The 57,154-nt window shown below is 58.4% G+C and carries 53 protein-coding genes and 2 pseudogenes (1 of these 55 running past the window's edge); 25 read left to right on the top strand and 30 right to left on the bottom strand.

Annotated elements, in window-relative coordinates; translation table 11 throughout:
- Positions 1–7 precede the first annotated feature (7 nt).
- From IFT47_RS16300 to IFT47_RS27885, 6 genes are read left to right on the top strand one after another with little or no spacing between them, the layout of a single operon-like run.
- Entirely contained in the window at positions 8–544 is a 537-nt protein-coding gene (locus tag IFT47_RS16300) for a GspH/FimT family pseudopilin (RefSeq protein ID WP_192173384.1), read from the top strand.
- Positions 544–1,086, top strand: a complete 543-nt coding sequence (gene pilV / locus IFT47_RS16295) for a type IV pilus modification protein PilV (protein ID WP_192173385.1) — start codon at positions 544–546, stop codon at positions 1,084–1,086. The genes IFT47_RS16300 and pilV (IFT47_RS16295) overlap by 1 nt, the downstream gene beginning before the upstream one ends.
- Positions 1,083–1,883 carry a PilW family protein gene (locus IFT47_RS16290; RefSeq protein ID WP_192173386.1) on the top strand — a complete coding sequence of 267 codons (801 nt, stop codon included), beginning with the start codon at positions 1,083–1,085 and terminating at the stop codon, positions 1,881–1,883. The genes pilV (IFT47_RS16295) and IFT47_RS16290 overlap by 4 nt, the downstream gene beginning before the upstream one ends.
- The gene (locus IFT47_RS16285) at positions 1,880–2,458 is read left to right on the top strand and encodes a pilus assembly PilX family protein (protein WP_192173387.1); all 579 of its coding nucleotides are present in this window, start codon (positions 1,880–1,882) and stop codon (positions 2,456–2,458) included. The genes IFT47_RS16290 and IFT47_RS16285 overlap by 4 nt, the downstream gene beginning before the upstream one ends.
- Positions 2,459–2,482: 24 nt before the next feature.
- Positions 2,483–6,844 carry a pilus assembly protein gene (locus IFT47_RS16280; RefSeq protein ID WP_192173388.1) on the top strand — a complete coding sequence of 1,454 codons (4,362 nt, stop codon included), beginning with the start codon at positions 2,483–2,485 and terminating at the stop codon, positions 6,842–6,844.
- Positions 6,841–7,266: a type IV pilin protein gene (locus IFT47_RS27885; protein ID WP_342367043.1), complete on the top strand. Its 426-nt coding sequence runs from the start codon at positions 6,841–6,843 to the stop codon at positions 7,264–7,266. Before IFT47_RS16280 ends, IFT47_RS27885 begins: the two co-directional genes overlap by 4 nt.
- A 3-nt stretch (positions 7,267–7,269) precedes the next feature.
- Here IFT47_RS27885 and IFT47_RS16270 read toward each other — a convergent pair whose 3' ends face one another.
- Genes IFT47_RS16270 through pilV (IFT47_RS16255) form a run of 4 tightly spaced genes read right to left on the bottom strand, consistent with a single transcriptional unit; the run spans position 7,270 to position 9,323 of the window.
- Positions 7,270–7,692, bottom strand: coding sequence for a type IV pilin protein (locus IFT47_RS16270; RefSeq protein ID WP_192173390.1), 423 nt, complete (start codon positions 7,690–7,692; stop codon positions 7,270–7,272).
- Positions 7,689–8,180, bottom strand: a complete 492-nt coding sequence (locus IFT47_RS16265; RefSeq protein ID WP_192173391.1) for a pilus assembly PilX family protein — start codon at positions 8,178–8,180, stop codon at positions 7,689–7,691. Before IFT47_RS16265 ends, IFT47_RS16270 begins: the two co-directional genes overlap by 4 nt.
- A 4-nt stretch (positions 8,181–8,184) precedes the next feature.
- Positions 8,185–8,886, bottom strand: coding sequence for a PilW family protein (locus IFT47_RS16260; RefSeq protein ID WP_192173392.1), 702 nt, complete (start codon positions 8,884–8,886; stop codon positions 8,185–8,187).
- Positions 8,883–9,323 carry a type IV pilus modification protein PilV gene (gene pilV / locus IFT47_RS16255; protein WP_274605505.1) on the bottom strand — a complete coding sequence of 147 codons (441 nt, stop codon included), beginning with the start codon at positions 9,321–9,323 and terminating at the stop codon, positions 8,883–8,885. Before pilV (IFT47_RS16255) ends, IFT47_RS16260 begins: the two co-directional genes overlap by 4 nt.
- Before the next feature lie 183 nt (positions 9,324–9,506).
- Between pilV (IFT47_RS16255) and IFT47_RS16250 the strand changes: the two genes are divergently transcribed.
- Positions 9,507–10,010, top strand: coding sequence for a GspH/FimT family pseudopilin (locus tag IFT47_RS16250; protein ID WP_192173394.1), 504 nt, complete (start codon positions 9,507–9,509; stop codon positions 10,008–10,010).
- Between the two features lie 21 nt (positions 10,011–10,031).
- Here IFT47_RS16250 and ispH read toward each other — a convergent pair whose 3' ends face one another.
- The 6 genes from ispH to murJ all read right to left on the bottom strand — a co-directional run bounded on the left by ispH (position 10,032) and on the right by murJ (position 17,470).
- Positions 10,032–10,979: a 4-hydroxy-3-methylbut-2-enyl diphosphate reductase gene (ispH, locus tag IFT47_RS16245; protein WP_192173395.1), complete on the bottom strand. Its 948-nt coding sequence runs from the start codon at positions 10,977–10,979 to the stop codon at positions 10,032–10,034.
- An 82-nt stretch (positions 10,980–11,061) separates the two neighbouring features.
- Complete coding sequence (fkpB, locus tag IFT47_RS16240; protein WP_192173471.1) at positions 11,062–11,514, bottom strand: FKBP-type peptidyl-prolyl cis-trans isomerase; 453 nt, start codon at positions 11,512–11,514, stop codon at positions 11,062–11,064.
- 7 nt (positions 11,515–11,521) lie between these two features.
- A complete protein-coding gene (lspA, locus tag IFT47_RS16235) occupies positions 11,522–12,034 on the bottom strand; it encodes a signal peptidase II (RefSeq protein ID WP_192173396.1) in 513 nt (170 codons plus the stop codon).
- On the bottom strand, positions 12,027–14,858 hold the full coding sequence (ileS, locus tag IFT47_RS16230; protein WP_192173397.1) for an isoleucine--tRNA ligase: 2,832 nt from the start codon (positions 14,856–14,858) through the stop codon (positions 12,027–12,029). Before ileS ends, lspA begins: the two co-directional genes overlap by 8 nt.
- A gap of 1 nt (position 14,859) precedes the next feature.
- Positions 14,860–15,807 (bottom strand): bifunctional riboflavin kinase/FAD synthetase, encoded by a 948-nt coding sequence (gene ribF, locus IFT47_RS16225; RefSeq protein WP_192173398.1) that lies wholly within the window; start codon positions 15,805–15,807, stop codon positions 14,860–14,862.
- Positions 15,808–15,925: 118 nt separating this feature from the next.
- On the bottom strand, positions 15,926–17,470 hold the full coding sequence (gene murJ, locus IFT47_RS16220) for a murein biosynthesis integral membrane protein MurJ (RefSeq protein WP_192173399.1): 1,545 nt from the start codon (positions 17,468–17,470) through the stop codon (positions 15,926–15,928).
- Between the two features lie 250 nt (positions 17,471–17,720).
- Here murJ and rpsT point away from each other — a divergent pair, with 250 nt between their 5' ends.
- A complete protein-coding gene (gene rpsT / locus IFT47_RS16215; RefSeq protein WP_037015424.1) occupies positions 17,721–17,999 on the top strand; it encodes a 30S ribosomal protein S20 in 279 nt (92 codons plus the stop codon).
- A gap of 68 nt (positions 18,000–18,067) precedes the next feature.
- Here the strand turns inward: rpsT and IFT47_RS16210 are convergent, their stop codons facing one another.
- The 5 genes from IFT47_RS16210 to rplU form a co-directional block, all read right to left on the bottom strand.
- Complete coding sequence (locus tag IFT47_RS16210; RefSeq protein ID WP_192133166.1) at positions 18,068–18,538, bottom strand: CreA family protein; 471 nt, start codon at positions 18,536–18,538, stop codon at positions 18,068–18,070.
- 28 nt (positions 18,539–18,566) lie between these two features.
- Entirely contained in the window at positions 18,567–19,685 is a 1,119-nt protein-coding gene (gene proB, locus IFT47_RS16205; RefSeq protein WP_192173400.1) for a glutamate 5-kinase, read from the bottom strand.
- 85 nt (positions 19,686–19,770) lie between these two features.
- Positions 19,771–21,003: an Obg family GTPase CgtA gene (gene cgtA / locus IFT47_RS16200; RefSeq protein ID WP_192173401.1), complete on the bottom strand. Its 1,233-nt coding sequence runs from the start codon at positions 21,001–21,003 to the stop codon at positions 19,771–19,773.
- Between the two features lie 241 nt (positions 21,004–21,244).
- A complete protein-coding gene (rpmA, locus tag IFT47_RS16195) occupies positions 21,245–21,517 on the bottom strand; it encodes a 50S ribosomal protein L27 (protein WP_037015434.1) in 273 nt (90 codons plus the stop codon).
- Between the two features lie 33 nt (positions 21,518–21,550).
- Positions 21,551–21,865 carry a 50S ribosomal protein L21 gene (gene rplU / locus IFT47_RS16190; RefSeq protein ID WP_003176051.1) on the bottom strand — a complete coding sequence of 105 codons (315 nt, stop codon included), beginning with the start codon at positions 21,863–21,865 and terminating at the stop codon, positions 21,551–21,553.
- Positions 21,866–22,104: 239 nt separating this feature from the next.
- On the opposite strand from rplU, the gene IFT47_RS16185 reads away from it, so the two are divergent.
- The gene (locus IFT47_RS16185; protein ID WP_192173402.1) at positions 22,105–23,073 is read left to right on the top strand and encodes a polyprenyl synthetase family protein; all 969 of its coding nucleotides are present in this window, start codon (positions 22,105–22,107) and stop codon (positions 23,071–23,073) included.
- 166 nt (positions 23,074–23,239) lie between these two features.
- The gene (locus IFT47_RS16180; protein ID WP_192173403.1) at positions 23,240–23,482 is read left to right on the top strand and encodes a PA4570 family protein; all 243 of its coding nucleotides are present in this window, start codon (positions 23,240–23,242) and stop codon (positions 23,480–23,482) included.
- 74 nt (positions 23,483–23,556) lie between these two features.
- On the opposite strand, the gene IFT47_RS16175 is transcribed toward IFT47_RS16180, so the two are convergent.
- From IFT47_RS16175 to IFT47_RS16155, 5 genes are all read right to left on the bottom strand, one after another.
- Entirely contained in the window at positions 23,557–24,174 is a 618-nt protein-coding gene (locus IFT47_RS16175; protein ID WP_122535350.1) for an FKBP-type peptidyl-prolyl cis-trans isomerase, read from the bottom strand.
- Between the two features lie 83 nt (positions 24,175–24,257).
- A complete protein-coding gene (locus IFT47_RS16170) occupies positions 24,258–24,563 on the bottom strand; it encodes a DUF6482 family protein (RefSeq protein ID WP_192173404.1) in 306 nt (101 codons plus the stop codon).
- A 30-nt stretch (positions 24,564–24,593) separates the two neighbouring features.
- A complete protein-coding gene (locus tag IFT47_RS16165; RefSeq protein ID WP_122535348.1) occupies positions 24,594–25,082 on the bottom strand; it encodes a TIGR00645 family protein in 489 nt (162 codons plus the stop codon).
- A gap of 171 nt (positions 25,083–25,253) precedes the next feature.
- On the bottom strand, positions 25,254–25,586 hold the full coding sequence (locus tag IFT47_RS16160; protein WP_192173472.1) for a PA4575 family protein: 333 nt from the start codon (positions 25,584–25,586) through the stop codon (positions 25,254–25,256).
- 185 nt (positions 25,587–25,771) lie between these two features.
- Positions 25,772–28,204, bottom strand: coding sequence for a Lon protease family protein (locus IFT47_RS16155; RefSeq protein ID WP_192173405.1), 2,433 nt, complete (start codon positions 28,202–28,204; stop codon positions 25,772–25,774).
- Positions 28,205–28,484: 280 nt separating this feature from the next.
- Between IFT47_RS16155 and IFT47_RS16150 the strand changes: the two genes are divergently transcribed.
- Both IFT47_RS16150 and IFT47_RS16145 read left to right on the top strand, forming a co-directional pair.
- Entirely contained in the window at positions 28,485–28,973 is a 489-nt protein-coding gene (locus IFT47_RS16150) for a DUF3015 domain-containing protein (protein ID WP_122535346.1), read from the top strand.
- A 72-nt stretch (positions 28,974–29,045) separates the two neighbouring features.
- Positions 29,046–30,905, top strand: a complete 1,860-nt coding sequence (locus tag IFT47_RS16145) for an Lnb N-terminal periplasmic domain-containing protein (protein WP_192173406.1) — start codon at positions 29,046–29,048, stop codon at positions 30,903–30,905.
- Between the two features lie 117 nt (positions 30,906–31,022).
- Here IFT47_RS16145 and IFT47_RS16140 read toward each other — a convergent pair whose 3' ends face one another.
- A complete protein-coding gene (locus IFT47_RS16140; RefSeq protein ID WP_192173407.1) occupies positions 31,023–31,220 on the bottom strand; it encodes a cation transporter in 198 nt (65 codons plus the stop codon).
- A gap of 155 nt (positions 31,221–31,375) precedes the next feature.
- Here IFT47_RS16140 and IFT47_RS16135 point away from each other — a divergent pair, with 155 nt between their 5' ends.
- Entirely contained in the window at positions 31,376–31,756 is a 381-nt protein-coding gene (locus IFT47_RS16135) for a hypothetical protein (RefSeq protein WP_192173408.1), read from the top strand.
- Positions 31,757–31,866: 110 nt separating this feature from the next.
- Here IFT47_RS16135 and IFT47_RS16130 read toward each other — a convergent pair whose 3' ends face one another.
- Both IFT47_RS16130 and IFT47_RS16125 read right to left on the bottom strand, forming a co-directional pair.
- Positions 31,867–32,871, bottom strand: a complete 1,005-nt coding sequence (locus IFT47_RS16130; RefSeq protein ID WP_192173409.1) for a hypothetical protein — start codon at positions 32,869–32,871, stop codon at positions 31,867–31,869.
- Between the two features lie 116 nt (positions 32,872–32,987).
- Positions 32,988–33,920 (bottom strand): hypothetical protein, encoded by a 933-nt coding sequence (locus IFT47_RS16125; protein WP_192173410.1) that lies wholly within the window; start codon positions 33,918–33,920, stop codon positions 32,988–32,990.
- A 325-nt stretch (positions 33,921–34,245) separates the two neighbouring features.
- Between IFT47_RS16125 and IFT47_RS16120 the strand changes: the two genes are divergently transcribed.
- Positions 34,246–35,100, top strand: a complete 855-nt coding sequence (locus IFT47_RS16120; protein WP_192173411.1) for a hypothetical protein — start codon at positions 34,246–34,248, stop codon at positions 35,098–35,100.
- A gap of 41 nt (positions 35,101–35,141) precedes the next feature.
- On the opposite strand, the gene IFT47_RS16115 is transcribed toward IFT47_RS16120, so the two are convergent.
- Entirely contained in the window at positions 35,142–36,035 is an 894-nt protein-coding gene (locus tag IFT47_RS16115; RefSeq protein WP_192173412.1) for a PA4780 family RIO1-like protein kinase, read from the bottom strand.
- Between the two features lie 233 nt (positions 36,036–36,268).
- On the bottom strand, positions 36,269–37,075 hold the full coding sequence (locus tag IFT47_RS16110) for an AraC family transcriptional regulator (protein ID WP_192173413.1): 807 nt from the start codon (positions 37,073–37,075) through the stop codon (positions 36,269–36,271).
- A gap of 325 nt (positions 37,076–37,400) precedes the next feature.
- Between IFT47_RS16110 and IFT47_RS16105 the strand changes: the two genes are divergently transcribed.
- Positions 37,401–38,597, top strand: coding sequence for a hypothetical protein (locus IFT47_RS16105; RefSeq protein ID WP_192173414.1), 1,197 nt, complete (start codon positions 37,401–37,403; stop codon positions 38,595–38,597).
- A gap of 183 nt (positions 38,598–38,780) precedes the next feature.
- Here the strand turns inward: IFT47_RS16105 and IFT47_RS16100 are convergent.
- Positions 38,781–39,152, bottom strand: a pseudogene (locus IFT47_RS16100) (AraC family ligand binding domain-containing protein); the annotation flags it as partial.
- Positions 39,153–39,481: 329 nt separating this feature from the next.
- Here IFT47_RS16100 and IFT47_RS16095 point away from each other — a divergent pair.
- Entirely contained in the window at positions 39,482–41,815 is a 2,334-nt protein-coding gene (locus tag IFT47_RS16095) for a hypothetical protein (RefSeq protein ID WP_192173415.1), read from the top strand.
- Positions 41,816–42,159: 344 nt separating this feature from the next.
- A complete protein-coding gene (locus IFT47_RS16090) occupies positions 42,160–44,427 on the top strand; it encodes a hypothetical protein (protein ID WP_192173416.1) in 2,268 nt (755 codons plus the stop codon).
- Between the two features lie 33 nt (positions 44,428–44,460).
- Here the strand turns inward: IFT47_RS16090 and IFT47_RS16085 are convergent.
- Positions 44,461–44,715 (bottom strand): annotated as a pseudogene (locus tag IFT47_RS16085) (AraC family ligand binding domain-containing protein); the annotation flags it as partial.
- Positions 44,716–44,755: 40 nt separating this feature from the next.
- On the opposite strand from IFT47_RS16085, the gene IFT47_RS28180 reads away from it, so the two are divergent.
- A complete protein-coding gene (locus tag IFT47_RS28180) occupies positions 44,756–45,127 on the top strand; it encodes an Ig-like domain-containing protein (RefSeq protein ID WP_192173417.1) in 372 nt (123 codons plus the stop codon).
- A gap of 539 nt (positions 45,128–45,666) precedes the next feature.
- Here IFT47_RS28180 and IFT47_RS16075 read toward each other — a convergent pair.
- Entirely contained in the window at positions 45,667–46,944 is a 1,278-nt protein-coding gene (locus tag IFT47_RS16075) for an acetyl-CoA C-acetyltransferase (RefSeq protein ID WP_192173418.1), read from the bottom strand.
- A 202-nt stretch (positions 46,945–47,146) separates the two neighbouring features.
- On the opposite strand from IFT47_RS16075, the gene IFT47_RS16070 reads away from it, so the two are divergent.
- The 6 genes from IFT47_RS16070 (at position 47,147) to IFT47_RS16045 (ending at position 52,004) form a co-directional block, all read left to right on the top strand.
- A complete protein-coding gene (locus tag IFT47_RS16070; protein ID WP_192173419.1) occupies positions 47,147–48,502 on the top strand; it encodes a 3-oxoacyl-ACP reductase in 1,356 nt (451 codons plus the stop codon).
- Positions 48,503–48,589: 87 nt separating this feature from the next.
- Positions 48,590–49,447, top strand: a complete 858-nt coding sequence (locus IFT47_RS16065; protein WP_192173420.1) for a MaoC/PaaZ C-terminal domain-containing protein — start codon at positions 48,590–48,592, stop codon at positions 49,445–49,447.
- 215 nt (positions 49,448–49,662) lie between these two features.
- The gene (locus tag IFT47_RS16060) at positions 49,663–49,968 is read left to right on the top strand and encodes a MazG-like family protein (protein WP_192173421.1); all 306 of its coding nucleotides are present in this window, start codon (positions 49,663–49,665) and stop codon (positions 49,966–49,968) included.
- Positions 49,965–50,714, top strand: coding sequence for a methyltransferase domain-containing protein (locus tag IFT47_RS16055; RefSeq protein WP_192173422.1), 750 nt, complete (start codon positions 49,965–49,967; stop codon positions 50,712–50,714). Before IFT47_RS16060 ends, IFT47_RS16055 begins: the two co-directional genes overlap by 4 nt.
- A 48-nt stretch (positions 50,715–50,762) precedes the next feature.
- Positions 50,763–51,392: a DUF4136 domain-containing protein gene (locus tag IFT47_RS16050; RefSeq protein WP_192173423.1), complete on the top strand. Its 630-nt coding sequence runs from the start codon at positions 50,763–50,765 to the stop codon at positions 51,390–51,392.
- 42 nt (positions 51,393–51,434) lie between these two features.
- A complete protein-coding gene (locus IFT47_RS16045) occupies positions 51,435–52,004 on the top strand; it encodes a DUF4136 domain-containing protein (RefSeq protein WP_192173424.1) in 570 nt (189 codons plus the stop codon).
- A 491-nt stretch (positions 52,005–52,495) separates the two neighbouring features.
- Here the strand turns inward: IFT47_RS16045 and pbpC are convergent, their stop codons facing one another.
- Positions 52,496–54,832, bottom strand: a complete 2,337-nt coding sequence (gene pbpC / locus IFT47_RS16040; RefSeq protein WP_192173425.1) for a peptidoglycan glycosyltransferase PbpC — start codon at positions 54,830–54,832, stop codon at positions 52,496–52,498.
- Positions 54,833–55,005: 173 nt separating this feature from the next.
- On the opposite strand from pbpC, the gene IFT47_RS16035 reads away from it, so the two are divergent.
- On the top strand, positions 55,006–55,299 hold the full coding sequence (locus IFT47_RS16035) for a hypothetical protein (RefSeq protein ID WP_122535324.1): 294 nt from the start codon (positions 55,006–55,008) through the stop codon (positions 55,297–55,299).
- Positions 55,300–55,461: 162 nt separating this feature from the next.
- Here the strand turns inward: IFT47_RS16035 and IFT47_RS16030 are convergent, their stop codons facing one another.
- Positions 55,462–57,154, bottom strand: the 3' end of a protein-coding gene (locus IFT47_RS16030) for an alpha-2-macroglobulin family protein (RefSeq protein WP_192173426.1). It continues 3,236 nt past the right edge of the window; the window shows 1,693 of its 4,929 coding nt (coding positions 3,237–4,929); its start codon lies beyond the right edge, outside the window — the gene reads right to left on this strand; its stop codon occupies positions 55,462–55,464.

The following is a 57,154-nucleotide window of genomic DNA, read 5'->3' as shown; positions in this document are numbered from 1 at the left end:
TTCCTTGATGGATCTCAGCTCTGGTCTAACGCGCCCGAATCCGCGTCGCAGCTGGCAATGTCCTGACAAGGGCATGAGCGGCGGGTTTACGTTGATCGAGTTGATCGTGACCGTGGTAATCGTCGGTATTTTCGCGGCCATTGCGGTGCCGAGTTTCGTTGGCTTGATTCACCGAAGTAACGTGAGGGCCGGGGCCGATGAGCTGTATGACCTGCTGCAATACGCTCGGGGCGAAGCGGTGACCCGAAGCATGGTTGTGACCATTGCTGCCCCCGGAAGCAGTAGCGCCAACTGGGCTGGGGATCTCTCGGTTAAAACGACTCAGCAAACGCTGAGACAGATTGGCGCCTCTGGGCTGCAGGCCGGTATCACTATTGCTACCGCAGTGGGCAGCATTGCTTTCTCGCCGACGGGCACGTCATCTGCGACTACCTGCTTCCAGGTTTCATACGCCAGTGACGCCTCCGTTACACCGCAATTTATCTCCGTGCAGTCCAGCGGACGGGTAACACCTCCCGCCTCGACGCGCCCTGGAGGGTGCTGATGGACGCTGGCTTCGCGCCCGGTCGTTCAGCGGGTTTCAGCATGATCGAAGTCCTGGTCAGCCTGCTCATCACTGTGGTGGGCGTGCTTGGGATGGTTGCCCTGCAAAGCAAGGCCATTCCCTACACTCAGGATTCTGTCCAGCGCAATACTGCGATCATGCTGGTGGACGATCTCGTCGAAATCATTCGCAGCGCACCCGCGGATTGCACCACCGCCAACTCATGCCTGAAGGCGCCGGGCTCTGCGTTTCCGGATCCCGCTGCGGACTGCACACCGTCACCTTCAGCGCTTTCCGAGCAGATCGGTTGCTGGGCATCACGTGCACGCACCCTGTTGCCAAGCGCCGACACCAATAGCTTCTACATCTGCAAGACCCCCACGCCAGGCGACGTATCGGCCTGCACGACCTCAAGCACAACGAACGTTGACCTGGAGATTCAGGTTGCCTGGACGGTCAAGAACGCCGCGGACTGCATGACCGGCGCCAGTCTCACTACGCCAGGCACCTGCACCTACCGCTTGAGGACACGCATCAAATGACAGTGAACGCCTTACCTAACCGGCAGGAAGGCCTGTCACTGATCGAGCTGATGGTCGCGATGGTCATCGGGCTATTTCTGATCCTCGGCGTGACTCAGATTTTCATCAGCAACCAACGGACCTATCTATTCCAGCAGGCACAGATGGGCAATCAGGAAAACGGCCGATTTACCTTGGCCATCCTGAGCCAGGAACTGCTGAAGGCAGGGTACCGCAGCAGCCTCGGCGCAGAGATTCCCGCTGACAATTCCATGAATGGCTGCAATTTCCCCCAGGGTGCCTCCGTCGTAGCACTATCCGAATCGTCCTTGTGCATTCAATATCAGGCCACCAGCAAACTCGACGTCACTTGTCAGGGAACCGCTTTGGCGACGGGGGACAGAGACAGCATCACCACGCCCTATTCGGCGAAGCCGGTGCTGGCCACAGTACGCCCGAAAATTGTCGAGAAAATAGTCTTCGATTCCGGCAGCAAGGCCATTACATGCACCAGCGGCGCCACCACTCAGCAACTGGTGAGCGGCGTTCAGGATCTGCGTTTTGAATATGGATCGGACCCCTCTGACCCGAAAGCTGTCAGCAAATTCAGCACCTCCGCGCCGACCGGGACCATTGCGGCGGTGCGCTACAGCGCGTTGATGCAGAGCTCGGGCACACCAACGATCCGCGACTCTACCACCGATATTTCACCCGCTTTGAAAGACTGGAACGGGCGCTATGGCACCAGTTACAACGATACGAAAGGTATTTATCAAATTGTGCAGGGGACCGTCATGATCCGGAATCAGATGCCATGAAGCCCCCGATCAATACACTTGCGCGCTGGCAACACCGCAACCAGACCGGCGCCACGCTTCTGGTGGCGTTGATGATGCTGTTGATCATCACGTTGCTTGCACTTTCCAGCATGCGGGGGGTGTCGCTCGAATCCCGGATCACCGGTAACCTCAGGCTCCAGAAGACCCTGACCAACGCCGCCGAAGCGGGGCTGCGAATCGGTGAACTGAGCATCAACCAGTGGCAATGCACTGCGATCGCCGGCAATACGAACAAGCCCTGCATGCGTATCCCGACGACCCTGACAAATGGCGACTATTTGCCGGCATTCAACGCCGCCAACATCGCCAATATCAACCTGGTTACTACTTATCAATACAATCCGGTCACCGGCAATAACGTCGAGATTGAATGGTATGTAACCGATCTGAAGTTCCTGGACGGTCAGACGCAGAATAATTGCGCGCTTCTGGCCAGAGACTGCGGCCGTCACTATTACGAAATCACCGCCTGCGCTTCCAACGTCAGATGCTCCAGCGACACAACCACGCAACGCGTCATCCTTCGCACGGTTTTTGCCGTTTCCGACTCTTAAGTGCCTGCCAGACAGTGAACGACCATGAATAAGCCAATCACGCTCAGCAGTTTCATCGTTGCACTGGCCTGTCTGATCCTGCTGCCGTTCGGCTTGGCGCACGCTGCCGTGAGCCAGGTTCCCGCGCAGCTGCCGCTGTTCCTGAACAACTCCGTACCGCCGTTGAACATGCTGGTGGTGGGCCGCGACCATAAATTGTTTTTCCCTGCCTATAACGACGCCTCGGATCTGGACGGGGACGGCTCAATCGATATTCGTTACAAGCCTTCAATCACTTACCTGGGCTATTTCGACTCACTCACGTGCTACAGCTACAACAATGGTTACTTTTCGGCGCAGTCAAAAACAACGGTTGCCAACCTGAAGAAATGTCCAGGCAGCTGGAGTGGCGATTACCTTAACTACCTGACGACCTCACGCGCTGATGCGCTGCGTAAAGTGCTCTATGGCGGCTATCGCGAGGTGGACACCACCTCGCAGACCATTCTTACCCGCGCCTATATTTCGACCGACGCACACACGTGGGGCAAGGAATATTCGAGCCGTACAATCGATGGTTACGACCTGTCGGATTACACGCCACTGTCGAATCCCAGTGCGGGCAACTACACGCTCTTCGCCAACAACACGCAAAGCAGCGCGCCGTTGCTGCGTGTGCTGTCCAACGTGTCGAACATCCGCATCTTTGGCTGGGTATCCCGGGAAGTGACCCAGGGCGGGTCCAAGGCAACCAACACCAGCTTCAGCGACGTAGATGTTTCGCCCACCAGCTATCAGGTGCGGGTCGAGGTCTGTAAATCGGGCTTTATCGAAAGCAATTGCAAGCTCTATCCCAATGGTACCTACAAACCCACAGGCATCCTCCACGACTACGGTGAAGGCAACCAGATGTATTTCGGGCTTGTGACGGGAACCTACCAGAACAACATTCAGGGCGGCGTGGTCCGCAAAGCGATGGGCAGCTTCTCTGCCGAAATCGATGCCTCGACCGGCATCTTTGGCACACAGGACAGATATGGCAACTACGTAAAAGGCGCGATCATCGGCACCTTGGACGGGCTGAGGCTCAGTACCACCGGGTGCAATATTTACGTGACCCCGATGCCGAACGCGAACTGCCCAAACTGGGGGAATCCGCTTGGCGAAATGATGTTTGAGACCATGCGCTACTTCAGTGGCGAGACCACGCCTACTGCCAACTATAAATCCGGGAATGCTGACACCAGCGGTGGCTTGAGCCTGACCAGCGTCACGACGTGGAGCAACCCTTACTCGGCGACACCGAACGCAGCCGCCACACCGCCGACCTATCCGAGCTGTTCCAAACCATTCGGGACACTTTTCAGTGACGTCACCCCTAGTTATGACTCCGACTTGCCTGGCAGCAAATACACGATAAACGCCGCCCCGGGCAGTTCCGATGCGCTGAAAAACCTGGATGTTAGCGCCCTTGGGCAGACAATCTGGAACACCGATGTGGGTGGCAGCAAAAACATCAACATCGGCCAGACATTAAGCGCTAGCGATCAGGCGCCGACTGCAAAAGTGGCGTCCAGTCTGGGCGACATCAGGGGATTGCCCGAAGAGCCCACCAAAGAGGGCACGTTCAACGCGGCAGCGGTGGCTTATTTCGCCAATACCAACCCGATCACGTCACTGGGTAACCAAAAGGTCCAGACATTTTCCATCGCGCTCTCATCGACACTACCGCGGATTCAAATGCCCGTCGGTACGGGCTCAATCACGCTGGTACCATTTGGCAAAGTGGCAAGCAGCGGCATTACCGAGCAAATCACCGGCTTTTATATCGATTCGCTGTACAACATGACAGGCCAGCCCACCAACGCCAATATCAACGGCGGCCGGGCGCAGGCGGTTTTCCGGGTGGTGTTCGATGACTGCGGTCAGGGCTGTGATTACGACATGGACGCCATCGTGCTCTATACCGTCGCGGTCAACGCCCTCGGCACTCTGGATGTGACGCTGCAGACCGTCTACTCGGTATCGGGCGCCGAGTCGCACATGGGCTATACCATTTCCGGCACCACCACCGATGGTATTTATCTGGAGGTGACAGGGGGGGCCAACGGCAACCTTCACTACTCGCTGGACACGCCCGGTACGAGACTTCCCGGTGCATGCGCGACATCCACCGCGACCTGCAACAACACGGCCGACCTGCTGCCGGGACGCAAAGACCAAAACCAGGCTGTGCTTCCTTTGACTCGCGGAGATACTCACACGCGAAGATTCGTTGCCTCGCCAACGACCTCCATCACCAACCTCCAGGATCCATTGTGGTACGCGGCCAAGTGGGGCGGCTTCGGCGGCCCGACCAACACCAGCAGCAGCCTGCCGGTGGCGGGACAGTGGGATTCGACAAAATCGGGCACACCCAACAATTACTTCCTGGTGACCAACGCTTCGACGCTCAAGCAACAGCTCGACGCCGCCTTCAACCAGATTCTGCAAACCAATAACTCGGTGGCGACACCGGCAGTGGTCCCTGCGCTCGGCACCAGCAACGCGGCCGCGACGTATTTGAACAGCCTCAATGTCGCCACCTGGAGCGGCGACCTAATCAAGACCACTACCACGATCAACAAAGCGGACGGCAGTACCAGCAGCGTACAGAACTGGTCTGCCTCGCAGGTAGTGCCTACATGGAGTTCGCGCAACATCCAGATGGCAGGCACGACCACTAACGGCCTGCAGGCGTTCACCTATGCCAACCTGGCGAACCGTACCTACGCCGGCATCAACTTGCAGACGACATTGACGTCTGACCAAGTGGACTTCGTGAAAGGCGACACTAGTAAAGCGACCTCCACCTATCGCCGCCGTGCCTCGCTCATCGGTGACCTGGTCAACTCCTCGCCAGTGGTGGTGGACACAGCGCTCTATGACGCTACCGTTGCCGATACGCTCGACGGACAGAGCGGCGCCTACGGAACGTTCCAGACGACCCAGAGCACCCGACGCGGGCAAGTTTACGTCGGTGCCAATGACGGGATGCTGCATGCGTTCGACACCCTGACCGGCGTCGAAAAATTCGCGTTCATCCCCACGGCAGTGATCTCGAACCTGAATGCGTTGACCAACAAGGACTACAACTCCAACTCCGCCCTTCACCGTTTCTTCGTCGACAGCACGCCGGTCGTCGCAGACGTTTACTTTGGCAGCGCCTGGCACACGATTCTGGTGGGCACGCTGGGTGCTGGAGGACGGGAAATCTTTGCGCTGGACGTCACCAATCCCGACAGCATCAGCCTGCTCTGGGAGTTCACGTCACAGAACGACGTGGATCTGGGCTCAAGTTTTTCCGTTCCTGTCATCGCCAAGCTGCACTCCGGTGAATGGGGCGTCATAGTCGGCAATGGCTACAGCGGCAACAACGGCAATGCATCACTGTTCATCCTCAATGCCGCCACAGGTGCCACGATCAGCAAGTTGACCACCTCGGTGACCGGCAACAACGGGCTGTCTTCTCCCGTGGTGCTGGATGCAAACGCCGACGGCTATGCAGATTACGTGTATGCCGGGGACCTGCTTGGCAATCTGTGGCGCTTTGACCTGATCGCAAGTTCGCTGACGGCAAACGCCACAGCGAGTAACTACAAAGTAGCGTTTGGCAACAAACCGCTCTACACCGCAACCGCGAGCGATACAGCAGGGGCCGCCGTGCAGTCCATTACCGCGCCGCCTACGGTCGTGGCCCACCCGACCGCAGCGGGAACGATCGTGTTGTTCGGAACGGGTCGCTACTTCGCGACGGCGGATAAGGCCAGCACCGACCTGCAGACTCTGTACGGCATCTGGGATAAACAAACGGTGGGCGCTGCAGCATCGTCAACGCCGACGTTGACGCGGGGCAGCCTTCAGGCTCAGACGATTACGTCCCAAGCCAATAACGTCAGTTTTGCGGGCACCAGTAACGATGTCCGCATCGTGAGTAATAACACGGTGGACTGGACCGCCAAGTCGGGCTGGTATCTCGACCTTGCTGTGGGCAACACGCTTCTGGGTGAGCGGCTGGTCGATCCGCTGGTCCTCAGCGGCAGCGTATTGTTTGCATCGACGAGGACCCCTGTCACCGACGTATGCAGCCCGGGCGTCACCGGATGGCTTTACGGCCTTAACCCGACCACCGGAGGCCGCACGACCTTTACCGTGTTCAACCTTCGACGCAACGGTACGATCTCGAGCGCTGACAACTACAACGACACCGTCGTCAGCGGGATGAGCATCAGTGCCGGGGGTGTGGACGTTGGCAGCATCGGCGGCAGCAAGTACGCCACCGACTCGAGCGGCGAACCCACTGCCGTCAACACCGGAACCGCTTTCAATGGCCGTCAGAACTGGCGCTTCATCCCATACACTCCATGAGGCTGTACTCAATGCATTCTGTAACACGATCTGAACGCGGCTTCACGCTGATCGAGCTGATGATTACCGTCGCCATCGTCGCTATCCTGGCCGCGATCGCGTATCCGTCCTACACCAAATACGTTCAGCGCGGTTATCGCTCCGAAGGGATCGTGATGCTCAACGACGCAGTGGCGCGAATGGAGCGGTATTACGCGCAGAACAATAGCTATTCGGCGAGTCTCACAGCTTTGGGTTTCGCCAGCGCGACGCCGGCCTCACAAACCGGCAAATACCAGTTGAGCGTAGCTGCGACAGCAACGACGTATTCATTTACCGCAGCCCCTCTGGGGCAGCAAATGCAAGATGCATGCGGTTCGTTGGCCATTGACCAACTCGGGAACAAAACATCAGCATCCGGCGCCGCTGAGTGTTTCAAATAGCCGTCACCGCCCCCAACACCCCGCCACACTGGCAGCCCCCGACATCCCGAGGTTGTCGCGCCTGCCGGTGTGTTCCAGCACAAAGCTGCCGCAGGCATCGCCTCCCATCAGGCCCCCGCCAATCGGCGACGCGGTCAGCGTAAATGTCCGCTCCTTGCGCTCAGCCCCTATCCGATAAAATGCATTTCCCACTGACACCTCATGACTAAACGCCGGCGGCCCGCTGACGTCCGAGTACTGCCCTGCCCGCGAATGAAACCGCTCCAGCTTCTGCGCCTCTTCAACCAGCACCCCGGCGATCTCGGAGCGGCGAGTTTTACGGGTGTATTCGCTGTACTGCGGGTACGCGACGGCGGCGAGAATCGCGACGATGGCGATGGCAATCAGCAGTTCAATCAGGGTGAAGCCTGCGGTTGCTCTGTTCATTGCCGCTGCCGCCACATCACGCGACGCTCCTGGGTGTGGATGCTTTCGAGCACGGTGCGTGAGTCGCCCTCGATGCCAACAGCCGTCACGCGATACAAGTTCCAAAACTGACCGTCTGCGCCTCCGGCCGGCTGGTCGGTTTGGCCAACATGCTGAATGCCGTAAAAACCACCTCGCGTCGCGACCCAATCCACGCCCGACGCCGCGCCCGTTCCGCTGCTGGAAAGGGTCAACGCTTCAGGCGGTGGCACACATTTGGCTGGCGACGAACAAGCTGGCAGGGAAAACCCCGGTGCCACGATTTTCGCTTCCGCAAGGCGCAGCGCTGTCTCGGCGGACTGAAACGACGCATCGCGCAGCTTTAGCGTGCCGGCCACTTTTTCCTGGAGCGTGGCGTTTTGCATCGACGATGTTGCCAGCAGGGTCAACAACAGCAGGAACACCAAACTGACGATCAACACCGCCCCACGTTGTGCGTTCATGTTCATGCGCTCACCCCAGCCGGTTACGGATGGCGGCGACAACGTCGACGGTTTGTTCCTGCGCCCGGCCTGCGGGGTCGAACAGGGTCAGGGTCAATCGCACGCTGCGGATGAGGGAGGGTTCGGCAGTGGCGGCGTACCGCGAGATGGAGCGGTCGTTGATGGATCCGGCGACGCCAAACAACACGCTGAACGCACGCACGTTGCTGACCAGAGGCTGGCCGTTCAGCGACAGCTCATTGCGCGCCTTGTTGAAGCGATAGACCTGCCGGTGAATCGGCATAGCGGTCTCACCCACGGCAAGTCGAGGCGCCCTGCCGTTGGAGTACGCAGTGGCGGATGAAATGCAGTCGGTGTGAATGACCCAGGTCGACCAGCCGCCGCCCTCCCCGGTTCCGGCCGTGGCGAGGGTCAGAGTGTGCGAATTGGCGTCCCACGTGATGGGGTCTTCAAACGCCCTGGAGAAACCATTACTGACGCTGGCGTCTTCGACCTTCCCCAAACAGCCGAACATCCCTACCAGCTGCACTTCCTGGACCATTTTGCTGAGCACGAATCGTGCGTCTTCCTGCAGGCTGGCGGACGATGTCTGACTGGCATAGCTGCTCTTTGAACTGATAAATATCTGCGCCAAGGCCAGCGACATCACCAACCCCAGGACCAGCGCCAACATGACTTCGATTAGGCCAAAGCCCTTCTCCAGAGTTTTCATGGCCGTGCGCCCCGCTCGGCAGCGACATCGGCGGTCAGCGTAAGTGTTTGCTTGTCCGCAAGCTCCTGGCTGGCACGGGAATCGTCCCACTTCAATGTAAGGTTCACGCGCGATCCCGCCACCGCAATCGATGCCTCGGCATCGTCACCGACTGCGCGTTTCAACTGCGTCGCGAAGTCGTACAGGTCTTGCTGGCGGGGCACGGCGAGACTGCCGGAAGTAGGCGCCTGACTCAGCGAAGCCAGCGCGTAACTGGTCCCCGGATTGGCGCGGATGCGCTCGAACAGGTCATGGGCGATGAAGCTGACGTGCATGCTGCGCATCGAGCTGTCGGTGTATTTCAGGGCGTTGAGCTGCAACATCGCCACGCCCAATATGCCGACACTGAAGATCAGCAACGCGACCAGCACTTCGATCAATGTCATCCCTGATTGCATCGTCTTCCCTCGCATCGTCCACCTCTGCCATCCGCTGTGCAGCCACCAGTGAAGCCGATGCGCGGCGGTTTGCCCGGAGGATGTGTAACGGCGGCTTTCGGACATACCGGCTGACAATCGACCCGGTTGTCAGCGCGGCCAAGCGGGTGTTTGCTTGAGCGCCGCATTCAACGGAAGACGCTCGTGAAACAGCAAGGATTGACGCTGATTGAACTGCTGGCAGGGTTGGTAATTGTCGGCATCGTCGCCACGCTGGCGATCCCCGCCTTCGGGCAACTGATCGATTCTCAACGCCGTCAGGACACGGCTCAGCAACTGGCCAGTGGGCTGCGAATGGCTCGCACGGAGGCGATTCTGCGCAGTCAGCCGGTGGTGATGCAGGCGCTGGACAATGACTGGAGCCGAGGCTGGAATGTGTTCGTTGACAGCAACCGCAACCAGTTCAGGGACGAGGGCGAGCTTTCTCTGGCCGAGTTCGCCAGCCACCGAAATGTCAGGGTCGTCGGCAACAGCAAAGTAGCTGCGCGGATTGGTTTTGATAACACGGGGCGGCTGCTGAACAACGCCAACGGCACCCTGGCGGTGTGCCTCAAAGACGCACCCGCCAGCCGCTATCAGTTGGCGATCGCGGTGACTGGCAGGGTCACGCTGCGATCCGAGGGATTCGGCAGCGAGCCCTGCGCATGATGCGGTGACAGGATGACCGGATTACAGCAGTGACTTGACGCGCAATTCCTTCGGCATCGAGAAGGTGATGTTTTCCTCGCGCCCGGCCAGTTCGTCCGCGCCGGTCGCGCCCCAGGCGTGCAACTGCTCAATCACGCCACGCACCAGCACCTCGGGCGCCGAAGCACCGGCGGTAATGCCGATGCGTCCCACGCCGTCGAACCAGCTGCGCTGCATGTCTTCGGCACCATCAATCAAATAGGCCGGGGTCGACATGCGCTCAGCCAGTTCGCGCAGGCGATTGGAGTTGGAGCTGTTCGGGCTGCCGACCACCAGCACCACGTCACACTCATCGGCCAGAACCTTTACCGCATCCTGACGGTTTTGCGTGGCGTAGCAGATGTCGTCTTTACGCGGACCGCCAATGGCCGGGAATCGCGAGCGCAAGGCGTCGATCACACGGCTGGTGTCGTCCATCGACAACGTCGTCTGGGTCACGAAAGCCAGGTTCTCGGGGTTGCCGACCTGCAGCTTGGCGACGTCCGCTTCGTCTTCGACCAGATAGATCGCGCCGCCATTGCTGGCGTCGTACTGGCCCATCGTGCCTTCGACTTCCGGGTGGCCGGCGTGACCGATGAGGATGCACTCGCGGCCATCGCGGCTGTAGCGCGCCACCTCGATATGCACTTTGGTCACCAGCGGACACGTGGCGTCGAACACCTTCAAACCGCGACCTGCCGCCTCGGTGCGCACCGCCTGTGACACGCCGTGGGCACTGAAAATCACGATGACGTCGTCCGGCACCTGCTCGAGCTCTTCGACGAAGATCGCGCCACGGCTGCGCAGGTCTTCGACGACGAATTTGTTATGAACCACTTCATGGCGCACGTAAATCGGCGGGCCAAACACTTCCAGCGCGCGATTGACGATTTCGATCGCACGGTCCACCCCGGCGCAGAAGCCTCGTGGGTTGGCGAGTTTGATTTGCATGATGTGCCTCGTGTCTACGCGCAATGAAACATAAAAACGAAAAGGCCCCGAACAGTGCCGGGGCCAAGCGCTCTGGCGATGCTCAGAGTGCCTTCACCTCGAAAATTTCCACTTCGAAGGTCAACGTCTTGCCCGCCAGCGGGTGGTTGAAATCGACGGTGACCTGATCATCATCAATCGCCTTCACCACACCCGGCAGCTCGGTATTCGCCGCATCGTTGAATATCACCAGCAGCCCTTCGGACAGCTCCATGTTCTGGAACTGCGAGCGCGGCATGATCTGCACATTCTGCGGGTTCGGCTGACCGAACGCGTTTTCCGGCGGCACCTGAAGCGTACGTTTGTCGCCGGCTTTGAAGCCAAAGATCAGCGCTTCAAAGCCCGGAAGAAGGCTACCATCGCCAACCTTAAAGGTCGCTGGGGCCTTGTCGAACGTGCTGTCGACGGTGTCGCCGTTTTCCAGGTGCAGGGCGAAATGCAGGGTGACTTCCGTGTTCTGACCGATGCGTGTTTCCTGTGCAGCCTGTTCGGTCATCAACTGATCAGTCATTGACGGTTTCTCCGGTTTTCTTGCTCTTGAACATGTCCAGAGCCAGCATGATCGCGCCAACGGTGATGGCGCTGTCCGCGACATTGAAGGCCGGGAAGCCGTGTTCTTTCCAATGCACGAAGATAAAGTCTATGACATGGCCGATGAAGATTCGGTCATACAGATTGCCGAGCGCCCCACCCAATATCAGGGCAAGGGCAATCGCCAGCCAGGTTTCGTCACGCCCCAGGCGCTTGAGCCAGACCACCAGCACCCCACTCACCACGACCGCAATCAGCGCAAACAACCAGCGCTGCCAGCCGGAACTGTCGGCCAGGAAGCTGAACGCAGCGCCAGTGTTGTAGGCCAGCATCCAGCTGAAGTAGTCAGGAAGGATGACGATCTGCTCGTACAACTCCAGACGGTTTTCGAAGTAGAACTTGCTGGCCTGGTCAATGACCAACACCAGCACGCTCAGCCACAACCAACCCAGTCGGCCCATACGGCCAGCCGATGCATTAGGCATAGTGACGAACCTCGCCTGCACCGCTGATGTTGTCGACGCAACGACCGCAGATTTCCGGATGCTCAGGATTGACCCCGACGTCCTCGCGGTGATGCCAGCAGCGCGCGCACTTGGCGTGGCCGGATTTGACGACCTTGAGCTTCAGACCGGCCACTTCGGTAACCACAGCATCGGCAGGCGCGCTGACGAAAGGCGCGACACTGGCCGTCGAGGTGATGAGCACGAAACGCAGCTCGTTGCTCAGTTTGGACAGATCCGCTACCAGCGCGTCTTCAGCGTACAGCGTGACTTCGGCCTGCAAGTTGCCGCCGATGGCCTTGGCCGCGCGCAGGTTCTCCATCTCCTTGTTGACCGCGACCTTCACCGCCATGATCCGCTCCCAGTAGGCACGGTCCAGCTCGAAGCCTTCTGGCAGCTCGCTCAGGTTCTGGTACCAGGTGTTGAGCATGACCGACTCGTTACGCTCGCCCGGAAAGTACTGCCACAGCTCGTCGGCGGTAAACGCCAGGATCGGTGCGATCCAGCGAACCAGCGCTTCGGAGATGTGGAACAGCGCGGTCTGGCAGGACCGACGCGCCTTGCTGTTGGCGCCGGTGGTGTACTGGCGATCCTTGATGATGTCGAGGTAGAAGCCGCCCAACTCCTGCACGCAGAAGTTGTGCACCTTCGAATAGACGTTCCAGAAACGGTACTCGCCGTAATGCTCTTCCAGCTCACGTTGCAGCAGCAGCGCGCGATCCACGGCCCAGCGATCCAGCGCGAGCATGTCTTCGGCGGGCAGCAGGTCGGTGGCCGGGTTGAAGCCGGTCAGGTTCGAGAGCAGGAAACGCGCGGTGTTGCGGATGCGACGGTACGCATCGGCGCTGCGCTGCAAGATGGTGTCCGAGACGGCCATTTCGCCGGAGTAATCGGTCGCCGAAACCCACAGACGCATAATGTCGGCGCCCAGCGTGTCGTTGACTTTCTGCGGTGCGATCACGTTGCCCAGCGACTTGGACATCTTGCGGCCGTTCTCGTCCACGGTAAAACCATGGGTGAGCAATTCACGGTACGGCGCGTGATTGTCGATGGCGCAACCGGTCAGCAGCGACGAGTGGAACCAGCCACGGTGCTGGTCGGAGCCTTCCAGGTACAGGTCGGCGCGTGGACCGCTTTCGTGGCCCATCGGGTGTGAGCCGCGCAGCACATGCCAGTGCGTGGTGCCGGAATCGAACCAGACGTCCAGGGTGTCGGATATCTTGTCGTACTGCGGCGCTTCGTCACCCAACAGCTCGGCCGCGTCCATCTTGAACCAGGCTTCGATGCCTTCCTGCTCGACGCGCTGGGCGACTTCTTCCATCAGCTCAACGGTGCGCGGGTGCAGCTCGCCGCTTTCCTTGTTCAGGAAAAACGGGATCGGCACACCCCAGTTGCGCTGACGGGAGATGCACCAGTCAGGGCGGTTGGCGATCATCGAGTGCAGGCGCGCCTGCCCCCATGCCGGGACGAACTTGGTTTCTTCGATGGCTTTCACGGCGCGGTTGCGCAGGGTGTCGCCCGACGCTGGCTGCTTGTCCATGCCCACGAACCACTGCGCGGTGGCGCGGTAGATCAGCGGCGTCTTGTGGCGCCAGCAGTGCATGTAGCTGTGGGTGATGGTTTCGGTGTGCAGCAACGCGCCGACTTCGGTCAGCTTGTCGATGATGGGCTGGTTGGCCTTGAAGATGAACTGGCCGCCAAAGAACTCCAGCGACGGGCTGTACACGCCGTTGCTCTGCACCGGGCTGATGATGTCGTCATTGGTCAGGCCGTAGGCTTTGCAGATCACGAAGTCATCGACGCCATAGGCCGGCGAGCAGTGAACCACACCGGTACCGGCGCCCAGCTCGACGTAGTCGGCCAGATAGATGGGCGACAGACGATCGTAGAACGGATGACGGAAATTGATCAGCTCAAGCGCCGAACCCTCGGCCGTCGCCAACACCGAACCTTCGAGGTTCCAGCGCTTCAGGCAGGACTCTACCAGCTCTTCAGCCAGCACCAGCAGGCGCTCGCCGGTATCGACCAGCGCATAGGTGAATTCCGGGTGAACGTTGAGCGCCTGGTTCGCCGGGATGGTCCACGGGGTGGTGGTCCAGATCACGATGGCAGCAGGTTTGCTCAGGCTTGGCAGACCGAAGGCGGCAGCGAGCTTGTCGGCATCGGCAACCGGGAAGGCCACGTCGATGGTGGACGATTTCTTGTCCTGGTATTCGACTTCTGCTTCAGCCAATGCCGAGGCGCAGTCGAAACACCAGTTGACCGGCTTCAGGCCCTTGAAGACGAAGCCGTTCTTGACCATTTCGGCCAACGCGCGGATTTCCCCGGCTTCGTTGGCGAAGTCCATGGTGCGGTACGGGTTGTCCCAGTCGCCGAGTACGCCCAGGCGAATAAACTCGGCTTTCTGGCCTTCGATCTGCTCGGCCGCGTAGGCACGGCACAGTTCGCGGGTCTTGTCCGCAGGCAGGTTTTTGCCGTGGGTGACCTCGACCTTGTGCTCGATCGGCAGACCGTGGCAATCCCAGCCCGGAACATAAGGCGCGTCGAACCCCGAAAGGGTCTTCGAGCGAACGATCATGTCCTTGAGAATCTTGTTGACCGCATGACCGATGTGGATATTGCCGTTGGCGTACGGAGGCCCGTCGTGCAGCACGAACTTGGGCCGATCCTTGCCAATTTCGCGCAGCTTCTGGTACAGGCCAATGCTGTCCCAGCGCTGCAGAGTTTGCGGCTCGCGCTGGGGCAGGCCGGCCTTCATCGGGAAGGCGGTGTCCGGAAGATTAAGCGTGGCTTTGTAGTCGGTCATTTCAGGCTCTAAAGTTTAGCGGTTGGTCGTGCCAGTGGGCACGAGCGGCAGCGACATCCGCATCGATCGCCGTCTTGAGCGCCTCAAGGGAGGCAAAGCGCTGCTCATCACGCAGCTTCTGGTGGAATACCACCGTCAAACGCCGGCCATAGATATCGCCGGTAAAATCCAGAAGGTGAATCTCCAGGTGGGGACGTCCATCGCCCGCCACGCTGGGACGCACGCCAATGTTGGCGACGCCCGGCCACACCTTGCCGTCAATCTGCGCGCTGACCAGATAGACACCGGTCAATGGCACGCGACGACGCTTGAGTTGCACGTTGGCGGTGGGCGTACCCAGCTGACGCGCCAGTTTCTGGCCATGCAGCACGCGGCCGGAAATCTCGAACGGGCGGCCCAGCAAATGCTCCGCCAGTTTGAAGTCTGCGGCGGCCAGCGCGGTGCGCACCTTGGTGCTGCTGACGCGGAAGCCGTCGATCTCGACAGTCTGTGCCGCTTCGACGGTAAAGCCCTTCTCGGCGCCTACGTTTTGCAGGAAATCAAAATCACCGATCCGGTCGCAGCCAAAGCGGAAGTCGTCGCCGACCTCCAGATGCTTCACGCCCAGGCCATCTATCAGCACGGTGTCGACAAACTCGGAGGCGCTGAGCCTGCTGAAACGCTGGTTGAATGCCAGACACAACACCAGATCAACGCCCTCGCCAGCAAGCAGATCAAGCTTGTCACGCAGTCGGGCCAAGCGGGCCGGCGCCGTCTCGGGAGCGAAGAACTCGCGCGGTTGCGGTTCGAAGATCACCACACAACTGGGCAAACCCAGCTCGACGGCACGCTCACGCAGGCGCGCCAGGATAGCCTGGTGACCCCGGTGAACACCGTCGAAATTGCCAATGGTGGCGACGCAGCCCCGGTGCTGCGGGCGCAGATTGTGAAGGCCTCGAACCAGCTGCATAACGCGCTTCTTGCTCATAAAGTGGCCGATTATAACCACACACCGCCGTCAACGACAGGCGACACATCCGGGCAAACCGCAACAATCGACGTTAACCGGCAGAAAACGACGACTGATCCTACAGGATCGCCTTGCGGGCGAAATGCCTGACCCGGAAACCCAACACCAACAAGGTGCCGAAATACGCCAGGACACCTGCCAGCACCAGCGCACCCAGGCGCAGGAAACGCTGCAGCATCTCACCGTCCGACCAGGCGGGCATCACATGCATCAGGCCCAGCAGCACGGCGGACATCACCGCCACGGCGACAATCAGCTTGCCCAAAAACACCGGCCACCCTGGCTGCGGCTGAAACAGGTCCTGCTTGCGCAACTGCCAGAACAGCAGCAAGGCGTTCAGGCATGCGCCCGCGCTGATCGCCAGCGCCAGACCCGCATGAGCCAAGTGGATGACGTAGACGAAAAGCAGGTTGAACAGCTGAGTCACTATGAGGGTGAAGATCGCGATTTTCACCGGAGTGCGGATATTTTGTTGGGCATAAAAGCCGGGGGCCAGCACCTTGATCACGATAATGCCCAGCAGCCCGACCGAATACGCGACCAGCGCACGCTGAGTCATCGCAGCATCTTCGCCGTCGAACTTGCCGTACTGAAACAGCGAAACCGTCAGCGGCTCGGCGAGCAATCCGAGCGCCAGGGTGCACGGGAGCACCAGCAGGAAGCACAGGCGCAGGCCCCAGTCGAGGATGCGCGAATATTCGTGGCGATCCCGGCTGGCGTAGGTTTTCGAGAGAATCGGCAGAAGAATCGTCCCCAACGCTACGCCGAGCACACCAGAAGGCAGCTCCATCAGACGGTCGGCGTAGTACATCCAGGACACCGAGCCGGCAACAAGGAACGAGGCGAAGATCGTGTTGATGATCAGCGATATCTGACTGACCGACACTCCGAGCATGGCCGGCAGCATTTGCTTCATCACCCGCCAGACCCCGGTGTCGCGCAGGTTGAGGCGCGGCAGCACCAACATGCCGATCTTTTTCAGATGCGGCAGCTGATAGAGAAGCTGCAGCAGCCCACCCGCCAGCACCGCCCAGCCCAGCGCCATGACGGGCGGGTGGAAATACGGCGTGAGAAACAGGGCGAAGAAGATCATCGCCAGATTGAGCAGCGTCGGCACGAACGCCGGAACGGAGAAGCGATTCCACGTATTGAGGATCGCGCCGGCCAGCGAAGACAGCGAGATGAGCAATATATAAGGAAAGGTCACCCGCAACAGGTCCGAGGTGAGCTGGAATTTCTCCGGCGTGTCGGCAAATCCCGGCGCAGTCGCCCAGATGACCCAAGGGGCGAACACGACGCCCAACACAGTGACGATCGCCAGCGCCAACGTCAGCAAGCCGGTGACATACGCAACAAATGTGCGGGTTGCCTCCTCGCCCTGCTGGCTTTTGTATTCCGCCAGGATCGGCACGAATGCCTGGGAAAAGGCGCCCTCGGCAAAGATCCGGCGCAGCAGGTTAGGCAGTTTGAAGGCGATAAAGAAGGCATCAGTGGCCATGCCGGCGCCGAATGCGCGCGCGATGATGGTATCGCGGACAAAGCCCAGCACCCGCGAAAGCATCGTAATAGAGCTAACGGCGGCAAGCGATTTGAGTAGATTCATCGAAAGGTTGTACGCCTGACCAAAGGAAGCGCCAAAGCGCGTTCCATATATGCGATACTCCGCGCCGCAAAACAGCTCAGAGCCAAAGCCCGCGAGTTTACAGGTCGCACGCCGGAAAGAAATCACCTCGGCACCACACCGCGACCACTCAGCGGAACGCATCAACTGCCCTTGACAAGCGTCAATCTCATCGGCATGATTCGCGGCCTATTTTGTTAGCTATTTCCCAAGTCTTTCGAGGAGCTCGACGGTGGCCAACACACCTTCCGCCAAAAAACGTGCAAAACAGGCTGAGAAGCGTCGCAGCCACAACGCCAGCATGCGTTCCATGGTTCGTACCTACATCAAGAATGTAGTTAAAGCCATCGACGCTAAAGACGCTGAAAAAGCGCAAGCTGCTTATGTTCTGGCCGTGCCAGTTATCGACCGTATGGCCGATAAAGGCATCATCCACAAGAACAAAGCTGCTCGCCATAAAGGTCGCTTGAATGGCCACATCAAGGCTCTGAACCTTGCTGCTGCAGCCTAAGCGATCCGCTTGTTAAAAAACCGACCTCAGGGTCGGTTTTTTATTGCCTTCGATTTGACGCTTCAGCATCAAGGCGCGGGAGCAGGCGCCCACGGCAGAATCGGGATCGCGGTCACGGCGTTCTGCGGACTGCCCTCGATCACCTTGTCGCTGTAGACGAGGTACACCAGCGTGTTGCGCTTCTTGTCGAGGAATCGCACGACCTGCATGGTCTTGAACACCAGCGAAGTCCGCTCCTTGAACACCTCGTCACCGTCCTTCAATTGCTCCTTGAAGTGAATGGGACCGACCTGCCGACAAGCGATGGACGCCTCTGCACGATCTTCAGCCAGACCCAGACCGCCCTTCACCCCACCGGTTTTCGCGCGGGACAGATAGCACGTCACGCCATCAACCTTGGGGTCGTCGAATGCCTCGACCACGATCCGATCATTCGGACCGACCATCTTGAACACGGTGGATACCTGGCCGATCTCTTCAGCCGACGCCAGCAAAGGCAACATCAGCAACGCGCCTACCAACCCTTTCATGACTCGCATGTATGCTTCCTTCTTTTGATGATGCACTTCAGACCAGAATCAGGTTGTCACGATGCACGAGCTCAGGCTCAGCCATGTAACCCAACTCTTTGACAATGGCGTCAGAGGGCAGGCCGATGATCTTCTGCGCCTCGAGCGCACTGTAATTGCTGAGACCGCGGGCGATCTCGCGACCGTCAGCCGCCACGCACACGACCATCTCGCCGCGACGAAAGCTGCCCTGCACCAGCTTGACGCCGACTGGCAACAGGCTCTTGTGGCTTTCGGTCAATGCCTTCACCGCGCCCTCGTCCAGCACCAGCGTGCCACGGGTTTGCAGATGCCCGGCCAGCCACTGCTTGCGAGCCGCGAGCATCTCGCGCTCCGGGGATAGCAACGTGCCCAATCGCTCACCGGCCTTCAAACGCGCAAGGACACGCTCGATGCGACCACCCACAATCACGGTGTGCGCGCCGGAACGGGCGGCGAGTCGTGCAGCACGCAATTTGGTCTGCATGCCACCACGACCCAGCGCACCGCCGGTGCCGCCGGCCACTGCATCAAGGGCGGGATCATCGGCGCGGGCTTCATAAATGAGCTGCGCTTCAGGATTGTTGCGAGGGTCGGCATCGAACATGCCGTCACGGTCGGTCAGGATGACCAATAGGTCGGCTTCAACCAGGTTGGCCACCAGCGCCGCCAGGGTGTCGTTGTCGCCAAAACGAATCTCGTCGGTGACGACCGTGTCGTTTTCATTGATGACAGGGACGACGCCCAGCTCAACCAGGGTGCGCAACGTGCTTCGGGCGTTCAGGTAGCGCTTGCGATCAGACAGATCATCGTGGGTGAGCAGAATCTGCGCGGTGTGGCGCTGATGCTCGGCAAAGCTGGATTCCCACGCTTGCACCAGCCCCATCTGACCGATTGCTGCAGCGGCCTGAAGCTCATGCATGGCACTCGGTCGCGCAGTCCAGCCCAGACGGCTCATGCCGGCCGCTACCGCGCCGGACGACACCAGGACCAGTTCGACACCTGCCTCATGCAGCGCCACCATCTGCCCGACCCAAACACCCATCGCGTTGCGATCCAGACCCTTGCCGTCCGCCGTCAGCAGCGCACTTCCGATCTTCACCACCCAACGCTGGGCACCTGTCACCTTGCTCCGCATGATCTTTCAACCTTAAGCCAGAGAGTCCGAATTCTAGATACTAAAACGCCGCTTCAAGAGCGGCGTCGTAGTTTACTGCAGTCGATCAGTCGCGGACGTAAATGATTTCCGGACCATCTTCGTCTTCCACGTCTTCCTCATCCCAATCGTCATCGCCGATGTCATGCACGCTCTTCACGCCGCTACGACGCAGAGCACGCTGATCATCCAGCGCCTGCAGCTGGGCACGGGCTTCGTCTTCGATGCGCTGATCCAGCTCAGCCAGCTCAGCCAGCTCGGCAGCGTAGGCCGGGTCATTGGCCAGACGGTCAGCGCGATCTTCGAGATAGCGCATGATGTCGTGGGTCAGGCGATCGGTGCCTTCTTTGGCGATGGCCGAGATCACGTAGACAGGGCCGGTCCACTCCAGGCGATCAATGATCTCCTGCTTGCGGGCTTCGTGCTCTTCTTCGAGGATCTGGTCGCACTTGTTCAGCACCAGCCAGCGATCACGGTCGGCCAGCGCAGGACTGAACTTGACCAGCTCGTTGACGATGACTTCGGCGGCATCCGGCGCGCTGCTTTCATCCAGCGGCGCCATGTCGACGAGGTGCAGGAGCAGACGCGTACGCGCCAGGTGCTTGAGGAAGCGAATCCCCAGACCGGCACCGTGGGAAGCGCCTTCGATCAAGCCGGGAATATCGGCGATGACAAAGCTTTTCCAGCGATCGACACTGACAACGCCCAGGTTCGGCACCAGCGTAGTGAACGGGTAATCGGCAACCTTTGGCTTGGCAGCCGATACCGAACGAATGAACGTGCTCTTGCCGGCATTCGGCAAACCGAGCAGACCGACGTCAGCCAGTACTTTCAGCTCCAGCTTGAGGTCACGCTGCTCACCCGGCTTGCCCGGAGTGGTCTGACGCGGCGCACGGTTGGTACTGGATTTGAAACGCGTGTTACCCAGACCGTGCCAGCCACCATGGGCCACCAGCAGACGCTGACCGGCCTTGGTCAGGTCACCGATGACCTCTTGGGTACCGGCGTCGATCACGGTGGTGCCGACCGGCACGCGCAACACCAGCTCTTCACCCTTGCGACCGGTGCAGTCGGTGCTGCCGCCGTTCGAACCGCGCTCGGCGTCGAAGTGGCGGGTGTAGCGGTAGTCGACCAGGGTGTTGAGGTTTTCGTCAGCGATCATGTAGATCGAGCCGCCGTCACCACCATCACCGCCGTTGGGACCACCGTTCTCGATGAATTTTTCGCGGCGGAAGCTCATGCAACCGTTACCGCCATCACCGGCCTTTACTCGAATGGATACTTCATCAACAAATTTCATAGCGCACGCCTCCCGTCACAAAGACGAGCAAACAACATTGATTCATAAGGCTCTTGCAAAGATGAGCGTTGCGATACCGATCAAAAACCAGCGACTTCACACCACAACGGCCCACACAAACAGCTTTGCAAGAGACTCACCAGAAACAGGACCTTCTACAAACGAAAAAGCCCTGTCATCGACAGGGCTTTTCAGCTCAGGAGGCGTGAAGGTCAGGCCCTCACACCCCCTGAACGCAAGATTATGCCGCGACTTCAGTCTTTGGCACGATGCTTACATAGCGACGACCGAAGGCGCCTTTAACCTGGAACTTGATCACGCCTTCGACTTTAGCGAACAGGGTGTGATCCTTGCCCATACCAACGCCGTAGCCAGCGTGGAATTGGGTGCCGCGCTGACGCACGATGATGTTGCCCGGAACGATAACCTGGCCGCCATACATCTTCACGCCAAGGCGTTTGGCTTCTGAATCGCGACCGTTACGGGTACTACCACCAGCTTTTTTGTGTGCCATGAGTCAATTCTCCTAGTGAGGATTAGGCTGAAATTAAGCCTGAATACCGGTGATTTTGATCTCGGTGTACCACTGGCGGTGGCCCATACGCTTCATGTGGTGCTTACGACGACGGAACTTGATGATGCGGACTTTATCGTGACGACCTTGGGAGATCACTTCAGCCACAACGGTAGCGCCTGCAACAACTGGAGCGCCGATGTTCACGTCGTCGCCATTGGCAACCAACAGAACGCGATCAAAGGTAACGGATTCGCCGGTAGCGATTTCCAGTTTCTCAATCTTCAGGTATTCACCTGGGGCGACCTTGTATTGCTTGCCGCCAGTAACGATTACTGCATAAGACATGGTGTATCTCCGATAATCCTGCTCACCCAGCTCTTTATAGGAAGAGGTATTGGCTGGCATGGCTGCACAAGGCTGGAAGGCCGACATGCAATTGCGTAAGGCAGGTGCTGCCCAGGAAGTTAGGGTGCGCGATTGTACGCAAGCGATCAACGCCTTGCAAGCTGCGTTATGTCACGCCTTGACAGGGTGGGGCCTGCAACCTAGCATGCCGCGCAACCCTTCTGGAGCACGTCTCGCTGATGCAACCCCAAGCCTTCTACACCGCTGTGGCAGACGACTTTACCGCCGTCGACCACATTATCAAGAAGCAGCTGACATCGCGCGTGCCGCTGGTCTCCAAAATCGGCGACTACATCACTTCTGCTGGCGGTAAACGCCTGCGCCCGTTGCTCGTTCTGTTATGCGGCAAAGCGCTGGGCTCTGGCGGTGATGACTTGCGCCTGTTGGCCGCAACCATCGAATTCCTGCACACCGCTACCCTGCTGCACGATGACGTTGTCGACATGTCCGGCATGCGCCGTGGCCGCTCGACCGCCAACGCGATGTGGGGCAACGCACCGAGCGTGCTGGTAGGGGATTTTCTGTATTCGCGCTCGTTTGAGATGATGGTCGAACTGGGCTCGATGCAGGTGATGCAGATCCTGTCGAAGGCTACCCGGGTTATCGCGGAAGGCGAAGTGTTGCAGTTGTCCAAAGTGCGCGACGCCAGCACCACCGAAGAAACCTACATGGAGGTCATCCGCGGCAAAACCGCGATGCTCTTCGAAGCATCGACCCACAGCGCCGCCGCACTGGCCAATGCCGGTCCCGAGCAAAGCGAAGCACTGCGCACCTTTGGTGATCATCTGGGGGTCGCTTTCCAGTTGGTCGACGACCTGCTGGACTATCGCGGCGACGCCGAAACCCTCGGCAAGAACGTCGGCGACGACCTCGCCGAAGGCAAGCCTACCCTGCCGCTGATCTACACCATGCGTGAAGGCACCCCTGAACAAGCCGCGCTGGTTCGTCAGGCCATTCAGAAGGGCGGCCTGGAAGATCTCGAAAGCATCCGCGATGCTGTGGAAAAGTCAGGCGCCCTCGAATACACAGCCCAGCTTGCACGCGACTACATTGCTCGCGCCATTGCCTGCCTGGATGTGCTGCCCCCGAGCATCTACCGCGACGCCCTCGTCGAGCTGAGTGAATTTGCGGTCGCGCGCACGCACTGACCGCTGCCCTGCTCCACCGAACGCCCGTCCACGTGACGGGCTTTTTGTTGCCTGCGATTCAGGACCGTTTGATAGACCTAACGCTCTAATGCGAATTAATCTCAAATAGATCCTTGCTATTCCTCAGATAAGAATTATTCTCATTGAAACACTCAAGGAGAATCACATGACGTATCTGATTGATGCCTGGCTTGATCGCCCACAGCCCTACCTTCGCATTCTGGATCGCGAGACGGGCAAAGTGTGTGCAGTGCTGGAGGAAGAGGCGCTCGACGAGTTGCGTGATCAGGGGGATCTGGATGTCAGCAGCTTGAGCTCAAGCGAACCCGGTGTTCAGAAGGAGATGGTGCGAAGTCTGTTTCTGTTCTGCTATGCGCGGGCATTGCGCCCGGCCATTGAACTGCATTGATGAGAACAGATAAAACGACGATGCCGAGCCAGCGCGGGGCTGACTCGGCATCTGTCGAGCGTGAATCGTGAACCTTACAGAACGTCGAGCAGCTCGACGTCGAAGACCAGGACGCTGTGTGGCGGAATGCTGCCAACGCCTTGAGCGCCGTAGGCCAGTTCGCTAGGAACGTACAGGCGCCATTTGCTGCCGGCCTTCATCAGTTGAAGAGCTTCGGTCCAGCCTGGAATCACGCCGCCCACCGGGAATTCAGCCGGCTCGCCACGATCGTAGGAGCTGTCAAACACAGTGCCGTCGATCAGCATGCCGTGGTAATGGGTGCGCACGTTGCTTTCGCGGGTCGGCTGAGCGCCCTCGCCCGCAGTGATCACTTCATATTGCAGACCGGAGGCCAGAGTGGTCACGCCATCACGCTTGGCGTTTTCAGTCAGGTATTCCTTGCCTGCGCCAGCCGCTGCTTCAGCTTTGGCTGCTGCTTCGGCTTGCATGATTTCGCGGATGACTTTGAAGCTCGCGCCCATTTCTTCTTGGCCAACACGGCTCGGCTTGCCGGCGAAAGCGTCGGTCAGGCCAGCCAGAATAGCGTCCAGGTCGACGCCCGGTGGCGGGTTGTCACGCAGTTGGTCGCCCAGTTGACGGCCAATACCGTAGCTGACGCGAGTTTCGTCGGTGGACAGATTGACTTCGGACATGAGACTGCTCCGCTGAAGAGCGCCCTCGGGCGCCCGTATTTAAAGGCCGGGCAGCCTAGCACAAAGCGTAATACCCGTAACCTCTACCAGGCGGATCGAAAAGCCAGGGGGATTTTGACGTCTTGATTCAGGTCGTCGTTCACGCCGCACATCTCGTCGTGAACCACGGCATGGACCAGATTGAACGGCATCGGCGCAACCGGCTGCAGCAGTTCGCGTGCGTGCTCGACTGAGCGCAGGTGCAATGCCTTGTTCTGCGCATCGACCAAACGATGCGCGACGCCCTGCATCCTGGCTTCCAGCAAGTAAATGCCGCCTTCGATGGAGATCAGATTGAGCTCTTCAACACCTCCGGTGCTGGCGTGGGAAATGAGTTCCTGAAGGTTCATGGCAAATCCTCGCGGGTCGCAGGAAGTCGATCAGTGCTTGGTGACTTTGTCCAGAAAGCCCATGGCGCAGGCCGACACAACAAAGGTCATGTGGATGATCACGTACCACATCAGGTACTGCGGCTCGATGTTCTTGGCGTCCATGAACACCCGCAACAGGTGAATGGACGAAATCGCGACGATGGACGCAGCGACTTTCATCTTCAGCGACGAAGAATCCATCTTGCCCAGCCAGTTGAGCTTTTCCTTGCCTTCGTCGATGTCCAGCTGCGACACGAAGTTCTCGTAGCCGGAGATCATCACCATGACCAGCAAACCACCGACCAGCGCCATGTCGATCAACGACAGCAGCACAAGGATCAGGTCAGATTCGGCCAGCGCGAATACGTTGGGGATGATGTGGAAGATTTCCTGGAAAAACTTCAGCGCCAGCGCCAGAAGCCCCAGAGACAAACCAAAGTAGATCGGCGCCAGCAGCCAGCGGGATGCGTACATGGCATTTTCGATAAAACGTTCCATTGAAGCTCACTGATAATTTAAAAGCTCGCGAGTATAGGGCGAGGGCCGATTAGCACAACCCACTGCGAAAAGAGTTGAAACAATAACGCCCGATTGGGCATGGGGGAAACTCGGCAAATCCGCGTCTGCAGACCGTAGAAGGCAGACGCGGAACGCCTCGAAACGAAGGGGTCAGTTGGCGGGAGACGTCCGCTGACCCACGGCGGCGTCGCTGTTGATTCTTCGCAGCTCCCCCTGGAGGTGAAGCCCCCAGATCGGGATCTCCTCCGCCGTTTGATAGCCATGCAGCAGGAGGCTTTCGGCAATGGCATCAAGGACCGATTCGGCAGCAACCGGTCCATGAAAAGGCCCCTGAGCCTTGAGTGCGGAGGGCTGTTCGCCAGACATTCCGGCGGCGAACAACAAGGTCCACATTCCTTTGTCGCCTGACAGCGGGCGAACAACACATTCGATTCGGGTCACCAGACCCAGGCATTGGCGAGTGAGGCAGAGGCTGCGCGGCATGGCGAGCTCCTTATTGATTGCAGTATTCATCTCCTTCGCATAATGAAGGAAACGCGTCAGTCCCTTTGACAACTGCTGCAACCCGACAATATCGAACAACTACCCCGTTGGAAAAGCGCGAAAACGAAAAGGGCGCCGAATGGTCATTTGGCCATCAAGCGCCCCGTTTCATTGACGTCAAAGGCCTAGCTTTTCAGCTCGGGCTGTAATTGTGGCGCCTCCTTTTCGAGCTCTTTGAGGTCGTCGTCGCTGAGCATTTCAGCGATGTCGCGCAGACGGTCCACCACCCTGCCGTTCACCGAATCATCGGGGAATTGACCGTCCTCGTCCGCTTCACCCACCGGCATGCCCACCAACAGGCTCAGCGCCTCATCCACCTGACGCACGGCGTACACGTGGAACTGCCCGGCGCGCACGGCTTGCAGCACGCGCTCGTCCAGCATCAGCGTGGCGACGTTGGCGTGGGGAATGATCGCGCCTTGATCGCCGGTAAGACCTCGGGCTTCGCAGAGCCGGAAGAAGCCTTCGATCTTCTCGTTAACGCCGCCGACCGCCTGGACTTCACCGAACTGGTTGATCGAGCCGGTGATGGCGAAGCACTGCTTGAGCGGGGTTTTCGACAGCGCTGAAATGAGCGTGCAGACCTCGCCGAGGGAAGCGCTGTCGCCATCGACATAACCGTAGGACTGCTCCAGCGCGATGCTCGCGGAAATGGCCAGCGGGAATTCCTGGGCGTAGCGGCTGCCCAGATAACCGGTGAGGATCATCACCCCTTTGGAGTGAATCGGCTGGCCCAGGTTGACCTCACGCTCGATGTCGACGATGCCGCTACCGCCCGGGTAAACCGTCGCCGAGATGCGCGCCGGCACACCGAACGCGGAATCCCCCACTTCCAGCACCGTCAGGCCGTTGCACTTGCCGACTGCCGCGCCCTGAGTGTCGATCAGGATGATGCCGGCGAGCATGTCATCGAGAATTCGGGCCGACACACGTCCGGTGCGGGTGGCCTTGGCTTTCAACGCACGCTCGATGTGCCCGGCGTCAGTGCGCTCGTCACCGGCCACACTGCGAATGAAGTCCGCCTCGCTGACCAGTTGGAACAGATCACCGATGCGCGCCGACAAGCGCCCCTGGTGCTCGGCGAGGCGCGCGCTGTACGTGGCAAGGCGCGCGACTGCATCCGCCGTCAGCGGCGCCATGCCCTCCTCCGACGTCCGGGTTTTGAGCAACTGGGCGAACTGCTCCAGGCTCTCGTCGACCATCGGAATGTCTTCGTCGAAATCCACCAGCACCCGGAACATCTCCTGGAAGTCCGGATCTAGGTCCTGCAGCGTGTAATACAGCGACCGCGCGCCAATGATGATGACTTTGACCTGCAGCGGGATGGTCTGCGGGGTCAGCGTTACGGTGGCCAGACGACCCAGTTCACCCAGCGGCGCTTCCATCTTCAGTTTGCGCGATTGCAGGGAGCGCTTGAGGGCGTCCCACACGAACGGCTCGCTGAGCATTTTCTCGGCTTCCAGCACCAGAAAACCGCCGTTGGCCCGGTGAAATGCTCCGGGGCGCAGCTGACGATAGGTGGTGTAAAGCGCGCCCTGGTCGGTGCTGTATTCGATGCGACCGAAGAGGTTGTCGTAGGTCGGGTGCGGCTCGAATACCACCGGCGCGCCGCCGCTGGCGGAATGGCCCACCATCAGGCTCGGGCAGTATTGCTCTTCGAGCAGCTTGCGCGCCTGGGCATCGGTTTTGCTGTCGTCAACCAATTGCTCGACCACGGTTCTGAGCAGGTTAACCTGCACTGCCTGAAGGTAGGCGCACACCGCGGCGTTCTCGGCGTACTGCTCGGACAACGGTGCCAACAAAGGCTGGAGCGCGAGGATGATGGTCTCTTCATTGAGCTCACGCATCTGGTTGTTGGACTCGCGCTTCCACTGCGGCAGGCTGGCGAGTTCTTCATTCAACCGCTCTTCCAGCGTCGAAATATCGGTGTGAAAACGCTCGCGCTCGGCTTCCGGCAATTGCGAAAACTCGGCCTCGTCCAGCGCCTTGCCTTCGAGCATCGGGGTGAACGCAATGTTGGTGTTGTCGCGGTACAGCGCGATGTCCTTTTCCAGCGCAAGACGTTCGATGACATCGAGGGCGCGGTCGTAGCGCTGATTGAAGGCGCGGTCAATCGAGCTCTTCTTCTGCTGGTAGGACGGATGTTCGAACACCGCAGGAAACGTCGACAGCAGGTTGTCGATCAGTCCGTTGATGTCGGCAATGAACGCACTGGCGCTGCCGGGCGGCAGTTCAAGGGCGCGCGGCTCACGGGCGTCATCGAAATTATTGACGTAGACCCAGTCCGACGGCGTCTGCATGCGCTTGGCTTCGGCCTTGAGGTAGCGCTTGACGAAGGAGAAGCGGCCGGTACCGGGCTCGCCCATGACGAACACGTTGTAACCAGGGCGCGGCATGGCGACGCCGAATTGCAGGGCTTCGACCGCGCGCTCCTGGCCGAGTACGCCGCGAAAGGGTTCCAGATCGTTGGTTGTCGTGAAGCTGAACTGTTCAGCGGAAAAGGGACGGGTCAGCGCTTCGGGCGCAAGTCGCAAGCTGGCAGCAACAGAATCGGGCATCGGACATCCTTACATCAGGCGGGGCAGATGGGCGCATTCTGGCGCTCGCCGCACCGCACTGGCAAGGCATGAACCACCTGATCGCTTTTCCGTATGAGGAACCGGCCTACATACCCGGCGGAGGCGGATTACACACAACAATCTGCAATTACTCACGGAACGTTCATATCGTGCCTAAACTCCAACTTGCGCGACCGGTAACAATTTAAATAACCGGTCCGCCCTGGCGCCCTACCGGCCAGGAATCCGACCCTTGGTTGAAACAACAGAGACTAAAGCTATGAAACGGATTCTTCTTGGTACTCTCTTCGCCGCTGTGTCCATCAACGCCATGGCTCAAGCTCCTGGCGGTCCGGACTGCGGCTGGGGCAACATGCTGTTTGAAGGTCAACGCGGCACTCCAGCTCACTTCCTCGCTTCCACCACCAACGGTACTTCGGGCAACGCCACCTTCGGCATGACCTCGGGCACCAACGGTTGCTCGACCAACAGCGCGCTGACCTACGGCGGCAAATCCTGGATTGCCATGAACGGCATGATGGACGAGCTATCCAAAGACATGGCCATGGGCCAAGGCGAAGCACTGACCACTTACGCGGTCGTGTTGGGCGTTGCACCGGAAGACCGTGCGCATTTCGCCGCAGTCACCCACGAGCACTACCAGCAGATCTTCACCAAGGCCGACGCCACTGCTGAAGATGTTCACACCAACACCATCGACGTCCTGAAGAACGATCCGACTCTGGCTAAATACGCAACCCAAGCTTAAAGTCGTGCCGCCTGCCTTCCTCCCCGGAAGGCAGGTTCTCCGCCCTGCCCACTTCTGACTAGTTGCCAATCTATGCTCAAACGCCTTGCCTGGCTGGTGCTCTGTGTCTGCGCCCCGCTGTCCGCCGCGCCCCACGTCGACAATGATCGTTTGCAGCAACTGGCCAATTCCAGGTTCTGGATCTCCATTGGTCACTACGAAGCCGGCAAGCTGGGTGGCTGGCGCAGTTATGTCGATGACCCGAAGTTTTTCCTCGCCCAGAACGGCGCCCATGATCCCAAAGCCGAGCTGGCCGCGACGCTTGAGGCGATCTACCGTCCTGTCACTCAAGGCCAGGAAAACGTCCACCCGCAATGCGTCTACCCCTCCCGCACGCGCTTTTTGCGTGACGAATTGAAGCTGACCGATTTGCCTGCGGTCGACTGCAAAGAATTCAACAAATGGTTTTCCGATGTGGCCCCGGACAGCACGGTGCTGATTTTCCCGGCGGCGTACCTCAACAGCCCGTCGTCCATGTTCGGCCACACGCTGCTGCGCATCGATCAGGCCGACGTGCAGGCGAATAAGACCGCGTTGCTCAGCTACGCGATCAATTTCGGCGCCTACATCGAGGGCTCCGACAACAGCATTTTGTACGCATGGAAAGGCCTGGCGGGCGGCTACCCCGGGCTGTTCGCGCTGGTACCGTATCAGGAAAAGCTCTCCGAATATCGCAGCCTTGAAAACCGCGACCTGTGGGAATACCGCCTCAATCTGACGCCGGAAGAAACCCGGCGCATGGTCGAGCACGTGTGGGAACTCAAACAGATTCGCTTTGGGTATTTCTTCTTCGACGAGAACTGCTCCTATCGCCTGCTTGAGCTGCTTCAGGTGGCTCGCCCGAGCCTGGACCTGACGCCGCAGTTTCGTCTGACGGCGATTCCCACGGACACCGTGCGCGCGGTGAAGGAAGCGGGTCTGGTCGAGAAGATCGACTATCGCCCGTCCAGAGAGCGCGAACTGCTGAGCCGCGCCGAGCCGTTGAACAACGACGAGCAACAGTGGGTTTTGAAAGTCAGTGCGGACCAGAAGCAAATGCAGAGCCCCGAATACATCGCGCTGCCGAAGGAACGTCGCGCGTTGATTCAGGACGCGGCCTACAGGCTGGAGCGGTATCGCGCCAACGGCCAGGAGCGTGACCCTACCAGCGCGCAACGCAGCTATGACTTGCTGCGCGCAATCAGCACCAATCCACCGCCTGCGCTGGAGATTGAGCGCCCGGGTCTGCCGGAAGACGGGCATGAGTCGCGCACGTGGCAACTGGGTGCGGGCACGCGGGATGACAAGGCGTTCGCCGAATACGGCCTGCGCATGGCGTATCACGATTTGAACGACAACGCGTACGGCTTCCCGCTGGGTGCGCAGATCGAGATTCTGCAGCTCAAGCTGCGCCAATATGAAGACAGTCACTGGCAGGTGCAGCGGCTCGATCTGGCGACCATCCGTTCGCTAACACCGCGCAACGAGCTGTTGCAGCCCTGGTCGTGGCAAGTGGCGGGTGGCCTTGAGCGGGTGCTGGGCAAGCACGGCGACGAGAATCTGGTCAGCCACGTCAACGGTGGCGCAGGTGGTACGTGGAAGTTGGGAGATGACGTGCTGGGCTTCGCACTGGGCACCGTGCGGGTTGAGCACAATAACGATTTCTCGGCGCTGGTTTCGCCGGCGGCGGGCTTCAATACCGGCGTGCTGTGGCGAAATCCGCTGGGTAACTTCAGCCTGGAAACCAAAGGCGATTACTTCACCAACGGCGAAGTGCGGCGCAACATCAGCCTGAACCAGCAGTGGGAGCTGTCGCGCAACCTTGGCCTACGGCTGAGTGCGCAGCGGGATTTTAGCCAGCTGACCTCGCCGGTGAATGAAGTGATGCTGGAGCTGAAGTGGTATCACTATTGAGTGGCAGGCGCCTGAATTATTCACTGTGATGCCTGACGCCTTCCCGGCTGAAGCAGGTTCTACGATGCGCGGGACGGTTCTGTAGGACTGGCTTTAGCCGGGAAGAGGCCAGCCCTGCTATGTGCGCGTCGTGGCGTAACCCTCTTCTTCGATCAGTTCCACAATCTGCTCGGCGCCAAGCTGGCTCTGGACTTTCACCTCGCCTTTCGCCAGATCAACCTGCACCTGCGCCGTGGGGTCTTGCCCCTGAATGGCGCCAGTAACGGCATGCACGCAATGCGCGCAGGTCATGCCTTGAACGTTGAATACCTGCATGTGCTGACTCCTCTTCTCATCGAAAACACGTGATGGCGCCATCTAAGACCTTCCCGTCGGGGCAAGGTCAAGTTTCCGGGGGATCTGCCGGGCTGGCATTCATCTGCACTCTGCGCCAGAGTGCGCCTACAACCGTCATATCAGGAGAATCAGTCATGCGCTGGTCAGCCTTTCGTATTGCAGGTTTTGCCGGCCTGTTGGCGTGCGCATCCTGGGCTCATGCCGATCAGGACTACGGCGTGCTGATCATTTCCCGCGAGCGCCTGGAGGTTTCCACTTCCTGCGAAATCGGAATTTTCATGCAGGACCAACTGGTCGGCCGTCTGTACCAGGAGGAGTCGCGCTCATTCAATCTGCCTGCAGGCGATGTGTCGGTGCGCTTGCGTGTGCTCCCGGGTCAGACGCCGGGCTGCTCGCCAGGCATCGAAGCGCAGAACAACACGCGTCTGCACATCAATGCGGGTGACGTTTTGAAATACCGCATCGCGTCGGGTCCGAACGGGATGTACTTGAAGAAGGCGGATTTGAATTATTGAATCGCCTCCTGGTGACATCAATGCCCAGATAACAACTGACCCAACGCGTAAGCTCACGCAAAGCGAATGGGTCAGCGGGGACATGGTCTGAAAACTACGTTATGTAGCCTTCATCCCTGGACAGGGGGACGGACAGGCGTCTGCTCATCGGCGCTATAACTAAACGTCACTTTACCGGCCGCGGTAGTGGGGAGGGTAATTTTGATAACCGGTATCCAGACTCCATCAGTATTTATAAGATCGCTTTGGTTGTGCTGAGCGACAGGCAACCCGGCTGAGCCTGCCAAGTAGAAAAACGCTTCAAGCGGTAACGTTTTACCCAAGCCGCTATCCCAGACGGCGAGGACAAGCTCATTGTTCTCTACAAAAGCCTGAGATCCCATTAAGGACATCGCTTCTAATCCAGCAACAAACGCGGGACCTGCATTATCGTTTCGATCGTCGCTCACGTCGAATCCGCACTGCGCATAGTGTAAATTGCCAGGCTGCGATGTGTAATGAGTCCACCATTGCGCTGCAGTTGTAACGTTCTGTAAATGGCAGGGACGACTGCCTACTGTTCCTGGATGCTCACCACACCCCCTGTCAGTCCTGCTCCCCGTGCCTGCGTCAACCGGAAATAAGCAAAGCACCTCAGGATGCAGTTTCCCCTCGGCAAATAAATAAGCCGTCAAGATGTATCCGTTGTTATACCCCCAGGCCAACTTTCTGAAGTTAGCGTCAGACCTTAAGTAAGACGCGGACACGCCGCCTCGTGTAATACTTGCTGGACTGTTGTCCCATACGTGATACGCACCGGGACTATTGCTCGTACCGCGGATCATTACCCCATTACACAAAAACGCTGGTTGCGACGGCGTTCCGCAATTTGCAGCTGTGTCGGCGTAACGATTGGTGAGGTGCCTGACCACGTCCTCCCCAGAGTCTTGCTGTATCGTAGCGCGGTGCGCGACATGCGGAATAGGACGCTGAGTTGTATCGAAGCCCGATCTTTGCTCACTGACACAAGCAACAAGGACGACATACACAAGTAAAAACACCACCTTATTAATCTTTCTCATAATGGCCTCCGAAGCCAAAACACGAAAACTTCTAGAATAATCCAAAAAGACCATTGCACCTTCTCGGTTTCGTTACACCACAAGCTGCTATGAAACAACTTAAAACTGAACACTCCGTCAAATATTCATCCAAATATCTGTGAGTTAACATCAGGAGTAATGGATGATGACTACGACTTCGTAATAACCTGATCTCCTGCACTGTAAGTAAACGTCGCCTTGCCCCCTTCACTCGCCGGAAGTGTGAGCTTTATCACAGGTATCCATACCCCATCAGTACTATTGAGATCCAGCTGATTACGTTGTGCGACAGTCAATCCAGGCAGGCCAGCCACGTAGAAAAAAGCTTCCAGCGGGAGGGTCTTGCCCAATCCATTTCCCCAGACTGCAAGGATGAGCTCGTTCTGCTCTCTAAACGACTCAGACCCCATCAAACCCATTGCCGCCAATCCCGCAGCGAAGGCAGGTCCTGCCGCCGAGTTTCTGGCATCGGTAACATCAAATCCGCATTGGTAGCTATGGCGACTGCTGGCGTGTGAGTTGTAATGCGTCCACCACTCCGTTGCGGTGGTAATGCCCTGTAGATGGCAGGGGCCGCTACCTGCATAACTAGGGTAATCACCACATCCCTTGTTTGTACGGGCCGAGGTACCCGCATCGATCGGAAAGAGGCACAGCACCTCGGGGTGCAGTTTCTCAGCCGCATAAAAATAAGCGGTCAAGATATAGCCGTTGTTGTACCCGTAGGCGAGCTTATTGTAATTAACATCCGACCTTAAGTAGGAAATAGAGACGCCACCCTTTTCAATAGAAGCAGCACTGTTCTCCCATACGTGGTAAGTCGGTTCACTGCTGGTGCCTCTAATCATCACTCCATTGCACAGAAAGGACGGCTGTGAAGGCGTTCCGCAATCTGCAGCTGTCTTGCTGTACCGGTCTTCTAGATGTCGCGCAACATCATCGCCGGTATCTTGCTGAATAGCAGGACTCTGCGTAAATCGAGGATCATTACCGTGGGGCCCGTTTAATGAAGGCTGCTCGCCTACACATGCAACAAGTCCGATATAGATAAGTGCAAGCGCGACAGATCCGAATCTATTCATGCTGATCTCCTGATGATAATCAATGGCAATCCATGTCAAAAAATGATATTCGGCCGTTCAAGCATCATTCACTGGACGGGCTTTGCCAACTGACACATATGACAGTGATCGATACCGCTTCGAAATAATCCATGCAGCGCTTATCGCAAATAGCTCTAGCCACTTGGCAACCGCACATGGGCAAGACAAAATTATTAACCTATTAGAGACAGGCGACCAACTACTCAAGAAAAAATAAAAACAATGCGTAAACTTGACGATTTAAACCCCTCTTACTAGCCTTCACTTCTCACCTTATAGTTTGCAAACCGGCAAGGAGCTGTTCATGAATTTGCCCACACCTTCTAATGACCAATCGTCACAAAACGTGGACCTGATTAATATTTACGATGGCGAAGCCCTGCTGGGCACAGCTACAAGTAACGGTGCAACTTGGTCATTCAACGCCCGGAATCTTCCACCGGGCTTGCACACTTTTACCGCGCGCACCATCACAGGTCGCTCCAATGAGTGGCGTATTACGGTGACCGAGGCAGCGATGAATCTGGTGGCACCTCATGTGAGGGAGGCAACCTTGGTTGCGGATAACAGGGAGCGGCTGGATTATTACCAGGTAAACGATGTTATTCACTGTATCGTTCCTAACTACAATATGAAGTCTGGCGATACCGTGAAAGCGTATTGGGTGGGTCGGAACATCACTATTGGTTCACCCATCCAAACGGTGGGAAGCCCACCGTCGCTGCAACCGTTTCCGATATCGAAATATGAAGTCATTGATGTCATAGGCCACAACGCATCTCTCTACTACACCGTAAAACGCCCCCCCGACACAGAGACTTTTACCTCGTTGACACTCCTCCTCACCGTAGAAGGACATTCATTCCAAGTGGATGCCCCGACCATCAACGATGGACACGATAATCTGCGGGTAAAAAAGCAGCCCGAGTTCAATAAAGACAGCACCGCTGGCGTTCGCGCCATCGGCGCTGATGGTGATCAATGGTCCGCAGACATAACGCCTGCGTTTGGTAGCGACCCTCATCTAAACTTCAAGATTGATCCATCTTGGCTAGCTCGAAACAGGGGAAAGCCGGCAGTTTTCAATTGCAGCGTAGGGGTCAATCCGGGAGACCCTCACTACCTGTTCTCGCAACTGCTCAGAGTAGCATCGGTGTGAACGCAAAAACCCGGCCTGAGCCGGGTGTTTTTCTGGGTCGATTACTGCATCCAGGGCGGAGGCGGTTCTTCGGTTTTGTTCGGCGGCGCATCGTCCGCCGTTCTCGCGGCTTGGCGTCTTGCATCGTCCAGTCGCGCCGCTTCAATCTCGCGCAACACACTGCCGACGTCGGCAATCTCGTCCGGATCAGCGAACTCGCCCGTCAGCACGGTCGCTGGGGACAACGTGCCCGCTTCGAAGTGGGACCACATCTCCCGGGCATAGCGCGTCTGCTTCAGCTCCGGCGCGAAGCGGCCGAAGTAGGACGCCATGTTGCCGACGTCGCGCTCCAGCATGGTAAACGCATGGTTGTTGCCCGCCGCATCCACCGCTTGCGGCAAGTCGATAATGACCGGCCCCGTGGGCGTGAGCAGCACATTGAACTCGGACAGGTCACCATGCACCAGACCGGTACACAACATCAGCACGATCTGCTGAATCAGGAACGCGTGGTATTCGCGCGCCTGATCCGGCTCAAGCGTCACGTCATTCAGACGCGGCGCGGCATCACCGTATTCATCGGCGATCAGCTCCATGAGCAGTACGCCCTCAAGGAAGTCGTACGGCTTGGGCACTCGCACGCCGGCGCCTGCCAGACGGAACAGAGCCGCGACTTCGGCGTTCTGCCACGCGTCTTCGGTTTCCTTGCGGCCGAACTTCGAACCCTTGGCCATGGCGCGGGCCTGGCGGCTGTTGCGGACCTTACGGCCTTCCTGATATTCCGCTGCCTGACGGAAACTACGTTTGTTGGCCTCCTTGTAAACCTTGGCACACCGCAGCTCATTGCCACAGCGCACCACATAAACAGCTGCCTCTTTACCGCTCATGAGCGGGCGCAGCACCTCGTCCACAAGACCGTCTTCGATCAGGGGTTCAATGCGTTTAGGAGTCTTCATCAGCTTTTATTGGGGGTCCTTCGTTGCCAAACACGCGATTGTTGCTCGTTATACGGCAATCCTCTGCCAGCGAGTAGGGGGTCAGGTCGATTGACTGTATGCCAGCTGTCTCACGATATCCCTGACACTTCGCCAAGCAGCATTCGTGCCGACGCATATCTACACCGCTTGACAGCCTCTACCACCGCGCTTGTCGACGAGCGACTACAGCGCAACCACGCAAGCTTCGCTCATCATCCGCGAAACAGTTCGCCAGGTGTCCTCCCGAACAGCCCTTTGAAAGCAGCAATAAAAGCCGACGTCGAATCGTAACCGCAATTGAGCGCCGTGCTCGTAACGCTCACCCCTTCCTCCAAAGCATTGAGTGACGACAGCAAGCGTGCCCTCTGCCGCCAACCCCGAAAGCTCAAGCCGGTTTCGCGCTGAAACAATCGTGTGAGCGTCTTTTCCGACATGTTCAAACGCGCCGCCCAGTCATTCAGGGTGACCGCTTGATCCGGCGTTTCGATCAGTTCACCACACAGTCCCAGCAAGCGTGGATGACGAGGTAGCGGGAGCGAGAAACCCACCTCGGGCAAATTCGCCAGCTGGTCGAGCAATACCTGAACAAGGCGGGACTCGGCGCTATCCAGCTCCGGGTAATCCGCTGGCAACTGACAAAACGTCTTTATCAACTCCCTGGCGAGTGGCGTGACTTCGAGCACCCGGCAACGATCTGGCGCCCAATCGCAATCCTCTTTGCGCACGTAAAGGCTGCGCATCTCAGCCCGGGTCGACGTGACAACTTCATGCTCCAGCCCGGCGGGAATCCACACGCCCCACTGCGGCGGCGCGAAGAAACTGCCGTGGGGTGTATGCACGCCGAGGACGCCGCTGATGGCGTAGGAAAACTGCACCCAGTCGTGGCGGTGAGTCGGTGTCCAGGAACCTGCGCCGAGGCTTTCGGCGCGGGCGTAGAGCGGGCGCGAAAGGCCTTCAAGCGAAGGGACTTGTCGCTCTGTTTCGGGGTTTCGCGGGGAGATGTGTGCGGTGGCGGGCATGGACTGGCCTTTGGTGTGAGGCGGCAGTTTACGTTTTTGCCGCGGATGGGTACCAGATGCGGGTCATCAGGGGCGAAGCTGAGGGTTAGAACGATTGTTCATTAAGCTTGGCTGGTCTCGAGGTTAGCCACTACCAACTTCCTGTTTTCGGGCGCCTGCGACGCCTCCGTGATCTGTGCACTGTCATTTGTGACAGCAGACAGATGCTTACGCCGGGTAGATGATGACCTTGCGTCGATTATTTAAAGCTCACTACCGCCCCAAATCGACGCGCATCTTTTAATGGGCAGCGACCTACCCACGGCTCTCCTCAAGGAAGATTGTCATGTCCAAATTCAAAAATGCGTTACGCCACACAGCGACACAATCCGGCGAACCGCGGCATCAAGACCCGTTTTACCCTAAGCCCTTAGTCACGTTAGCGACCAATGCAGTATTAGACCCGACGCAGGTAAGCCCCGCCGGGATGGAGATAAAGGTTTCTTACCCGACGATCAAAACTGGCGATGTAATCGCACTCATATTTAACCGTATCGACACATTCGTTCCAATTGAGGTTGGCGATGAAAGAGTGGTTTCTTTCTGGATATCTGCTTCATACATCGTTCCGACGCTAGGCGAAACGGTGGAAATCTATTACAAGACTGTCAGCAGTGAGGGTGATGTGAATCAGTCGGAAGTATTGCAGCTAACTGTGCTGCCATTTATGGACGGAGATTTGAAAATGGCCAAAGTTGAACAAGCATCAGATGGCGCGCCGGGCGAGTTAGATCTTTCTAAATTTGCCGGTGATGCAGACATTTCCATCGAGCCATGGCCTCTGATAGCCGCGGGACAACGCGTATGGCTCGACATGGTGAGCAACAAAGGCACCTCGAACATTCTTAAAAGCTATTCGGTAACGAATGCAGACATTTCCGCGGGAATTACACACGGCATCAGCAGGACTGAACTCCTGGAGATTGCAAATAATAGCGAAATTACGTTTCCGCTGAAGGTGCAGTTTGATGGAACCGATACAGTCGTGGGTGCGAAGGAATTTTCGACTCTGAAGCTGCGCCTCTTGGGCACGGCAGGGGGAACCGAGTACTCTGAGAATTTCAACGACCTCGTACCGCGAGTACTTGACCACGACCTAAACACTTTGAACATGAAAGTTTCGTTTGGCACAACCCGTCATCCAAATGAAATCGCTAGTGAAAACGGATCCATCTATTTAAAAATGCATACCGCTAAGACTGGCGGCATAGTAATTATTACATTCAACCGTGGAATTACCCCTTCTTACGTATCATTTGACCTAGCAGTGACTGATGGAGCATGCGTAGTTTATTGTTACAATGACTCCGACACAATCCCCCAAGAGCGTGGGGTGTCAGATTTCAAAACCATGAGATTTGACGCACCCGGTATAAAAGAACTGCGACTTTATGCCATTAACGCCATACCCATGGAAACTGAATTTCTTTTAGATAATTTCAGATTTAACGACACGACGGGAACTCCATTCCTCCAGCTGTGACGCTGCTTGCAAACTTCGGGTTATTTATGACTGTCCAAAATACCGGATATCCCGGCGCCCCGTCGGATAGCGGTAATCACAAGGACAGGATTATGACTGAACCAGATGGTCAGCACTCTCGCAAACCTTCAAGTACGCCTGGACCTTCGAATGATGTAAAAAAAGGGTCGAATTTATTCAAATTATCGAGTCCCTGGCGAGTGGCGTGACTTCGAGCACCCGGCAACGATCTGGCGCCCAATCGCAATCCTCTTTGCGCACGTAAAGGCTGCGCATCTCAGCCCGGGTCGACGTGACAACTTCATGATCGAGCCCGGCCGGAATCCAAACGCCCCACTGCGGCGGTGCGAAGAAACTGCCATGGGGTGTGTGCACGCCGAGCACGCCGCTGATGGCGTAGGAAAACTGCACCCAGTCGTGGCGGTGAGTCGGTGTCCAGGAACCTGCGCCAAGGCTTTCGGCGCGGGCGTAAAGCGGGCGCGGGAGATCTTCAAGCCAAGGGACTTGTCGCTCGGTCTCGGGGTTTCGCGGGGAGATGTGTCCGGTGGTGGGCATGGGCTGGCCTGCTGTAAGAGGCTGCAGTTTACGTGCTTGCTGCGAATGGGAACCCGCAGGGCTGATTAAGTGCGGTGTTCAGGCCTTAGATGGATTTTTCATTACGCGTGGCTCATTCCGCGATTAGCTGCCTATACCCCCTGTTCTCAGGCGCGTGAGTCGCCTACGTGATTTGTGCACTGTCATTTGTGACAGCAGACAGATGCTTGTCCGGCGCTGATGATGGTCCTGCGCCAGAGATTAAAACGTCCTTGCGGTCAGCCCTCAACCAGCCTTCAAGTTTCGACGGGGTGAAGACGTGCAAGGGATACCCTTCAAGGAAGCGTCTCATGTCTAAACCCAAAAAAGCGGTGAACTCGCCAACGGGCAAATCCGCGAGTCCGCAGCGGCTTAACCCGATCTACCCAAAACCTACCGTTCCCGTGGCGCTTGGCGAATTTCTGTCGCCGAAGCAAGTGACCGCTGCGGGTTTGGAAGTGGTGGTGACTTACCCATCCATAAAGCCAGGGGATGTGATCGCACTGAAGTTTAATGCTGACGACACCTTTGTTCCGATAGAGGTGGAGAACCATACTTCTGTTTCTTTCTGGGTTTCGGTGCCGCACATCATCAAAGCCCTTGGAACAACCGTCGACATTCAATACACGCTTAGCGATGAGAGCGCTGGACAGAAGTCAGACATACTGCAGCTGACAGTGCTGCCTTTCATGGAAGGAGATATCGAAATGCCTGAAGTCATACAAGCCACTGACGGAGCATTGGGCGAGTTGGATCTATCGACATTCACCGGCGATGCAGAAATAGTCGTTAAGCCGTGGCCCTTAATTAGCGAAGGACAGAAAGTTTGGCTTGACATAACGGACGGCACCAACCCGCTCCCCATTTTTAACGGGCATTCAGTAGTAGCGGGCGAAGTTACCGACGGTATTAGTAGCCCAATCAGCCGGACTTATCTGGAGCGGATTCCTGATCAGAAAGTGATTAGCTTTCCCGGAAAGCTCCAGATGACAGAAGACATCATATGCGAACTTCCTTTACTGGAACTAAGACTCGTGGACCCCAGCAAACGAGAGCACACAGAAGACTTTTCAAAATATTCACCTGGGAACCTCACCGAACCTGAATTCAAAACCACATACATAGACTTCGTATTCGGCGACCTGCCTCGCCTGATCAAAGAGATAGACAACAATAAGGTGCTGGCATTTGACATCAATCACAACTTTCCAGTAAACGCGACATTTAATAATATAGATTACACATGTATAGCATTTGATTGCACCGTATTTGATAGCATGTGCAAAATTGACTGTGAGGCTCAGACCCCTTCAGATCAAACTCTGGCCGTTGGGGTTCATAAAAATGTCGAATTCAGCGGACACGGCGTAATAAAAGGCCTGAAGTTTTCGCCCTACTACACGGGTGACAGGTTAACGGTTGCATTGGATAACATAACACTGCGAATCAATGCCGAAGCCTTGGAAAAGAAAAAACTACCCGCAAAGGCACTGGCTTCGGCGAGTTACGACACCTCGCCTCCACGCTCAGCCGCCCAGCAAGATCCGGCCTACCCCGCCCCAACAGTGTCGGAGGCCTCGAACAACGTTCTTTCCCCTCTGGATGTACTCCCCGAAGGCATTCACGTGAAGGTGACTTATGAATCGATGTCACCCAATGACGTGATTGCTCTGATTTTCAACGGTGAAGACACATTCGTGCCGCAATACGGCAACGACACGAAAGCCGTTATCTTCACCGTTGGCTCTTCCCATGTGGCAAAAGCGCTTGGTGAAGACATTCTGGTGAAGTATGTGATCAACGGTGTGGATGGCGGGATAATCTCGGAATCGTTAACGCTTACAATACTACCCCTCATGGAGGAAGATATGACAATAATTAAGATCCCACAAGCGACAGAGAGCACCCCAGGCAAACTCGATTTATCAACATTCATTGGCGATGCTGAGTTCATTATTCCCCCATGGCCAGTGATTGCTGAGGGCCAACTGGTGTGGTTAGACATGATCAGCGAGAGCAGCACGCAACATTTTCTGAATGCCTATCCGGTGACATTGGATGAAGTGTCTACAGGTATCACTCGTCCGATTAGAAGATCTCTGCTGGAAACGACCCCGGACGGAAGTTTGCTGGAGTTTGCTCAAAAGGTTCAATTTAACGGTAGCAGATCCGCCAATGGCGCACGACCTTTCCCTGCTTTGAAATTACTATTGCAGCATAATGGCGGCGGCAGTGGAGATATAGTCGAGGACTTTGAAACTTACGCATCAGGGGACAAGCCATCACCCTTCGACGCCAAAGGCATGACAATTACGGGTACAAATCTTAGTGTGATCGGGGCGGCAGGCGGCAGAGCACTCAAAGCCACGGTCCAAAGAGGCGAAGCAGATATCAAATTTTCATTCATAGGACATTACAAGAGAGCCACAATTGACCTCCGTTTTGACATCGCGGGAGACGGCCGCCTTATATGCACTTATAAAGACGGCGACGTAGATGAGCGGGTAATCTCTGGAACAGACATGCAGCACTATGAATTTAGCCATGACGATATCAGCTCATTTCAAGTGACTGCCGTCTATGACGGCTGGCAAACAAGAGTCACTATTGAAAATATAAAGTTATACGCAAAAGCGTCAGAATAATTTTGGTGCTTCGCAATGCGTTGCCAGCAGTGGCGAAAAGAATTACATTACTGGCAATCATATCAATGATGAGAATAAAGCAATATGAGCGATTAACGATAAAGGGGTCTGATTTATTTAAATCCTTAAATACATCAGCCCCCTCAGCTTAACGCTCAGACCATTTCCTCATAGCGCTAATTTCCATCCGCGATATACGCCGCCAAGCCGTTGCTTTACCGGCTGACTGATCAATAGACCGCAGCCGTACTGTCATTTCTGACAGTAGCCACCACGGCATATCGCGGAGCACTCTGTCTCCATGGATGACGCTCCACTACGTCGACTAGCCAAGGACCGCTGAAATGACCCGGAAAAACGACGAGCAAGACAAACTACCCGCCAATGAACTGGCTTCAGCGAGTTCCAGCAACTCGGCTTCGAATGCGACCGCCCTACAAGACCCGAACCTTCCTGCACCCATCGTCCCTCTAGCACCAGACGGCGTGCTGCTTGAACCCAATCGTGCAGACCCCGACGGCCTCCTTGTGGAAGTGACGTACCCCTCCATGTCGGTTGACGACACGATTGCCCTGATCTTCAACGGCGAGGACACTCTTGTGCCGCAGAAGGGCAACGTCGAGCTGAAAGTAACCTTCCTCGTGCCTAAGGAATATGTTGCGAAGACTGTGGGCAAAACCGTGCAGGTTTCCTATTCAGTAGCAGGGAATACTGGCGCGGTTCGCTCACAGACGCTCGATCTGGACGTGCGCCTGATTCCCGTCGGTCAATTAACCGCGCCGCAGATCGTTCAGGCGGTAGGGGGCGTTCTGGACGTCGGGGGGCTGCAAACTGCCGCTGATATCTTCATAAACGCTTGGCCACTTATCGCGCTTAAACAGAAGACATGGATGCAACTTCAAGGCTTCGGCAATTTAAACCTGCCCGTTTGGCAAGGGTATGAAATTGGCAGTACTGGCGCGCAAGTCGCCACGGTTCAGCGGAAAGACCTGCAAAACCTTACCGACGGTTCACAACTAAACCTGGTGCTAGAAGTGTTGTTCGATGACGGGCTGCCGCTTCAGCCGTTTCCGATTCGGACTTACCAGATCAAGACCGCGCCGGAATACGCTCTCGGAGCTCTGGAACTGGTTGGCGCCACTGGAGATGTCATTGAACTGGGCGTTGTCAGCGGCGATCCGGTGACCGTCCACACCCATGCGTACATAGGGCAAACGGCTGGGGACCGACTTTTGCTGTCTTGGGCGGGAGTCGCTGCCAACGGTACGCCGATAACCTATAGCCACGAATACACCGTGCTGGCGGGTGGTGAAACGGGCGAGGTGCGCTTCGAGGTTCCTCGCGCGAATCTGGAGTCGCTGGGCGGCGGCACGCTGCAGTTGAGCTATCAAATAATCAAGGTGGGTGGGGGCATCCAGAATTCCCCCATAACCACCTACAGTGTCACCGTCGCAACGCTGAATTTGCCGCCGCTAGCGGTCCTCGGAGATACTCCCGAAGGGCTGGCTCCGATGCGTGTGATCAATGGCGCGACCGTTCAGATCATTTATCCAAACCCGCTCCCTAGCGACGTCATCGCGCTGCTCTGGAACGGCAAAAATGACGCAGTAGATTGGCAGAACGGCGCTGCGACAATTACCTTCATTGTTCCACCCTCAGAAATTGGACTCGTAGTGGGTAAGACCATAGATGTTCAATATGCGGTCCGACGCGGCACCACGTGGTCGACCTCACCAGCACTCAGACTGAATGTGCTGCCTCTCATGGAAGGAGATTTCAAAATGCCAAAAGTTACACAGGCAACCGATGGAACATTGGGCGTGCTGGACTTGTCGACGTTTACCGGTGATGCAGAAATTATTATTGAGCCATGGCCATTTATTAAAGAAGGGCAAAGAGTTTGGCTTGACATGACTGGCGGCACAGCCCCACTCCCTATTTTGGACAAGCATCAGGTCGCACCAGGTGAAGACACGAGTGGCATCAGCAGTTCAATAAGTAGGGCCAGTCTAGAGCTATTTTCTGACATCGCAACGATTGAGTTTCCGGCAAAAGTTCAGCTAGATGGCAGCGATTCACTCAATGGCGCTAATGACTTTCCGCTATTGAAATTACAGTTGATTCCCAAAGGTAAAGGAAGCGGTTCAGGATCGGAAAATTTTGATGAATCCCCGATAGGGGAATTCGCAACCATATTTGAAACTGCCGACCTGAAATTCAAGGGTGGCGCGGACTCTCTTGTGCCTTTGCATCATAATATCATTACTCGAGCGGGAAGCACAGCCATTTCGCTTCAGACCTCTAATGACCCTGCAGAAATAATATTTAAGACAGGGTCAAAACCCTCCTATGTATCAATGGATATAAGTGTAATAGCGGGAAATAGCAACTGCATAGTAACCTGCCTAAGCTCGGAAGAACCTAGACCCATGACATTATCACCGAGACCATCCCAAAAAATAACGCTATATGGAACAGACATAACCAACATCACTTTCAAGCGAACTTCTTTTAACGGCACGAATGATTGGTTTCTAACCGTAATATTGGACAATATCAAATGGGGGAAAATTGACAAAGCGTCTGATTTATTTAAATCGGCGACAGATTAATTTGCTTAAAAAAGGGATCGGATTTATTTAAATTATCAACGCCCTGGCGAGTGGCGAAACTTCGAACACCCGGCAACGATCTGGCGCCCAATCGCAATCCTCCTTGCGCACGTACGGGCTGCGCATCTCGGCCCGGGTCGACGTGACAACCTCATGATCGAGCCCGGCCGGAATCCACACGCCCCACTGCGGCGGCGCAAAGAAACTGCCATGGGGTGTGTGCACGCCAAGCACGCCGCTGATGGCGTAGGAAAACTGCACCCAGTCGTGTCGGTGAGTCGGTGTCCAAAACCTAACCGATGGTTCGACGTTAAGACTGATACTCGAAATGTCGTTTGATGGCGGGCTAACGCGTCAGGCGTTTCCAGTGCAGAGTTATACTGTGATTGCTAAACCGATACCTGAGCCTTTGACGATTGACCAGACGACGATGATTCTAGATGGCTTATATGTAAGAGGTAGCCCAGAGTGGACGCTAAACGGCAGTGACACTGCCGGTAATACTCAGGTAAGAAAAGCCTCAGGGGGGACGCCGCCTTACACATATTCATCAAGCAGTACACGTTATGCCTCCGTGGATTCTCAAGGAAAAGTCAAAGGTAGAGGATGGGGCAACAGCACAATAACCGTAACGGACGCTCTTAATCAAAACGTCAGATACACCGTTAACGTGTCTAATGTTTACGTTATGAGGCAATAGGAGACTTGGCAGGCCACTCATGCTCGAGCAGTCGAACAGTCACAAGAACACAACCTTAAGCCTGTAGAACGGAGACATATATCAGTTCTTGCAACCCTGTATGGAGCTCCGTTTCCACCTGACCGAGGGGGATATCGCAAATGCTGGTGCTGCTCACCAACTCCAGAAGTTTGGGATTTCCCATCTACAAGTGTCTACCAGGATTCACCGAGCAACCTTAACTTCGTTAGAGTAATAGGTATACTTGAAAGCTTGGACGACCCACCTACCTAGAAAATAAAGAACCTATAAAAGGTTCTTATAAAGGGTCTGATTCATCTAGGTCTTGTAGGGGTCAGATTTATTTATATCCTTAAATACATCAGGCCCCTCACGTTAAGCCTCAGACCAATTCCTCATAGCGCTCATTTCCATCCGCGATATATGCCGCCAAGCCGTTGCTTTACCGGCTGACTGATTAATAGACCTCGGCCGTACTGTCATTTCTGACAGTAGTCAACACGGCGTATCGCGCGTCTTTAAACCACCCTTTAAAAACATCATGTTTCGATAATGGCCGTCACGCCTTGCCCACCCGCGGCGCAAATCGATATCAATCCACGCCCTCCTCCCCTCTTGCTAAGCAGTTTCGCCAGGTTCGCCACAATCCGCCCACCCGTCGCAGCAAACGGATGTCCCGCCGCCAACGAGCTGCCTTTCACGTTGAGCTTGCTGCGATCAATCGTCCCCAACGGCGCATCCAAACCCAACCGCGTTTTGCAGTATTCGGGGTCTTCCCACGCCTTCAACGTACACAGCACCTGCGCCGCAAAGGCTTCGTGAATCTCGTAATAATCGAAGTCTTGCAGCGTCAGACCGTTGCGCGCCAGCAGGCGGGGGACGGCGTAGACCGGGGCCATCAGCAGGCCTTCGTTACCGCGCACGAAGTCCACGGCGGCGGCCTCGCCATCTCGCCAGTAGGCCAGAATCGGCAAGCCCCGCTCATGCGCCCACTCTTCGCTGGCGAGCAGCACCAGCGAGGCGCCGTCAGTCAGTGGCGTCGAGTTACCCGCCGTCAGTGTGCCCTTGGCGCTGCGCTCATAAGCAGGCTTGAGCGACGCGAGTTTTTCCAGGCTCGCGTCGGTGCGCAGGTTGTTGTCGCGGGTCAGGCCGAGGAACGGCGTGAGCAGATCGTCCTGCCAGCCCTCCGCGTAAGCAGCGGCCATTTTCTGGTGACTTTCCAGCGTCAGTTGGTCCTGCGCGTCGCGGGGGATGCCCCAAGTCTGCGCCATCAGTTCGCAGTGCTGGCCCATCGACAAACCGGTGCGGGGTTCGCCGTTGCGCGGCAGCTCCGGCTTGAGGTTATGCAGGCGCAATTGCGTCAGCGCCTTGAGTTTGTCAGCCGTAGTTTTGCTGCGATTGACCTGCAACAGGATCTGCCGCAGGTCTTCGTTGACGCCGATGGGCGCGTCTGAGGTGGTGTCCACGCCGCCAGCGATGCCGCACTCGATCTGGCCGAGGGCGATTTTGTTTGCCACCAGCAGCGCCGCTTCGAGCCCGGTGCCGCAAGCCTGTTGAATGTCGTAGGCAGGGGTTTGCGGCGACAGCCTTGAGCCGAGCACGCATTCGCGGGTGAGGTTGAAATCACGGGAATGCTTGAGGACCGCGCCGGCAGCGACTTCGCCCATGCGCAGGCCATGCAGGTTGAAGCGCTCGATCAGACCCTCCAGCGCAGCGGTCAGCATGTCCTGATTGCTGGCGGTGGCATACGCGCCGTTGGAGCGTGCGAACGGAATGCGATTACCGCCGACAATGGCCACGCGTCGTGTCTGAATCATCGAAATCTCCTTTCTCTTTTTTGGATCTTGCGGGCATCGGTTGCGGAAGCACGACCGCAGCAGGCCTGGCGTTTTTGTGCCCCCTGACGAAAAGCGATCGCGAGCACGCTCACTCCTACAGAGTTCGCCAACTGACAGCGTAGGACCTATTACCCACCGGTGCGGTCAACTGATTTGAACCCAGACTCAAGGAGCGTGTTCCATGGCATCCGATCGCTACATTGACTTCGTCAACTCCGACCTCGGCCGCAAGCTGGTCGGCGCCGTCGGTTTGCCAGCCCCCGCACGTCTGGAGCGCTGGCAGGCCGGGCGTCTGCGTCCGGTCGAAGGCGCGCTGTTGCTGAGCACAGGTCCGCTGGCCGAGCGGGTGAGCGCCTTTGCGCCGCGTCTGACTGATGTGCTGTTCAGTCATGGCGGCGAAGTCACAGGCGCCCACCCTTGGACTGCCGAGCAGAGCGCGAAGATCAAGGCCGTGGTGTTCGACGCCAGCACGCTGCTGCACACCTCTCAGCTGAGTCAGTTGCGCGAGTTCTTCCAGCCGATCCTGCGTCATCTGGATAACAGCGCTCACGTCGTGATGCTTGCGCGCGCGCCGGAGGCTCAATCCGATCCACTGGCCGCCAGCACGCAGCAAGCCATCGAAGGTTTCAGCCGCTCGCTGGCCAAGGAAATGCGCAACGGCGGCACGGTTCAGCTGCTGCAAATAGAGGACGGCGCCGAAGATCAACTGGAAGGCGCGCTGCGGTTTTTCCTGTCGCCGAAGAGCGCGTTTATTTCCGGTCAAGTCATTCGCCTGAGTGCTTGCGATCAGCAGGTTCAGGACTGGACCCGCCCACTGGCCGGACGCAAAGCGCTGGTGACCGGCGCCGCCCGAGGCATCGGCGCGGCCATCGCGGAAACCCTCGCCCGTGATGGCGCCGAAGTCATTCTGTTGGACGTGCCCCAAGCCAAATCCGATCTCGATGCACTGGCTGCGCGTCTGGGTGGACAGGCGCTGGTCCTGGACATCTGCGCACCGGACGCTGCCGCTCAGTTGATTGAACACCTCCCCGGCGGGCTCGATATCGTCGTGCACAACGCCGGCATCACCCGGGACAAAACGCTGGCCAATATGCCGGCGGACTTCTGGGACTCGGTGCTCGACGTCAATCTCAACGCGCCTCAGGTGCTGACCCAGGCGCTGCTCGACAGCGGCGCATTGCACGAGAATGGCAGTGTGATTCTGCTGGCGTCGATCAGCGGGCTGGCGGGCAATCGTGGGCAAACCAACTACACCACCAGCAAGGCCGGCCTGATCGGTTATGCCCGAGCGATGGCGCCGACACTCAAAGCCCGCGGCATCAGCATCAACGCCGTGGCCCCGGGCTTTATCGAAACCAGCATGACGGCGCACATGCCTTTTGCCCTGCGCGAAGCGGGCAGACGCATGAGTTCGCTGGGCCAGGGCGGCCAGCCGCAAGACGTGGCGGAAGCGGTGGCGTGGCTGGGTCAACCGGGTTCCGGCGCAATGAGCGGCCAGGTGCTGCGGGTGTGCGGCCAAAGCGTGCTCGGCGCCTGAGCTGGCATTAAGAAAAAAAGTGTCTGAATAGGCGCCCCGTCGATCCGAGGCCTGCCTGATCTGTAGCATGACCACAGGAGTAGCTCGATGAGTGTGCACTGGCGGTATCTGGACACGCCCCCGGCCCTTCCCGGCCTGTTCATGCAAGCGGCGCTGCGGCGCAAGGTCAGCGGCACGCAATTGCCGGATCAGGGGCTGCGGTGCTGGATGTCGGTGGACCCGGACAGGGTGAAAGCGTTTGCCCACGTCTGCGGATTCGTGCCCGGCAGTCTGCTGCCGCCAACCTATCCCCATGTGCTGGCTTTCCCGCTGCAGATGAAGCTGCTCACCGACAAGGACTTTCCCTTCCCGCTCCTCGGATTGGTCCACCTGCATAACCGGATCAGCATTCGTCGGCCCCTTGGCAGCGTGATCAAGGTTCAGGTGAGCGTGCGTGTCGGCCACCTCAAGCCCCACGCCAAAGGTGCGACGTTCAGCCTGATCACCCAGATCGAGGACGCGCTGGGCCTGCTGTGGGAGGAAGAGAGCACGATGCTCTGCCGAGGTGTTCAGGTGGACGGTGAGATCGAAGGTGATTATGAACCCGCGCCACTGCCGATGACGGAATTGGCAACGTGGTCGGCGCCGTCGGACATTGGTCGTCAGTACGCGAAGGTCAGTGGTGATTACAACCCGATTCACCTGAGTGACAGCAGCGCCAGGCTGTTCGGCTTTCCCAAGGCGATCGCCCACGGGCTGTGGATAAAAAGCCGTGCGCTGGCGGCGCTTGACGATCACCTGCCGGCGTCGAATGTGGAGATATCGGTGGAGTTTCACAAACCGGTACGGCTGCCCAGCGGGGTGACGTTGTCGGCCAGCGCGGCGGGGTCACATGGGCAGCTCAAGCTGGAAGGGGCGGAAGGGATCGTGCATATGCTGGGGAGCTGGCGACCGGCGTCGGAGTGATGGCTGCGCCTATCGTGCGCCAGTGGTTTTGCGGTGTGACATCTGACGCCTTCCCGGCTAAAGCCGGTCCCACTAAGTACGCAGACTGTAGGACCGGCTTCAGCCGGGAATCGGCGCACCGCCGTAGCGGGTATAAAACCTGCGTCCCGGAGCATCGCGCCCCCCTTGCGTCAATCGCCTATCCCCCTGAAGCTACGCACCTTCAGGAGACCCCCATGAACCTCGACGAACTCACCCAACGCCTGCATCGCATCCGCGATAACAACGACTGGCGGCAATTTCACAGCCCGAAAAACCTGGCCATGGCCGCCAGCGTCGAAATGGCCGAGCTGGTGGAGATCTTTCAGTGGAAGACCGAGGATCAATCCCGTCAGCTGCCCGCTGATGAGCTGGCCCACGCCGGGCAGGAAGTCGGGGATATCGTGCTTTACCTGCTGCTGTTGTGCAGCGAACTCGGGCTGGACATGGATGAAGTGGTGCGCGCGAAACTGGCGGACGGCGAACGGCGGTTCAGCAAATGAGCGACCGTCATTTCGATCAACTGGCGACGCGCTTCGCTGAAAAAATCTACGGCGGTGCCAAGGGCGCGATCCGGTTGGCGGTGCTACAAGCTGACCTCATCGAAAGCCTCCCCGATCGTCCGTTGCGCGTGCTGGACATCGGCGCCGGGCTTGGGCACATGTCGTTGTGGCTGGCCGAGCGCGGTCATGACGTCATGTTGGCCGAACCCGCCGCGCCCATGCTCGAAGGCGCCCGCCAGCGCTTTGCCGACGCGGGGCAGACGGCTAATTTCATTCAGGCGCCGTGGCAAGCACTGCCCGATATTCTGACCGAGCGGTACGACCTGGTGATCTGCCATGCCGTGCTGGAATGGCTGGAAGAACCGTTCACGATTCTGCCGGTACTGCATCAGCTAACCAAGCCCGAAGGCTGGCTGTCATTGGCCTTCTACAACCGCGACGCGCTGATTTATCGCAATCTGCTCAAGGGCCACTTCCGCAAAATGCGCAAGAACACCTTGGCCGGCGAAAAACAGAGCCTGACCCCGCAGGAGCCCCTTGATCCCCGAGAACTGGCGGCGCAACTTGGCTCCCTGTGGCGAGTCGAAACCCAAAGTGGCATTCGGGTTTTCCACGACTACATGCCGGTCGAGTTTCAGGCCAAGGCCGATCTTGCGGATCTCCTTGAAATGGAGCTCGCCCATCGTCGCCACCCGGCCTTCGCCGGACTGGGACGCTATCTGCACTGGATGTGCCGGGCTGTCTGACCCACGCTGGTTGATACACGCTGCTTAACACACGCTGCGGAGACCCTAATGAAACGCCGTCTCGCTTTGCTTTCCCTCTGCCTGGGCCTCACCGCCTGCCAGAGTCCCAGCCCTTATCGTGCCGTGTCTGCGGCCATTCCACCGGCGCCGCCTCAGGCTGCCAACGCCATCGACATGAGCGCTTATCCTGCGGCGCCGCGCGACTATGGCCGCTATCGCAATTGGTCCTGGCTCAACGGTCAGTTGCCGCCGGGCACCCTGTGGGCTGACTCGGCTCAGCTGGCTGAAGCCGTCAGCAACGGGCTGGATCAACGGGGTTTGCGGCCTTCGCAGAACCCGCAGGCGGCGGACTTGCGCGTCGCGGCTGATGCCCACGCCGAAACCCGGATTCGTCAGGTGCGCGACGACTATTACGATCCGTACTACGGCGGTTCAGGTGTGGGCTATTACGGTGGTAATGGCTACCGCAACGGTTACGGCGGTTATGCCAGCGTCCCGATCGTGCGCACGTATCAAGAGCAGGTGGTCGTGGTGCGCATCAGCCTGTTCGATGCCCGCAGCGGCCAGCCGGTGTGGAGCGCGAGTGCCGAAACCGCCAGCGGCGGCGATCAGTCAGAACGCGCCAAAGCCCTGCGCCAGGCCGTACAACAAGCCCTGACGGCTTACCCGCCGTCCTGATTTCGCGCCCCGTGGCGTTTTGTTTTCACGCTGGAGAAACCCATGTATCGCCGCATTGCTGTCCTCTGTGTCGCCCTGCTGCTCGGCGCCTGCCAGACCGATCGGGTCAACCGTGACTTCGACTCCCAGCGGGATTTCGGCGCTTACCGCTCTTGGGCGTGGAAAGAGCCCGGCTTGCAATATCAGCCTAACGATCCGCGCATCAAAAGTGATCTGACCGAGCAGCGCATTCGCCAGGCGGTCGGCGAGCAATTGGAGCAACGCGGCCTGCGCATGGCAGCGCCCGGCGTGAAAGCGGATGTTCAACTGCAGGCATGGCTGATCGTCGAGAACCGCCAACAGACGGTGACTACCAACTATGGCGGCGCTGGCGGTTATTGGGGTAATCCGTGGGGCGGCTACTGGGGCGGCCCGATCGGCACCGAGACGCGCAACATCGATTACAAAGTCTCGACGCTGCAGATCGACATGCTCGACGGCAAGGATGGCAAGCTGGTGTGGCGTGGCAGCACCGAGCAGATGGTCAACGACAGCAATACCAACCCTGCTGCACGCGAGCAGGCCCTGCGCCAGACCGTGCAGCAAATTCTGCAGCAATATCCACCGCATTGAAGGTTGATCAGTGCTCAGCCTGTGAGGTCCATGTAGGAGTGAGCTTGCTCGCGAAGAAGGTATTTCAGCCGCTGAATCTTTAACGGATGTGCCGACCATTCGCGAGCAAGCTCGCTCCCACACTCCGTGCTTCAACAGATACATCTGCGGCGTCCTCTGACACCGCGCTATCTCTGAGCTGACACATCGCATGTAGGAATGAGCTTGCTCGCGAAGACGGTATTCCAGCCGCTGAATCTTTAGCGCATGTACCGCCCATTCGCGAGCAAGCTCACTCCTACAATCCGTGCTTCAACAGATACATCTGCGGCGTCCTCTGACACCGCGCTATCTCCCAGCCGATACATCGCACGTAGGAGTGAGCTTGCTCGCGAAGACGGTATTCCAGCCGCTGAATCTTTAGCGGTCGTACCGCCCATTCGCGAGCAAGCTCACTCCTACAATGGATTGCGCCCAGTTGAGCGCCCGCAGACAGAGTCCAGGGCATTGCCTCACTCCACCACACTGAACTCCACCCGGGCGGTCTGCCCGCTTTCATCCAGCACGCTCAGTTGGTATCGCCCCAAGCGCGTGAAGGTGTGGGTGTAGCTGTCCTGACTGGCGGTGTCGCCCACCGGCGTGCCGTCGATGAACCACCAGCGCCGGCCACTTCCGCCCAGCGCCGACAGCGTGGGCCGCAACAGTTGCTGACTGCCGGCCGGCAAGCGCAACTGATCGCCCTCTCGCACCCCCACCACGGACAACGGCGGCGCCAGGCTCAATCCCTGGGGCGGGCATGACGGGTCGATGTCCGGCAAGCGCGCCTCGCGCCGCTCGGTTTTCGGCAGCCAAGGCTCAAGCGGCGCCGGCCAGAGGGCAATGTCTTTTGGTTGAGCCTGTGGACAACTTGCCGCGACACGCAGGCCCTTATCATTCAGCCAGACTTTTTCCGTGAGCCCCAATCCCAGCGGCTGATCGGTCGCCTGCAAGGTCGGCGGCGTCGTGCCGTCGAGGGTCCAGGCGAAACGCTGACGGCGGCAGTTCGGATCACTCTTGCTCATCGGCTGCCCCAGCGGCCAGCAGATCGCCGCGACGCCAACGTTGAGCGGCACCGGCAACACGGGCGGCAGGATGTTGCGCTGGGCGTCGCGGTTCACCAACAGGTCGTGAACCTGCAGCATCAGCGGCGCCGCCGACGCCAGACCGAACTGCCCCGGCACCGGCGTCCCGTCGGGCCTGCCAATCCACACGCCAATCAGAAACCTTGGCCCCACGCCAATCGACCACGCATCCCGAAAGCCGTAGCTGGTGCCGGTTTTCCAGGCCAGTTGCGGCCGCTGCACAAGCTCGGCATGGGGGTCGAGATCAGGTCGTGACTGGCCGCTGAGAATCCGCCGGATGATCCACGCCGCCCCCGGCGACATCATCGGTCGGTCACGCAGACGATCATCGGGCTGCAAGCGAATGTCCGCGCTGCGCCCGCCCCGCGCAAACGCGCTGTAGCCGCCCACCAGATCCTCCAGTCGGCTGCCCGCGCCGCCGAGAATCAACGCCAGATTGGGTTCGGCCAGAGGCGGCAGGGTCAGCGGCACGCCGCCGTTGCGCAATTCGGCAGCGAAACGCTTGGGTCCGTAGGCTTCCAGCAACTGCACCGCCGGCAGGTTGAGCGACATCGACAGCGCCGAACTCGCCGCCACCGCGCCGTTAAACCCCGACGAGAAATTGCCGGGACGATAGTCGCCGTAGCGCCGGGGCACGTCCTGCAGCAACGATTCGGAATGGATGAGCCCGGCGTCGATGGCCTTGCCGTAGAGAAAGGGTTTGAGCGTCGAACCGGGGGAACGCAGCGCGCTGACCATGTCCACATGACCAAAACGTTTGGCGTCGCCGATGTCCACCGAGCCAACGTACGCGCGGACGGCCATGTTCTGCGCTTCCACCACCAGAATCGCGGCGGACGTTCGCTCGGGCAAGCGTGCGCGCCAGCCCAGCAGCAGGTCTTCGAGACGACGCTGCAGGCCGGCGTCCAGCGTGGTGCGGATCAGGGGCGGGCTGTTCGGGCGGTTCAGGCGCCGGGCCAGCAAAGGCGCCAGGCTCGGTTCCTGACGGGGCGCAAGCAGCAGCGGTTCTTCCAGCGCTTCGTCGACCGCGCCCTGAGGCCACGTGCCGAACTCAGCCAGACGCCGCAGCACCTTGTCCCGCGCGGCCTGGGCTCGTTGGGCGTGACGATCCGGGCGCAGACGACTCGGCGCCTGGGGCAATACCGCCAACAGCGCCGCGTCGGCACGGGTCAGTTGTTGCGGGGACTTGCCGAGATACGCCCAACTGGCCGCGGCGACGCCCTGCAACGTGCCGCCAAACGGCGCGCGATTCAGGTACAGCACCAGAATGTCCTGTTTGGACAGGTGCCATTCCAGCTGCGCGGTGCGCCACAGTTGACGAAGCTTGCCCGCCAGGGTGCGCGAATGGGGGTCGAGCAAACGCGCCACCTGCATCGACAGCGTACTGCCCCCGGACACCACATGGCCGCCGCTGAGGTTTTGCCAGGCGGCGCGCGCCAGCGCCATGGGGTTCACGCCGGGATGCTGATAGAACCAACGGTCCTCGTAGGTCAGCAGCGCTTCGAGGTAATAGGGCGACACCTGATCGACCGTCACCGGGTAGCGCCAGACGCCATTGGCATCGGCGAATCGCCACAGCGGCGTGCCGTCTTCGGCGAGCACCACGCGGGCCAGATCATCCTTGGGCAAGGGCAGCGGCCAGATCCGGTCGGCGAGCCAGAGCAGCAGACACACGATGAGCAGGCTGCCAATGAGCCAGGCCAAAACGCGAGTACACCGTCGTCCCATTCGCGAGCACGCTCGCTCCCACAATGGACTTGTGAATCCCGGGCGGTTCCTTCGCGGCAATAATCGCGTGATCTTCACAGAAAGCCTTTACCCGACAGGGAACTCGCCCGGACAATCAGCAGCCAAAGCGGGCAGTGCCGTTTTTGGTCCACGTCCCTCATCAGGAAGCAGATATGCAGGTAGAAAGCGTTTTCGAATGGCTCGGCCAAGTGATTGGCGCCGTGATCCGCTTCGTCGTCGACGGCTTAAGCTGGTTGTTCAACATGTTCACTCACGCGGGCGGCAATTTCGTTGACGGTCTGTCGCGCACGCTGGGCATGGACACTTCAATCGTCAGCATCGTCGCCCTGGTCGTCGGACTGATGCTGCTGTATTCAGCGATCCGCGCCTTCATGCGCGCCTCGATCATCATGGGGATCATCTGGCTGTTTCTGGGGTTGTGGCTGTTGAGCTGGATTATTCATTGATTGCTTTGATCGTTCCCTCGCGGCGCTGATCGTCCGCTCGGCGCTGATCGTTCCCACGTTCCGCGCGGAAATGCAGCCCAAGACGCTCCGCGTCCCCTGACGCAGAGCGTCGACCGAGGTGCTACCGCGCAGAGCGTGGGAGCAACCAGCGTCACCCCTCTTCTACTTCTTGCCCTTCACCACCAACTGCGCCGGCGCTTCGCCCAGCGCCTGCCAGTTCGGCCGATACATCGACTCCACTTGCGGCGGCGGCACGCGGTACACACCCGGCGTCACAGCACGCGCCAGATACAGCAGGTGCACCGTGTTGAAGCCTTCCAGATCCACCGCAGCCACATAGCGATCGCCACGGAATTCCTGATGCTTCACGCCAGCGTTTTCCATCGATTCGCGCCACTGCTTCACCGACTCGCTGGCGTCTTCCAGACTCGCCGAACTCTGCGCCAGATTCTGGTTTTCGATCTCCAGACCTGCGGGCAGCAGATCCACTACCAACGCATCCGGCACGCGCTCTTTGGCCTTGATCTCAAGGTGCACCAGGACCAGTTCACCGCTCTTCAAGGCATTGAGATTCAGCGCCTCGCCGTCCATGCCCAGGTAATCACGGCTGATCGACAGGTTCTCACCCCCGGCCGCCGGCGGCTGCGACGGATAACCGGAAATCGTCATCTGCTGGTACAGCGTGTCGCCACCGGTGTTCTGCACCGTCAACGGCGCGGCCAGCACTGAACTGTCGAGTTTGACGCCCGGTTGGTCGTTGCTCAGTTCGCGATTGTTGCTGCCGCTGGTCAAGGTCGCCGCCCATTTGCCTTCCGGCTTGCCCAGCAGATCGCGACCGGCGAGGAACAGCGAATTGCGCTCCTGGGTCGACAGATAACGGTTCGCCGCGACCTGATCGGACAGCGCAAACAGCCGCTCCTCGACTTTGTCCGGCGCCAGTTTGTTTTCTTCCAGCAGTGACAGAATCAACGCCTGATCACGCAACGGGCTGCCGTAATCGGCGAGCCAGTCGTTGGCCTTGCGACCGGCCGCCAGCCCTGCGAGCAAGGCCTGATCGGCGCGGGGTTTGTCGCCCATTTTTTCCAGCGCGATGGACAGCTGCACCAGCGGCAAACCCGATCGCGCATCGCTGCGGCGGTCGAACAGACTGCGCAGCGCACCCAACGGCGCCTGCTGACTGCGCGACAGCACGAGACCTGCGTAAGCCTGCACAGCGAAACGGGTGTGATCGGCGTTTTCGCTGTAGTTGACCTCGATCTGATTGCGCTCCTGCAAGTAACGCAGCAGCCGCTCGTTGGCCTTCTTCAGCGCGTCCGGTGGCACGGCAAAGCCTTGGTCGCGAGCACGCAGCAGGAAGTCGGTGACGTATGCGGTCAGCCAGTATTCCTCCTCACCGTCCGCCGCCCACAGGCCGAAGCTGCCGTTGTAGCGCTGCATGCCGATCAGTCGCTCGATCCCCAGCTCGATCTTGCGCTTGCGGTCGGCATCGGACTCGCCTTGCAGGCCCAGACGCTTGAGGGTTGCGGCGTCGGCATAAAGCGACGGGTACAAGCCGCTGGTGGTCTGCTCCAGGCAACCGTAGGGATAGGCTTTCAGCGCGCGGATCTGTTCGCCTAGGTTCAGCGGCGGACGGCTCGACACCGACAGCAGCGCCTCGCGTCCCGCTGGCTCGAACGCCTCAAGCGCGCCGTCCGGCAGGCTCCATGCCTGATCCTTGAGCACCGCGCGGTATTGCTTGAGCATCGCCGGGTACGCAGGGCGCACGCCGATGGTCCATTCGCGGCTGAAGGCTGGCAGGTTCTCGCCCGGCAGGTCCAGACCGTTGACCGTGACCCGAATGACGCCCTGACCGAAA

The organism is Pseudomonas sp. CFBP 13711, from assembly GCF_014842265.1.
GTDB lineage: Bacteria > Pseudomonadota > Gammaproteobacteria > Pseudomonadales > Pseudomonadaceae > Aquipseudomonas.
The sequence above is the reverse complement of the archived record's forward strand: the minus strand, read 5'-3'. Positions and strand labels throughout refer to the sequence as shown.

Bases quoted from the DNA above. Each gene is read 5' to 3' on its own strand.
- IFT47_RS16285 (WP_192173387.1), top strand. From the start codon at position 1,880: ATGAAGCCCCCGATCAATACACTTGCGCGCTGGCAACACCGCAACCAG.
- IFT47_RS16160 (WP_192173472.1), bottom strand. From the start codon at position 25,586: ATGCCGCGCAGCCTCTGCCTCACTCGCCAATGCCTGGGTCTGGTGACC.
- IFT47_RS16075 (WP_192173418.1), bottom strand. From the start codon at position 46,944: ATGATTCAGACACGACGCGTGGCCATTGTCGGCGGTAATCGCATTCCG.
- ispH (WP_192173395.1), bottom strand. From the start codon at position 10,979: ATGCAAATCAAACTCGCCAACCCACGAGGCTTCTGCGCCGGGGTGGAC.
- IFT47_RS16140 (WP_192173407.1), bottom strand. From the start codon at position 31,220: ATGCAGGTATTCAACGTTCAAGGCATGACCTGCGCGCATTGCGTGCAT.
- IFT47_RS16130 (WP_192173409.1), bottom strand. From the start codon at position 32,871: ATGGTCTTTTTGGATTATTCTAGAAGTTTTCGTGTTTTGGCTTCGGAG.
- murJ (WP_192173399.1), bottom strand. From the start codon at position 17,470: ATGAATCTACTCAAATCGCTTGCCGCCGTTAGCTCTATTACGATGCTT.
- IFT47_RS16045 (WP_192173424.1), top strand. From the start codon at position 51,435: ATGTATCGCCGCATTGCTGTCCTCTGTGTCGCCCTGCTGCTCGGCGCC.
- IFT47_RS16290 (WP_192173386.1), top strand. From the start codon at position 1,083: ATGACAGTGAACGCCTTACCTAACCGGCAGGAAGGCCTGTCACTGATC.
- IFT47_RS16175 (WP_122535350.1), bottom strand. From the start codon at position 24,174: ATGTCCGAAGTCAATCTGTCCACCGACGAAACTCGCGTCAGCTACGGT.
- cgtA (WP_192173401.1), bottom strand. From the start codon at position 21,003: ATGAAATTTGTTGATGAAGTATCCATTCGAGTAAAGGCCGGTGATGGC.
- IFT47_RS16055 (WP_192173422.1), top strand. From the start codon at position 49,965: ATGAGCGACCGTCATTTCGATCAACTGGCGACGCGCTTCGCTGAAAAA.
- IFT47_RS16115 (WP_192173412.1), bottom strand. From the start codon at position 36,035: ATGAAGACTCCTAAACGCATTGAACCCCTGATCGAAGACGGTCTTGTG.
- pilV (WP_274605505.1), bottom strand. From the start codon at position 9,323: ATGCAATCAGGGATGACATTGATCGAAGTGCTGGTCGCGTTGCTGATC.
- IFT47_RS16210 (WP_192133166.1), bottom strand. From the start codon at position 18,538: ATGCGAGTCATGAAAGGGTTGGTAGGCGCGTTGCTGATGTTGCCTTTG.
- IFT47_RS16165 (WP_122535348.1), bottom strand. From the start codon at position 25,082: ATGGAACGTTTTATCGAAAATGCCATGTACGCATCCCGCTGGCTGCTG.
- IFT47_RS16155 (WP_192173405.1), bottom strand. From the start codon at position 28,204: ATGCCCGATTCTGTTGCTGCCAGCTTGCGACTTGCGCCCGAAGCGCTG.
- IFT47_RS16050 (WP_192173423.1), top strand. From the start codon at position 50,763: ATGAAACGCCGTCTCGCTTTGCTTTCCCTCTGCCTGGGCCTCACCGCC.
- IFT47_RS27885 (WP_342367043.1), top strand. From the start codon at position 6,841: ATGAGGCTGTACTCAATGCATTCTGTAACACGATCTGAACGCGGCTTC.
- fkpB (WP_192173471.1), bottom strand. From the start codon at position 11,514: ATGACCGAACAGGCTGCACAGGAAACACGCATCGGTCAGAACACGGAA.
- IFT47_RS16120 (WP_192173411.1), top strand. From the start codon at position 34,246: ATGAATTTGCCCACACCTTCTAATGACCAATCGTCACAAAACGTGGAC.
- ileS (WP_192173397.1), bottom strand. From the start codon at position 14,858: ATGACCGACTACAAAGCCACGCTTAATCTTCCGGACACCGCCTTCCCG.
- IFT47_RS16180 (WP_192173403.1), top strand. From the start codon at position 23,240: ATGACGTATCTGATTGATGCCTGGCTTGATCGCCCACAGCCCTACCTT.
- rplU (WP_003176051.1), bottom strand. From the start codon at position 21,865: ATGTCTTATGCAGTAATCGTTACTGGCGGCAAGCAATACAAGGTCGCC.
- IFT47_RS16070 (WP_192173419.1), top strand. From the start codon at position 47,147: ATGGCATCCGATCGCTACATTGACTTCGTCAACTCCGACCTCGGCCGC.
- IFT47_RS16150 (WP_122535346.1), top strand. From the start codon at position 28,485: ATGAAACGGATTCTTCTTGGTACTCTCTTCGCCGCTGTGTCCATCAAC.
- IFT47_RS16110 (WP_192173413.1), bottom strand. From the start codon at position 37,075: ATGCCCGCCACCGCACACATCTCCCCGCGAAACCCCGAAACAGAGCGA.
- IFT47_RS16095 (WP_192173415.1), top strand. From the start codon at position 39,482: ATGTCTAAACCCAAAAAAGCGGTGAACTCGCCAACGGGCAAATCCGCG.
- IFT47_RS16300 (WP_192173384.1), top strand. From the start codon at position 8: ATGGATCTCAGCTCTGGTCTAACGCGCCCGAATCCGCGTCGCAGCTGG.
- IFT47_RS16280 (WP_192173388.1), top strand. From the start codon at position 2,483: ATGAATAAGCCAATCACGCTCAGCAGTTTCATCGTTGCACTGGCCTGT.
- IFT47_RS16035 (WP_122535324.1), top strand. From the start codon at position 55,006: ATGCAGGTAGAAAGCGTTTTCGAATGGCTCGGCCAAGTGATTGGCGCC.
- rpmA (WP_037015434.1), bottom strand. From the start codon at position 21,517: ATGGCACACAAAAAAGCTGGTGGTAGTACCCGTAACGGTCGCGATTCA.
- IFT47_RS16065 (WP_192173420.1), top strand. From the start codon at position 48,590: ATGAGTGTGCACTGGCGGTATCTGGACACGCCCCCGGCCCTTCCCGGC.
- IFT47_RS16185 (WP_192173402.1), top strand. From the start codon at position 22,105: ATGCAACCCCAAGCCTTCTACACCGCTGTGGCAGACGACTTTACCGCC.
- lspA (WP_192173396.1), bottom strand. From the start codon at position 12,034: ATGCCTAATGCATCGGCTGGCCGTATGGGCCGACTGGGTTGGTTGTGG.
- IFT47_RS16090 (WP_192173416.1), top strand. From the start codon at position 42,160: ATGACCCGGAAAAACGACGAGCAAGACAAACTACCCGCCAATGAACTG.
- IFT47_RS16105 (WP_192173414.1), top strand. From the start codon at position 37,401: ATGTCCAAATTCAAAAATGCGTTACGCCACACAGCGACACAATCCGGC.
- IFT47_RS16125 (WP_192173410.1), bottom strand. From the start codon at position 33,920: ATGAATAGATTCGGATCTGTCGCGCTTGCACTTATCTATATCGGACTT.
- pilV (WP_192173385.1), top strand. From the start codon at position 544: ATGGACGCTGGCTTCGCGCCCGGTCGTTCAGCGGGTTTCAGCATGATC.
- proB (WP_192173400.1), bottom strand. From the start codon at position 19,685: ATGCGGAGCAAGGTGACAGGTGCCCAGCGTTGGGTGGTGAAGATCGGA.
- IFT47_RS16135 (WP_192173408.1), top strand. From the start codon at position 31,376: ATGCGCTGGTCAGCCTTTCGTATTGCAGGTTTTGCCGGCCTGTTGGCG.
- IFT47_RS16265 (WP_192173391.1), bottom strand. From the start codon at position 8,180: ATGAACATGAACGCACAACGTGGGGCGGTGTTGATCGTCAGTTTGGTG.
- IFT47_RS28180 (WP_192173417.1), top strand. From the start codon at position 44,756: ATGTCGTTTGATGGCGGGCTAACGCGTCAGGCGTTTCCAGTGCAGAGT.
- IFT47_RS16145 (WP_192173406.1), top strand. From the start codon at position 29,046: ATGCTCAAACGCCTTGCCTGGCTGGTGCTCTGTGTCTGCGCCCCGCTG.
- IFT47_RS16060 (WP_192173421.1), top strand. From the start codon at position 49,663: ATGAACCTCGACGAACTCACCCAACGCCTGCATCGCATCCGCGATAAC.
- pbpC (WP_192173425.1), bottom strand. From the start codon at position 54,832: ATGGGACGACGGTGTACTCGCGTTTTGGCCTGGCTCATTGGCAGCCTG.
- IFT47_RS16270 (WP_192173390.1), bottom strand. From the start codon at position 7,692: ATGAACAGAGCAACCGCAGGCTTCACCCTGATTGAACTGCTGATTGCC.
- IFT47_RS16170 (WP_192173404.1), bottom strand. From the start codon at position 24,563: ATGAACCTTCAGGAACTCATTTCCCACGCCAGCACCGGAGGTGTTGAA.
- IFT47_RS16260 (WP_192173392.1), bottom strand. From the start codon at position 8,886: ATGAAAACTCTGGAGAAGGGCTTTGGCCTAATCGAAGTCATGTTGGCG.
- ribF (WP_192173398.1), bottom strand. From the start codon at position 15,807: ATGCAGCTGGTTCGAGGCCTTCACAATCTGCGCCCGCAGCACCGGGGC.